Below are 57,671 nucleotides of genomic sequence, written 5' to 3' on the forward strand. Positions count from 1 at the left end.
TTAGCGGATGACTTGTGGCTGGGGGTGAAAGGCCAATCAAACTCGGAGATATCTGGTTCTCCTCGAAAGCTATTTAGGTAGCGCCTCGAGCGAATACCACTGGGGGTAGAGCACTGTTAAGGCTAGGGGGTCATCCCGACTTACCAACCCTTTGCAAACTCCGAATACCAGTGAGTACTACTCGGGAGACAGACGGCGGGTGCTAACGTCCGTCGTCAAAAGGGAAACAACCCAGACCATCAGCTAAGGTCCCAAAGTTATTGCTAAGTGGGAAACGATGTGGGAAGGCTTAGACAGCTAGGATGTTGGCTTAGAAGCAGCCATCATTTAAAGAAAGCGTAATAGCTCACTAGTCGAGTCGGCCTGCGCGGAAGATTTAACGGGGCTAAGCAATACACCGAAGCTATGGGTTTGCTCTTAGGAGCAAGCGGTAGAGGAGCGTTCTGTAAGCGGTTGAAGGTGAAGGGGTAACCCACACTGGACGTATCAGAAGTGCGAATGCTGACATGAGTAACGATAATGGGGGTGAAAAACCCCCACGCCGAAAGACCAAGGGTTCCTGTCCAACGTTAATCGGGGCAGGGTGAGTCGACCCCTAAGGCGAGGCTGAAAGGCGTAGTCGATGGGAAACAGGTCAATATTCCTGTACTTTTGCTAACTGCGATGGAGAGACGGAGAAGGCTAGGCTAGCGCGGCGTTGGTTGTCCGCGTTTAAGGTTGTAGGCTGTTCACTTAGGCAAATCCGGGTGAACATTAGGCTGAGAGCTGATGACGAGTCACTAAGGTGATGAAGTAGTTGATGCCATGCTTCCAGGAAAATCTTCTAAGCTTCAGGTTAGTAGGAATCGTACCCCAAACCGACACAGGTGGTCGGGTAGAGAATACCAAGGCGCTTGAGAGAACTCGGCTGAAGGAACTAGGCAAAATGGTACCGTAACTTCGGGAGAAGGTACGCTCCTGACGGTGATGAGACTTGCTCTCTAAGCTGTTGGGAGTCGCAGATACCAGGTGGCTGCAACTGTTTATCAAAAACACAGTACTGTGCAAAATCGCAAGATGACGTATACGGTATGACGCCTGCCCGGTGCTTGAAGGTTAATTGATTGGGTTATCTTCGGAGAAGCTCATGATCGAAGCCCAAGTAAACGGCGGCCGTAACTATAACGGTCCTAAGGTAGCGAAATTCCTTGTCGGGTAAGTTCCGACCTGCACGAATGGCGTAATGATGGCCACGCTGTCTCCAGCCGAGACTCAGTGAAGTTGAAATTGCGGTGAAGATGCCGTATACCCGCGGCTAGACGGAAAGACCCCGTGAACCTTTACTATAGCTTGGCACTGAACATTGAACCTACATGTGTAGGATAGGTGGGAGACTTTGAAGCTCAATCGCTAGATGGAGTGGAGTCAATCTTGAAATACCACCCTTGTAGTTTTGATGTTCTAACCGTGGCCCCTAATCGGGGTTCGGGACAGTGCCTGGTGGGTAGTTTGACTGGGGCGGTCTCCTCCCAAAGAGTAACGGAGGAGCACGAAGGTTGGCTAAGTACGGTCGGACATCGTACGGTTAGTGCAATGGCATAAGCCAGCTTAACTGCGAGACATACACGTCGAGCAGGTACGAAAGTAGGTCATAGTGATCCGGTGGTTCTGTATGGAAGGGCCATCGCTCAACGGATAAAAGGTACTCCGGGGATAACAGGCTGATACCGCCCAAGAGTTCATATCGACGGCGGTGTTTGGCACCTCGATGTCGGCTCATCACATCCTGGGGCTGAAGTCGGTCCCAAGGGTATGGCTGTTCGCCATTTAAAGTGGTACGCGAGCTGGGTTCAGAACGTCGTGAGACAGTTCGGTCCCTATCTGCCGTGGGCGTTGGATGATTGAAGGAAGCTGCTCCTAGTACGAGAGGACCGGAGTGGACGAACCGCTGGTGTTCGGGTTGTTATGCCAATAGCATTGCCCGGTAGCTACGTTCGGAATCGATAACCGCTGAAAGCATCTAAGCGGGAAGCGAGTCCTAAGATGAGTCATCCCTAGGAATTTAATTCCTCTAAAGAGCCGTTCGAGACTAGGACGTTGATAGGCAGGGTGTGTAAGCGTTGTGAGGCGTTGAGCTAACCTGTACTAATGACTCGTGAGGCTTAACCATACAACCCAGATGAGTTTTTATCTGAGTTGATGGTAACTAGATTTATTACTTACTGTTGAAGGTAAGACTTAGTGAAGAATATAAAGCGCTTAGTAAAGTAGAAAACTCAAACGGCTTTCCGAATTTAGTTAATTGCGATAAGCGATTAACACCGAATTTGCTTGGTGACAATAGCATTGTGGTACCACCTGATCCCATCCCGAACTCAGTAGTGAAACGCAATCGCGCCGATGATAGTGTGGGGTCTCCCCATGTGAAAGTAGGTCATTGCCAAGCGCCTAATTTAAGTCTCAAATTACTGAAAAGTAATCTTGAGCAAGATCATGCTGATATGGCTCAGTCGGTAGAGCGCATCCTTGGTAAGGATGAGGTCCCCAGTTCGATTCTGGGTATCAGCACCATCTTTAAAACCAGATTTGTCTGGGGATAATAGCATTGTGGTCCCACCTGATCCCATCCCGAACTCAGTAGTGAAACGCAATCGCGCCGATGATAGTGTGGGGTCTCCCCATGTGAAAGTAGGTCATTCCCAGACACCAAATAATGATAAGCCCGCTACTACGTAGCGGGCTTTTTCGTTATAAAACATTTTTATTAACTTAGTCAGAGCAATTATCATTAGCTAAAGCATATTGGGTGTTGTTTAACAGTGTGTAATAAACCATTTCTATATGGCAGCGGTATAAGATGATTAAAAAACAATAGGCCTATGGATAAGTAGTTCTAAGCTTTTATATGACTTACTGATAGCAATTAAACGTCTAACCACAGTTTTTGAGAAGAACTAAAAAGTCATACTGTGTTTACCTGGTGGTTAGTTCCTGCTGGTTAGCAATAGAGGCTCAGTTAATTATACTTTCAATAATTACATCAGTTAAAAAATTGGTTTCTTAATAAAAGAATCCAGTCATTCATAGATTAAAGCTTGCTAATGATTAGGTATATTGTATTTTTCTATACCTTCTATACCTTCTTCTATACCTTCTATACCTTCTATACCTTCTATACCTTCTATACCTTCTATACCTTCTATACCTTCTATACCTTCTATACCTTCTATACCTTCTATACCTTCTATACCTTCTATCTTCTATACCTTCTATACCTTCTATACCTTCTATACCTTCTATACCTTCTATACCTTCTATACCTTCTATACCTTCTATACCTTATACCTTCTATACCTTCTATACCTTCTATACCTTCTATACCTTCTATACCTTCTATACCTTCTATACCTTCTATACCTTCTATACCTTCTATACCTTCTATACCTTCTATACCTTCTATACCTTCTATACCTTCTATACCTTCTATACCTTCTATACCTTCTATACCTTCTATACTTCTATACCTTCTATACCTTCTATACCTTCTATACCTTCTATACCTTCTATACCTTCTATACCTTCTATACCTTCTATACCTTCTATACCTTCTATACCTTCTATACCTTCTATACCTTCTATACCTTCTATACCTTCTATACCTTCTATACCTTCTATACCTTCTATACCTTCTATACCTTCAGATTGGAAACGGTTTATCTGTTCATGAGTGTTTAATTTGAATAGAGTTGGTCCTATTAATTGGTAAATTGATAGCAAAATTCAATATTCATCGCAGCTTAAAGAGATAATGGTAGCTCTTGGTACATCTATTCAGCTTCAGTCAATAGAGCTAATTTGCCTTCGTTTGTGTATAACTCTGGGGGTAAGTTTGGGGTATCTTGTTCTTAATTAGTGCGCTGAATTTAATTTCAATTTTTTTCAAAAAAGCCCTTGCACGGTTTCATAATCTCCCTATAATGCGCATCCACTGACACGGCAACAGGCACTAGCCAACACTGAGTCAGCTTGATTTGAAGCGGTTTTAACCACCTTAAATCAACGGCGAAAAGAAGTTTGAAAAAACACTTGACGCTGACAACGGGAAGTGTAGAATACGCATCCCTGACCAACACGGTCAACGCTCTTTAACAATCAAACAAGTAAATCTGTGTGGACACTCACAGGTGTTGAGTTAATCGAAATTGTCACTTAGGTGGCAATCAAAATTATTATCAATGTAACGATGAGTGTTCATAGCAATATGTAACAAACAGGATGTAGATTCTTCCGAGTCTGCATAATGTAATCAGAATTCATTGAGCCGAAGCATTTTCGAATGTTTCAAAAAACTTTAATTGAAGAGTTTGATCATGGCTCAGATTGAACGCTGGCGGCAGGCCTAACACATGCAAGTCGAGCGGTAACAGAAAGAAAGCTTGCTTTCTTTGCTGACGAGCGGCGGACGGGTGAGTAATGCCTAGGGATCTGCCCAGTCGAGGGGGATAACAGTTGGAAACGACTGCTAATACCGCATACGCCCTACGGGGGAAAGGAGGGGACCTTCGGGCCTTTCGCGATTGGATGAACCTAGGTGGGATTAGCTAGTTGGTAAGGTAATGGCTTACCAAGGCGACGATCCCTAGCTGTTCTGAGAGGATGATCAGCCACACTGGGACTGAGACACGGCCCAGACTCCTACGGGAGGCAGCAGTGGGGAATATTGCACAATGGGGGAAACCCTGATGCAGCCATGCCGCGTGTGTGAAGAAGGCCTTCGGGTTGTAAAGCACTTTCAGTAGGGAGGAAAGGTAGCAGCTTAATACGTTGTTGCTGTGACGTTACCTACAGAAGAAGGACCGGCTAACTTCGTGCCAGCAGCCGCGGTAATACGAGGGGTCCAAGCGTTAATCGGAATTACTGGGCGTAAAGCGTACGCAGGCGGTTCATTAAGCCAGATGTGAAATCCCCGGGCTCAACCTGGGAATTGCATTTGGAACTGGTGAACTAGAGTCTTGTAGAGGGGGGTAGAATTTCAGGTGTAGCGGTGAAATGCGTAGAGATCTGAAGGAATACCGGTGGCGAAGGCGGCCCCCTGGACAAAGACTGACGCTCATGTACGAAAGCGTGGGGAGCAAACAGGATTAGATACCCTGGTAGTCCACGCCGTAAACGATGTCTACTCGGAGTTTGGTGCCTTGAGCACTGGGCTCCCAAGCTAACGCATTAAGTAGACCGCCTGGGGAGTACGGCCGCAAGGTTAAAACTCAAATGAATTGACGGGGGCCCGCACAAGCGGTGGAGCATGTGGTTTAATTCGATGCAACGCGAAGAACCTTACCTACTCTTGACATCCAGAGAACTTTCCAGAGATGGATTGGTGCCTTCGGGAACTCTGAGACAGGTGCTGCATGGCTGTCGTCAGCTCGTGTTGTGAAATGTTGGGTTAAGTCCCGCAACGAGCGCAACCCCTATCCTTATTTGCCAGCGCGTAATGGCGGGAACTCTAGGGAGACTGCCGGTGATAAACCGGAGGAAGGTGGGGACGACGTCAAGTCATCATGGCCCTTACGAGTAGGGCTACACACGTGCTACAATGGCGAGTACAGAGGGTTGCAAAGCCGCAAGGTCTAGCTAATCTCATAAAGCTCGTCGTAGTCCGGATTGGAGTCTGCAACTCGACTCCATGAAGTCGGAATCGCTAGTAATCGTAGATCAGAATGCTACGGTGAATACGTTCCCGGGCCTTGTACACACCGCCCGTCACACCATGGGAGTGGGCTGCACCAGAAGTAGATAGTCTAACCTTCGGGAGGACGTTTACCACGGTGTGGTTCATGACTGGGGTGAAGTCGTAACAAGGTAGCCCTAGGGGAACCTGGGGCTGGATCACCTCCTTACCTATACGACTAACTTGATGTTTGTTGAGTGTTCACACAGATTGCTTGTTACTCCTTTATGGAGTTGAGCGAAATGCGCCGCCAGCCGGTTAGCATTGTTCTTTAACAATTTGGAAAGCTGATAGTATTTAATACGATGATGTCTGTCGTTGTATTAATTACAAATCGTATTACTGGGAAGTTAATCCCTTTTTAGTAATACATTGAGTTCTCAAAACACTTTATTAAGTGTCTTGAATATTCTAAAACTAAGGCGAATTTGTGTAGTGTTAATTCACATGCAAATTATGTAATAAACCAGCTAGTTACGGTACAACTTGAGTTTTTTTGAAACTTATTTGGGTTGTATGGTTAAGTGACTAAGCGTATACGGTGGATGCCTTGGCAGTCAGAGGCGATGAAGGACGTAGTAACTTGCGAAAAGCGTTGGCGAGCTAGTAACAAGCATTTGAGCTAACGATGTCCGAATGGGGAAACCCGGCCACATAAGTGGTCATCATACAGTGAATACATAGCTGTATGAGGCGAACTCGGGGAACTGAAACATCTAAGTACCCGAAGGAAAAGAAATCAACCGAGATTCCCCTAGTAGCGGCGAGCGAACGGGGATTAGCCCTTAAGTCTATGGGGTGTTAGTGGAATGTGTTGGAAAGCACAGCGGCACAGGGTGATAGCCCCGTACACGAAAACTAACCATAGATGAAATCGAGTAAGGCGGGACACGTGACATCCTGTTTGAATATGGGGGGACCATCCTCCAAGGCTAAATACTCCTGACTGACCGATAGTGAACCAGTACCGTGAGGGAAAGGCGAAAAGAACCCCTGTGAGGGGAGTGAAATAGAACCTGAAACCGTATACGTACAAGCAGTGGGAGCGGTTCTTGAGACCGTGACTGCGTACCTTTTGTATAATGGGTCAGCGACTTACGTTTTGTAGCGAGGTTAAGCGAATAGCGGAGCCGTAGGGAAACCGAGTGTTAACTGCGCGTTTAGTTGCAAGGCGTAGACCCGAAACCGAGTGATCTAGCCATGGGCAGGTTGAAGGTTGAGTAACATCAACTGGAGGACCGAACCGACTAATGTTGAAAAATTAGCGGATGACTTGTGGCTGGGGGTGAAAGGCCAATCAAACTCGGAGATATCTGGTTCTCCTCGAAAGCTATTTAGGTAGCGCCTCGAGCGAATACCACTGGGGGTAGAGCACTGTTAAGGCTAGGGGGTCATCCCGACTTACCAACCCTTTGCAAACTCCGAATACCAGTGAGTACTACTCGGGAGACAGACGGCGGGTGCTAACGTCCGTCGTCAAAAGGGAAACAACCCAGACCATCAGCTAAGGTCCCAAAGTTATTGCTAAGTGGGAAACGATGTGGGAAGGCTTAGACAGCTAGGATGTTGGCTTAGAAGCAGCCATCATTTAAAGAAAGCGTAATAGCTCACTAGTCGAGTCGGCCTGCGCGGAAGATTTAACGGGGCTAAGCAATACACCGAAGCTATGGGTTTGCTCTTAGGAGCAAGCGGTAGAGGAGCGTTCTGTAAGCGGTTGAAGGTGAAGGGGTAACCCACACTGGACGTATCAGAAGTGCGAATGCTGACATGAGTAACGATAATGGGGGTGAAAAACCCCCACGCCGAAAGACCAAGGGTTCCTGTCCAACGTTAATCGGGGCAGGGTGAGTCGACCCCTAAGGCGAGGCTGAAAGGCGTAGTCGATGGGAAACAGGTCAATATTCCTGTACTTTTGCTAACTGCGATGGAGAGACGGAGAAGGCTAGGCTAGCGCGGCGTTGGTTGTCCGCGTTTAAGGTTGTAGGCTGTTCACTTAGGCAAATCCGGGTGAACATTAGGCTGAGAGCTGATGACGAGTCACTAAGGTGATGAAGTAGTTGATGCCATGCTTCCAGGAAAATCTTCTAAGCTTCAGGTTAGTAGGAATCGTACCCCAAACCGACACAGGTGGTCGGGTAGAGAATACCAAGGCGCTTGAGAGAACTCGGCTGAAGGAACTAGGCAAAATGGTACCGTAACTTCGGGAGAAGGTACGCTCCTGACGGTGATGAGACTTGCTCTCTAAGCTGTTGGGAGTCGCAGATACCAGGTGGCTGCAACTGTTTATCAAAAACACAGTACTGTGCAAAATCGCAAGATGACGTATACGGTATGACGCCTGCCCGGTGCTTGAAGGTTAATTGATTGGGTTATCTTCGGAGAAGCTCATGATCGAAGCCCAAGTAAACGGCGGCCGTAACTATAACGGTCCTAAGGTAGCGAAATTCCTTGTCGGGTAAGTTCCGACCTGCACGAATGGCGTAATGATGGCCACGCTGTCTCCAGCCGAGACTCAGTGAAGTTGAAATTGCGGTGAAGATGCCGTATACCCGCGGCTAGACGGAAAGACCCCGTGAACCTTTACTATAGCTTGGCACTGAACATTGAACCTACATGTGTAGGATAGGTGGGAGACTTTGAAGCTCAATCGCTAGATGGAGTGGAGTCAATCTTGAAATACCACCCTTGTAGTTTTGATGTTCTAACCGTGGCCCCTAATCGGGGTTCGGGACAGTGCCTGGTGGGTAGTTTGACTGGGGCGGTCTCCTCCCAAAGAGTAACGGAGGAGCACGAAGGTTGGCTAAGTACGGTCGGACATCGTACGGTTAGTGCAATGGCATAAGCCAGCTTAACTGCGAGACATACACGTCGAGCAGGTACGAAAGTAGGTCATAGTGATCCGGTGGTTCTGTATGGAAGGGCCATCGCTCAACGGATAAAAGGTACTCCGGGGATAACAGGCTGATACCGCCCAAGAGTTCATATCGACGGCGGTGTTTGGCACCTCGATGTCGGCTCATCACATCCTGGGGCTGAAGTCGGTCCCAAGGGTATGGCTGTTCGCCATTTAAAGTGGTACGCGAGCTGGGTTCAGAACGTCGTGAGACAGTTCGGTCCCTATCTGCCGTGGGCGTTGGATGATTGAAGGAAGCTGCTCCTAGTACGAGAGGACCGGAGTGGACGAACCGCTGGTGTTCGGGTTGTTATGCCAATAGCATTGCCCGGTAGCTACGTTCGGAATCGATAACCGCTGAAAGCATCTAAGCGGGAAGCGAGTCCTAAGATGAGTCATCCCTAGGAATTTAATTCCTCTAAAGAGCCGTTCGAGACTAGGACGTTGATAGGCAGGGTGTGTAAGCGTTGTGAGGCGTTGAGCTAACCTGTACTAATGACTCGTGAGGCTTAACCATACAACCCAGATGAGTTTTATCTGAGTTGATGGTAACTAGATTTATTACTTACTGTTAAAGGTAAGACTTAGTGAAGAATATAAAGCACTTAATAAAGTAGAAAGCTCAAACAGCTTTCCGAATTTAGTTAATTGCGATAAGCGATTAACACCGAATTTGCTTGGTGACAATAGCATTGTGGTACCACCTGATCCCATCCCGAACTCAGTAGTGAAACGCAATCGCGCCGATGATAGTGTGGGGTCTCCCCATGTGAAAGTAGGTCATCGCCAAGCGCCTAATTTCTCTTTTTAAGAGAGCAGATAGCCCGTTACTCACGTAACGGGCTTTTTTGTGTCTGTAATTTAAGAATACATCCTTGGAAACAAAGCTAAAGCTCAAGTTTAGACACGTCAACAGCTGATAGTGTGATTGATATGCCCATGAAAAAGTAGGTCATTGCCAAGCGCCTAATTTCTCTTTTAAGAGAGCAGATAGCCCGTTACTCACGTAACGGGCCTTTGGAGTTTAATTCTTAAGTATCAAGAGTGGCATTACAGATAGTGTAAGTGTGCAAGCATGTCATTACCATGTGTATTGTTACTAGCAGTAAAAAGCTGTAGTACTAGTTATGGCAATGCGGTTGGTTACGCTGAAATATGTAAACTAAATTAAGCTAATATAATCAGCACCAGCCTGTGTGGTTTATATCATTTCGTTCATTAGTTTCTTTATGATGGGTATATTGGCTTCTGGAAATTCATATTGTGACAAGGCTGAGACCTCTACCCATTTGATTTCTTGATTTTCAAGGCCTTCTCCGATCCCATCAAAGTCTTTGACTAAATGTATATCCAGTAGTACATGTTTATCAGGGTAATTATGTGCTATCTCCAAAAATGAAATCGAAGTATAAACATCGAGGTTTACTTCTTCTTTAAGCTCTCTAATTAGCGCTTGTGTGACCGTCTCATTGTTTTCCACCTTACCACCAGGAAATTCCCATTTACCACCTTGATGGAGGTGTGAGTGACGCTTTGCTAATAATATTTTTTGTTCATCATTAATGATAACGCCAACGGCTACATGAACTCTTTTCATTATTACTTCCGGTAGGTTAATGCTTGAAGAAGTCACCTTCATCGAATCCTTCTGTATCTAATGTTTCGTGATCAAACTCTGGCTTTACTGGAATAGCATGTTTTTCACTAGCCCAATCTCCTAAATCAATCATTTTACAGCGTTCACTACAAAATGGCTTAAATTTAGATTCACTGTTCCATTGAACATTTTCTTGGCAAATTGGGCATTTAACTGAAATTGGCATAATTCATCTCTCTAACTAATACAGTGAGATCCTAAAGAATTTATTGGCAAGTAGCTAGTTTGAATTTAATTTGTTTATCGGTATGCTTTTGAGAATCAAAATTAACAAAGTGAATGGCAAACCGGCTTTTATGACCGCTGATGGTAGGGTAACAACCTTGAGATTGTGATAATTTTACTCTAATAAGAGACAAGGTTTGGGGACTGGTTCCTTGATAGAAGCCTTGTTCTGCCTCTGAGGTTCTAAATTCAGCAGTACTGCGAGTTAGCTCTAGCAATAATGTAATAGGTTTCAAAATAGGTTCAAAATTTGCTATCCATGCTTTCAAATCTTTTTGTCTTTCATTCCAAGGCTTTGAAAGCCAAAAATGCAGTTGAGGTAAATCAAAATTACAACATGCTCCAGGCATACCAAAACGCTGCTTTAAAGCGGATATAAACCTATCTTGCTTTAACTTACAGCCGATACGGTCGTTACTTTGCAGCGGAGCTTTTGCTTCTTGAAGTTGGTCAATTATTGATTGTATTTGTTGTTTATCAACATGAGGTAAAGCATGCCATTTTGTTAATACAATTAGCTGCTTATCGATGTCTTTAAGAATATCAGAACGGTAATCACAACGATCTGTTAGTTCAGCAAGCGAAAAAAGAGGGTAGAAACAGTGGTGCTGCTGGTCATCATTGACATGATTGTTAAGCTGATCTGCTAAATATTCGAGTCTTAGGTAACTACGCGTTTTTTCATTTAATGGTTGCTCATAAATCAGATCGTTATTCATTGTTATTATCTATGCTGAAGATGCTTGGGCTAAATATCTCAAATGTAATAACTGAACAGTGTCTCGTAATGCCTCGGGAGATTGAGTATTCTCAATAACGTTATCTGCTTTAGAAAGTCTCGTATTTCGGTCTATTTGGCTGGCTATAATACGTTCAACTTGAGCTGATTCAACCCCGTCTCGTTTTGCTGTTCTGGCTATTTGTTCATGTGCTGGAATATCCACCACTAAAGTCGTATTGACTAAACTATCTAACCCATTCTCAAATAGCAAGGGAACAATCATAATTACATAGGCTGATTTAGCATTTTCTACCGCTAGAAGCATTGCGTTGCGGATCATTGGGTGTAGTAGGTTATTTAACCAAAGCCGTTCTTCCTCATTATCAAATACAATTTCTCTTAACGCTGCTCGATCGAGCTCTCCTGAAGGCTGCAATAGTTTTTGGCCGTGACGAAGAACGATTTTTTTGAGTCCATCGCTTCCTTTTTCAACGACTTTCCTTGCGATAATATCCGCATCTACAAGTTCAATTCCTAATTCAGCAAATTGATTTGCAACTGTGGTTTTACCTGAGCCTATTCCACCTGTAAGTCCGACGATATATTTAGACATATTGCGCTCTAATTAATATAAGGTTCCAAGGTACCAATTGATAATATCTTGTCCCCAGACTAATGCAATCCAGCCTGCTACCGCTATGTATGGGCCAAATGGAATCGGGTTTTCTCTCGATAAATTTTTCAATAACATCATCGTAATACCGACAATGGCTCCTACTAACGAAGATAGGAGGATGATAAGCGGTAAAAATTGCCAGCCTAACCAAGCACCAAACACGGCTAACAATTTGAAATCGCCATAACCCATGCCTTCTTTGCCTGTAACTAGCTTGAACAACCAAAACACAGACCAAAGGCTTAAATAACCAGCAGCTGCACCTACAATGGCATCAGTAGGGCTTGCATAGATACCTTTAAGATTAATAAGCAAGCCAAGCCACAATAAAGGTAAGGTTAACTGATCCGGTAATAGCATTTCATCTAGGTCAATACCTGTTAATGCTATCAGTATAAACGTCAGTATTGATGCAAATAGAAACTGCCAGGTAGGTCCAAAGTGCCAAGCAAGCACCGCAACTAAAATGCCTGTTATTAATTCAAATAGAGGGTATCTAGCGCTAATTGCTGCTTTACAATTAGCGCATTTACCTTTTAGTAAAATCCAACCTAAGATAGGTAAATTATGCCAAGGTTTGATATTACTTTTGCATTTCGGGCAGGCTGAGCCAGGTACAACTAAGTTATATTTTAGGGGGTATTTGTCTATTGGCTTATTTAAACGTTTTTCACCGACTTCTTTGACGATGTCTGGGTGGTATTCTGATAAATAAAAGTTACATTCACTTTGCCATTCACGTTTCATCATCACTGGAAAGCGGTGGATGACGACGTTTAAAGAGCTGCCAATAGTGGCAGCGAAGATAAAGCTAATTGTCATAAAGAGCCAAGGTGATTGGCTCATTGATGTTATGAAGCTAGATACAAATTCATTCATGACTTTTCTTATTCTTATTGTTTTTAAGCTTTAGCCGACAACGTTACCCATTTCAAAAATAGGTAAATACATACCGATAATCAAACCACCAACAATTGTGCCAATGACAACCATCATGATTGGTTCAATCAGGCTTGATAAGCCATCCACGGCATCATCAACTTGCATTTCATAAATGTTTGCAATTTTATTAAGCATGTCATCTAAACCACCAGACTCTTCGCCGATCATTACCATTTGTATAAGCATGTCAGGGAAGATACCTGTGGTTCTCATTGCTACATTCATTTGCATACCAGACATGACTTCTTGGCGGACTTTTAATAATGCTTTTTTATAAACGGCATTACCGGATGCGCCAGCAGCAGACTCTAAACCATCAATTAATGGGACACCCGCGGCAAAGGTTGTTGCCAGCGTGCGCGCAAATCGAGACATTGCTGCTTTATGTAAAATATCACCAATTGCGGGTATTTTTAGCAGTGCGACATCAACTTGATCTCTAAAGCCCTGAGAATTTCTGTGTGCTCTTTTAAATGCAAAAATTCCAATTATTAAAGCAACTGCAAAGTAGTACCAGGAACTTTGTAGCCACTCTGAAATGCCTATGATCATTTGAGTAAATGCTGGTAGCTCGGCACCAAAACCATTAAATATTTCTTCAAACTGAGGAACTACAAATAATAATAGCAAAACCGTAACTGCTATAGCTACGATAACGACAGCTGCAGGGTAAAACATGGCTTTTTTAATTTTAGATTTTAAGGCCTCAGCTTTTTCTTTATATACAGCAATGCGATCGAATACCGCATCTAATGAGCCTGAATGTTCACCAGCAGCGACCAAGTCAACATAAAGATCATCAAAATATTGTCTGTGGGGACGAATAGCATCAGATAGAGGAATACCTGATTGAACATCGGTCAAAATTCCAGATAATAGCTCACGCATTTTAGCCTTTTCATGACCTTTGCCTAAAAGTTCAATGGTTGTAACAAGCGGTACACCTGCGGCTAGCATAGTGGCTATTTGTCGAGTAATCATTGCAATATCCATCGCAGTGATCTTTTTTTCTGACTTAAATAGTGGAGTCGCTTTTTTTCTCACTCCCTTGGGAGTCACTCCTTGGGCTTTTAAAACACTGCGTATTTCAGCAATCGAAGTGCCGCGTAGTTCGCCAGATGTTCTTTGACCATCTCTATTGACACCTTTCCATTCAAAAGTGAAGGTTTTAGGTTGTAGCTTGGTGTCTTTTTTTGTTCTCGGCTTTCTTCTTGCCGCTGCTGTTGCCATAAAGCAAATCCTTTTCTATTTATTATGTGCAATCAATGCTTAACGAAAATTTACAGCTTGTTAATTAAAACTTGTAACACGGTTTACCTCTGCAATACTAGTAATCCCTTGCGTTACTTTGAGTAAGCCTGATAAACGTAGATCTCGCATACCACTTTGTGTTGCTTGTTTGGCTATTTGCAGAGAGTTACCTCCTTCCATAATGGTACGAGCGATTTCATCTGTCATTTTCATTACTTCGTATATACCCACTCGACCTTTATAACCGCCAGAGCAATGGTCACAGCCAACCGGTTTGTAAACCGTGAACCCATTATTAATTGAGCTTTCGCTGAAACCTAGGCGCTGTAATTCTTCAGTGGGAACATCTTCTGGAGATTTACACTCAGGACATAATCGCCTTGCAAGTCGCTGAGCGATAATTAAATTCACTGAGCTAGCAATATTATAGCCAGGTACACCCATATTGATTAATCGCGTTAAGGTTTCTGCTGCAGAATTCGTGTGCAATGTAGACAATACTAAGTGACCTGTTTGTGCGGCTTTAATTGCAATTTCTGCCGTTTCTAAATCACGGATCTCACCGACCATCACAACATCAGGATCTTGACGTAAAAATGATCTAAGTGCTGAAGCAAATGTTAACCCAGCTTTTAAATTGATATGAACCTGATTAACGCCTTCAAGGTTAATTTCTACCGGATCTTCGGCGGTAGAAATATTGCGCTCTTCAGTATTGAGTATATTCAAGCCAGTATACAAAGATACTGTTTTACCAGAGCCGGTCGGCCCTGTTACAAGGATCATTCCTTGTGGTTTAGCGAGCATTTCTTCGTATAGAAGGCGCTGATCATCTTCATAACCGAGTTTTTCAATACCTAATTGCGCAGAAGAAGAGTCTAAAATACGCATTACAATTTTTTCACCCCAAATAGTTGGGAGTGTACTCACACGAAAATCGATAGATTTAGTACGTGATAGCTTCATTTTAATTCGGCCGTCTTGCGGCACTCGGCGCTCTGCAATATCCAGTTTCGACATAACTTTTAAGCGAGCAGAGATTCTGCTTGAAAGATTGACAGGGGGCTCAGAAACTTCATGTAAGATACCATCGATTCTAAAACGAATACGGTAACGTTTTTCATAAGGCTCGAAATGTAAATCTGAAGCACCTTTGCGAATTGCATCGGTTAGAATTTTGTTTATATATATAACTATTGGTGCATCATCACTGCTTTCTGCTGGCTCTTCTTCTTGTGAAGTATCTGTAACTTCAATACCAGCTAATGCTTCTTCATCCATGCCATCGAGGCCGAGACCTGAAATATCATCTTCAAGTACTTTCTCAAGAATGGTATTGAGCTTATCATCTTCAACAATGATTGCTTCGGCATGGAGGCCTAAACTAAATTGGAAGTCTTCTAGCGCAGCAATATTCGTTGGATCTGAGGTGGCAATATAGAGTCTATTACCACGTTTAAAAAGCGGCAAACAGTTATGGGTAGCGATAAGTTTTTTGTTAAGAATGTCTTCAGGTATATTTGCTACATCAAACTCGGATAAATCCAGTAATGGTGAACCGTATTCTTCATAGCACATTTCTGCAATTTCTCTCGCAGATAACGCTTTCATGGCAATTATCGTGCTTACTAAAGTCTTTCTTTTTTTCCGAGATTGTAAAATAGCATCAGACATCAGTTGTTCGTCTAATAATTTTTTTCTAACAAAAACGGTTGAAAGTCCTAAATTGAGACTTGTTGCTGCCATGAGGATTCCAAATTATAAATATTTACCAAATATTAACTTCTTTTAGTTAAGATGTCATTCAATAGAAACGCACAGTTGCTCTGTAGCTATAAAATTTTATTCTTAGATGATATGAGCCGATAAATTAACCTTTTATCCCTTTCTTATTTCAATAATATAGAAGTTTATGTTAACAGCTGATTTTATTTTGAAGTAAAAACCCATAGTTAAACAGGATAATTTAAAGCATCAAGGTTTGTTTATGTATTAGGTAGCAGTAGCTTTGAACGTTATATCAATCCTGCTAAATAGTGAGTCTTTTAACAAGTTTTAATGGTATTTAATGAATGCAGCTAAGAACAGCTAGTTTTGCCCTATTAATTGGTTTTTTGGTAACTATCATGCTGGGAACAGTTTTAGGGAATCGATTGACTGATATAATTGAAATAGGATCTCTTTATGACAGCAAGCGTTTTTTGGCTTTACTGTTTATTTGGTCCTCTGTACTTTTATTATGTACAACAAGTAATCTGAAAATTTTATCGCCAACTCCTAACCAAGCATTTTTTTTGCTAGCTATCACAGCATGCATTATAAACTCTTTAGTATTAAGCGAGCACCCTTATTGGAGCGGTGTTGAGCTTGCTAATATGGTGCTTTTTATTATTGTTTTTTTGTGCTTTTATAACGTAATAACAGTGTTAACTAGGCTGGAGTTAGTCAGTTATTTGTTCTTTTTCGCCGCATGCTTTTCTACGCTTCATTTTATTGTTTATTTGTTATATCTTGCATTTTCCTGCTCAGAAAATGGCCCTGCCGGAATTTCGAATCTAATCTCTGGATACGATAATGTGCGTTTTTTTAATCAACTGCAGGTTATGATTTACCCTCTACTCTCTTTGGTTGTTTTTTTCGAATCATTACATAAATATAGAAAAATCGCTTTTATTTTAGCTTCACTTCATTGCTTAGCATTATTGCAAACAGAAGCTCGGGGAGCAGTTTTGTCATTATTTATAACTTTTAACCTGATTAATTACTTTTCAACCCACTCTAGAAAGAAGTTGTTTGCATTATTTGTTACTAAGTCTTTCGCTGTTGGTTTAGTTCTTTGGTTAGGGCTTATTGTTGTGATACCAAGTATTTTTTTTGATACGACGACAGTAAGCATAGATACATCTAGCTCTGGCAGATTGGAGCTATGGTTATATGCAGTTAATAGTATACTTGAGCGCCCTTGGTTTGGTTTTGGGCCAATGAGTTTTGCTTGGGGAGAAGGAAGGCCTCTAGCAAATGCACATTTACATAATTCAATTCTGCAAGTTCTATACGAGTACGGCATTCCAATTTTTTTAGTTATTCTCAGTTTAATTTGTTTGTATTTTAAACAGGCACTATCTCAGTTAAGTTCTAATCACATTGTGTCAGAGAGTGTTTTGTTCTCAATTCTATCAGCTGCTATTTACTCTTTATTTAGCGGAGTTGTAGTTATGCCATTCTCCCAGTTATTACTTATATTTCTTGTTTCTGTGGGACTCTATGACAGGCAATATTCAGATAAGAGGTTCATTACTCTAAGGAAAGGAAAAAAGTTAGTGTTATTTATTCTGACAACAATATTTGTTGGTGTTGTAGCATCTAGTTTTCAACATTCAGAACTAAAGAATACCCAACATCCAAGAGTTTGGATAGATGGTGCAATTAGTTTTTAAACACTTGTCTATTTCATCTGGTATGCTTTCTAAATCTGATAGACAAAAAAAAACCTAGGCTTAAACACCTAGGTTTTAATACTTAAAAAGCTTGTTAGCTACAGCTTCCAGGCTTAAATTTAGCGTCTAAACCACCGCCTGTAGCACATGACCAAACACCTTCAGTTGTACGGTTCAATGTTAGTGTTTTACCATTTGCTTTATCTGCATTTGAATTCTTAATTGAGCAAGCAATGCTTGTACCTGTAACTGTAAGAGCACAATAACGACCGCCGCCAGCAGTCTGACCTATATAACCAGCGTCAGTAGCAGTCAATGAAGGTGTTTTACCTTCATTCTTAATAACTTCAAATTGTGACTTTAAAGAGCTAAGTTCAGAATAAGCAGAACCTACTTGTGACTTAACAGTGTAATCTTGGTAAGCAGGCAATGCGATTGCTGCAAGAATACCGATGATCGCTACTACGATCATTAATTCAATAAGAGTAAAACCCTTAGCGTTTTTCATTTGGTTAATGCTTTTCATTTTTGTCTCTCTCTGTATTGCTTCGGGCTTGTTCTTATCCTTGAAACTTAAAATTATTAAAGGCCCTTAATAACTTTAAGTGGTGTCCTATCACCACAATCCTTCCGACATTAGTAAACTAGTGTTCTTATTAAAATGGTAATGCAGTTACGAGACAGCTAAATAACTCGATTCTCAGGGAAACCAGTCATAAGCCATATCGTTACATTAGTGTTAAAGGATAGAGTAGTGTTTGAATATTCGCCACTTTACCTTTGACCACAATTAGCAGTGTAACATACTTGCTACATTGTTAACGGAGTGTTCAGCTGAGAGTTAGTGCTTAAAAATTACTTATCAAAGCAATTAATTGTTACCAAGGTAACACTTTGAAAAGTCATTTGTTAAGGCTTGTGTCTCAACATTAACTCGTCTGTAGTGAACGTTATTATAAAGTTACTAAAAAGGGAATACTTTATCGGCGTAAAGTGCGAAAAAAGCGTTTTTTGCTGGTTTTATTTCATTGAAACGACTCGGGAAGTAACATTTTTGTGACAATCTTTGCTCGATTTGAATAATAATTGACTGTCGATTAGTTTTGTCAAAATTATGGCATTGTTAAACAGCCTTTATATATAGAAATAAGTACTATATAAATTAAGCTTTAATAATGGTAAGACCTCTTAAGGTATTATGAGAAACTGGAATTCAATTAAAATTGTTAGCTAGAACTTCCGCTTCAAATAAGAAAGCAATGAGCAGATTAAAGGTCGGAATGACAGTAAATGTAGCTCATTTTATAGCCTGAGTAGCAGCGTTATTGTCCCAGAGTGAATCAGATAAAGGCTTCATATAGATCGATGAGCCAATGTTTAGACATGTTATTTGTGCTCGTGAAACCATAACCATAACCATAACCATAACCATAACCATAACCATAACCATAACCGTAACCAATGTCATATTCTCTAAGTGAAGTGAGTAATCGCTGAAGTTATTAGAGAAAGCTGATTCCGCACTTTTTGGGAGCACTAGCAAGGTATTAAAAAGCCTGCTTTAAGCAGGCTTCATAGAAACATCAAGGTCTAACTGTTAGTTGTGCCAATATGTTGATGTCATTTGTTATAAGTACCTAAATGCTAATAACTGTGTTTCTACTCTATATCAGTAACGAGTTCGCCGATATTTATGATTTTAGACGTAATGATAAATCAAGCGCTTTAACATGCTTGGTGAGTGCGCCAACAGAAATAAAATCAACGCCAGTTTTTGCAAAATCACTGATGGTGTCGATAGTGACGTTACCAGAGACTTCTAATTTAGTATTAAAGCCTTTTTGCTTAAATTGTTCATTTAGTGCTACAGCTTCAATCATCATAGTGACATCAAAATTATCAAGCATAATGATGTCTGATCCAGCTTCTAATGCTTGAGTTAACTCATTAATAGACTCAACTTCAACTTCCACGGGTTTATCAGCCGCTAGTTTTCTCGCTGCATTGACAGCCAGCTCAATATTACCGCAAGCCATAATATGATTTTCTTTTATTAAAAATGCATCGAATAAGCCGATGCGATGATTTTTACCGCCACCACAGGTGACTGCGTATTTTTGTGCTGTGCGAAGTCCAGGAATGGTTTTACGCGTATCAAGCAGACGAGTGTGTGTGCCAGCTAATTTGTCGACATAATGCTTGGTTAAACTCGCTACACCAGATAGCGTTTGAATAAAGTTCATTGCAGTGCGTTCGCCAGTTAAGATTGCTCTAGCTGGCCCTGAAAGCTCACATAGCACTTGGTTAGGAACTAATAAATCACCATCATCAACATGCCAATGTAAAGCGACTTCGCCACCAAGTTGGTTAAATACTTGCTCTGCCCAAGCTTTACCGCAAAAAACACCTTCTTCACGGGTGATAAGTTCGGCTTCTGCATACTTTTCAGCAGGAATAAGTTGTGCTGTGATATCTGCAGCTAACATGTCTTTTGGAGTATGAGACGGATTGTGTCCTAGATCTTCATCAAGAGCGGTTTTCACTGCGTGACGGATGTCATTTTCAATCATGTGATTTGTCCTTGCTATTACAGCTGCATCAAGTTGGTCAATATATAATGAAATCCAACTGATAATAAAACAGGTATGCGAGCAACTTTACCACAGTTGTCATTTCAAAATATAGCGCTTAACTGATACATTAAGCTTGTTTACTAGCAACGCAGAAACAAGCTTAGTGATTAAATTCATTATGTATATAACAGCCCATTAAAGGTTGTAGTTTAACGCTGATAATAAGAATAGATTATGAACAAAAGTATTCATGCAGGCTGGCACCGAAAAGCCCGCATATGTAAGTCACCTCATTTTAATCAACGACCCCTACATGAGGTGAGTGGATTAATTATTCATAATATCAGCCTTCCCGCAGGCTGCTTCGGTTTACCGCACATTGATGGCCTTTTTCAAGGTTGTTTAGATGTCAGTGCCGATCCTAGTTTTGAAGAGCTTGCGGGTCTTGAAGTCTCTGCGCACTTTTTAATACGTAGAGATGGCGAGTTAGTGCAATATGTCAGTTGTGATGACAGGGCATGGCATGCTGGAGTGTCGAGTTTTGAAGGTCGTGACAATTGTAATGACTTTACGGTGGGGGTCGAACTTGAGGGAACAGACGATGCTCCTTATACCAATGAGCAATATCAAGTTTTAGCTGAATTAACCTTGGAGTTGTTCAATGTATACCCTATGCTTAATCAAACTAGAATTGTAGGGCACTGCGATATAGCACCGGGACGAAAAACTGATCCTGGCGATAGTTTTGATTGGTCACGATATTTTAGTTTATTAGCAAACCGTGGTGCCAGCTAATGCCACTGATTAAATGATGTTCGGAATCTAACAGTAAATGTCTATTGTGTCAGTGGTTTTTATGATGTTGTCAGCTTGTATACTTCAAAAGGTAAGGCCAAATAAGCCTTTGTTATAAAGTCATTTTTTAATTATAGTGTTGAACTTAGTTTTGCGTTTATCCAGTAACTTTATTTTTGTTTAGTTTGCAGGAGTCACATGGCACTTTTTTCGTTATTAATTGCAATCATGGTCGAAAGACTCAAGCTACTTCCTGCAAGTTGGCAATTTGATTCAATGCTCGCTAAATACCATTCTTTATTTTGGAAAGATAAGCAACTTGATTCAGCTATTTGGGTTTCTATTGTTATCCTTATTCCTGCGGTTATGATTTTTCTCTTGTTAGTCCTCTTAGATGGTCTCGTTTATGACTTACTGACATTATTGCTATGGGTCGCAATATCCATTCTTTGTTTTAGCCATCAAACTCTGCGTAATAACTTCAAAAAATACATGCTTGCGGCGTGTCGAGGAGATGTACAGGCCTGTTACCATTATGCCGAAAGCCTAGATTGTGCTGAATGCTTAGATGCTATTGATGAAAAAGATTTGGGCCAACAAATAGGTAAAACAGTCGCTTGGGTTAATTATCGGTATTACGGAGCTGTAGCATTATTTTTGATCTTCTTTGGGCCAGTTGGTGCGGTGCTTTATTGTACGGTACGTTTTTATGACCAACATAATCAGTTAAACCAGCTCAATATGCCTTTTATTAGTCGATTACTGTTTTTACTCGACTGGCTACCGAGTCGCATTTTTAGCTTTGGTTTTGTATTAAGTGGTCATTTCGCTTCAGGCATTGCCGAATGGCGTAAACAGGTATTCAGTGCCAGCAATCATGCAAAAAATATTGTCACCCGTACAGCCATAGCCGCTGAAAGTATACCTGAATCAACCTCGGCGCCTGTTTGTGTGCAGCCAACCTTGGCATTATTAGCATTAAGTAAACGTAACTTTATTTTATTACTGACAGTTTTGTCGGTACTCACTATCTTCGGTGTGGTGAGTTAATACATCATCAAGTTTATGCGTAATTAATGCATAACTAATATTTATTTGAAATAGAAAAACAGTTTTTATTTTATAGACGATTAGCATTTAAAATAGCTGCTAAAGTTTACTAGAAATGCGCTTTTTATTTTAGCCGCTAACGACATTGAAACATTCCGTATCCCCTCAGTGGTTGCGTTTGTGAAATGGTCAGACCCCTTAAAAGTTTTTTTTCGTTATGCTCATAGCACCTTAAGAGTTGTGATGTTTTAAACTTTTAGCCAACATCCATTCAACACTAGCCTAACTAGACATCAATTGTTTGATTTGATAAAGTGCGCTATCTCATATAAATTGGTAAGACCAATTGACAACGGAGCTGAGGGCCAAATGGCTTATAGCAAAATAACCCAGCCAAAAATTTCAGATGTGATCATGGAGCAGCTAGAGCGCATGATCCTCGAAGGTAGCTTGCAACCAGGGCAAAAATTACCGCCTGAGCGTGAGCTTGCCTTGCAGTTTGAAGTGTCTCGTCCTTCTCTGCGTGAAGCGATTCAAAAGTTAGAAGCCAAAGGTCTGCTAATGCGCCGACAAGGTGGAGGCACTTACGTCAAAGAGCAACTTTGGCAAAGCCTAGCAGATCCTATTGTAGAGCTGATGCATAACGACTCTGAAAGCCAATACGACTTATTGGAATTCCGTCATGCTACAGAGGGTATGATGGCCTATTTTGCTGCGCTTCGTGGAAACGATGCCGATATGCAAAGCATCAAGCGTTCAATTAATGAAGTTGAAACGGCAAGCAATATTGAAGCTCAAGCCGATGCGATTGTGCGATTTTATCGTGCAGTTGCAGAAGCATCGCACAATGTGGCGATGTTACACCTAGTACTCAGTTTAACCCCTGTGTTGCACAAAAACGTGGCACAGAACTTAGAGCTTTTAAGCCGTCGCGAAGAAGCCTCTACTATGGCGAATGAACACAGGCGAGCATTACTCGCTGCGATTGTTCGCCGTGATCCTGATGCGGCACGTGAAGCCTCGAACGAACATTTAAGTTACATCGAGGAAGTCATGTTGTCAGTGAGGGAAGAAGACAGTCGGTTGCAGCGTAGCTTGCGCCGTTTAAAGAGCGGTGTTTGATACAAAATATAGTGAACATCACTATAGATTGACCGAAACACATTAATTATCAGTATCTAGAGAAGGACAGCGACATGTCTGAAGATATGCTACAAGACTTAGATCCATTAGAAACTCAAGAATGGGTAGATTCCCTGCAAGCGGTATTAGAGCAAGAAGGCCCTGAACGTGCGCATTATCTACTTGAACAGTTAATCGATAAAGCGCGCCGTAATGGTACTCATCTACCTTACAAGGCAACGACCGCTTATTTGAATACCATTCCATCTGGCCAAGAGCCACATATGCCTGGTGATCAGGAAATGGAGCGTCGCATTCGTGCTATCGTTCGTTGGAATGCCCTTGCAATGGTATTACGTGGTTCTAAGAAAGATTTAGAGCTAGGTGGTCACATTTCTAGTTTTGCCTCTAGTGCTACTATTTATGATGTGTGTTTTAACCACTTCTTCCGTGCTCCTAACGCAAAAGACGGCGGAGATTTAGTGTATTACCAAGGTCATATCGCACCGGGTATCTACTCTCGTTCTTTCCTTGAAGGTCGTATTAGCGAAGATCAAATGAACGGATTCCGTCAAGAAGTTGATGGTAAAGGTCTGTCTTCATATCCGCATCCCAAATTAATGCCTGACTACTGGCAGTTCCCGACAGTATCAATGGGCCTTGGTCCGATTCAAGCAATTTATCAAGCGCGTTTCCTTAAGTATCTCACTGACCGTGGTTTAAAAGATTGCTCTGAGCAAACGGTTTACTGTTTCTTAGGTGATGGTGAGTGTGATGAGCCTGAAACATTAGGTGCTATCGGTCTTGCTGCCCGTGAAGAATTAGATAACTTAGTCTTTATTGTTAACTGTAACTTGCAGCGTCTTGATGGTCCTGTTCGTGGTAACGGTAAGATCATTCAAGAGTTAGAAGGCGAATTCCGCGGCGCAGGCTGGGAAGCAGTGAAGGTGATTTGGGGTCGCTACTGGGATCCACTACTTGCACGTGATACTAGCGGTAAATTATTGCAGTTAATGGAAGAAACCGTCGATGGTGAATACCAAAACTGTAAAGCTAAAGGTGGCGCTTATACACGTGAGCACTTCTTTGGTAAATATCCTGAAACTGCCGAAATGGTTGCTAACATGTCAGATGATGACATTTGGCGTTTGAACCGTGGTGGTCATGATCCAGTTAAGATTTATGCTGCATTACAACATGCTAAAAATACTAAAGGTCGTCCTACAGTTATCCTTGCTAAAACAGTAAAAGGTTACGGTATGGGTGATGCGGGTGAAGGTAAAAACATCGCGCATAACGTGAAGAAAATGGGCGTAGAATCCCTTAAGTACTTCCGCGATCGTTTTAATATCCCAATTAGCGATGATCAGTTAGAAGATATTCCTTACTACCATCCAGGTGCTGACTCTGAAGAGGTTAAATACCTCAAAGCGCGTCGTGAATCACTCCATGGTGCGATGCCAACTCGCCTTGAGAAGTTCTCTGAAGAGTTAGAAGTACCATCGCTTAAGATTTTTGACTCAGTGCTGAAAGGCTCTAATGGCCGTCAAATCTCAAGCACAATGTCATTTGTCCGTATCTTAACGGCACTGCTTAAAGACAAGAAAATCGGCAAAAATATCGTACCGATTATTCCTGATGAAGCACGTACTTTTGGTATGGAAGGCTTATTCCGTCAGGTGGGTATTTATGCCCATGAAGGACAAAAATACGAGCCGCAAGATTCAGATCAAGTTGCTTACTACCGTGAAGATAAAACCGGTCAAGTATTACAAGAAGGGATTAACGAATTAGGTGCAATGTCATCTTGGGTCGCAGCGGCAACAAGCTACTCAGTTAACGATACACCTATGATCCCATTCTACATCTACTACTCAATGTTTGGTTTCCAACGTATTGGTGACATGGCTTGGGCTGCAGGTGATATGCGAGCGCGTGGCTTTATGGTGGGTGGTACTTCTGGTCGTACTACCTTGAATGGTGAAGGTCTTCAGCATCAAGATGGCCACAGCCATGTCTTAGCAAACACTATTCCAAACTGTATTTCTTACGATCCTACTTACGGTTACGAAATTGCTGTGATTGTTCAAGACGGTATTCGTCGTATGTATGGTGAGCAGGAAGACGTGTTCTACTACCTGACTACTATGAACGAAAACTACGAACAACTTGCGATGCCTGAAGGCAGTGAAGAGGGTATCGTTAAAGGTATCTACAAGCTAGAAAGTCATCAAGGTAGTGGTAAAGGTTCAGTTCAGTTAATGGGTAGCGGCACGATTCTAGAGCAAGTGCGTAAAGCGGCTGTTGCTTTATCAAAAGACTTCGGAATTAGCGCAGATGTATTCAGCGTGACTAGCTTTAACGAGTTAACACGTGACGGCCAAGCCACTGAGCGTTACAACATGCTTCACCCAACTGAAACGCCAAAAGTGCCATATATCTCTGAAGTGTTATCAAAAGATGCACCAGCGATTGTCGCAACAGATTATATGAAGATTTACGGCGAACAATTACGTGCTTACATCCCGACTGATTACAAAGTGTTAGGTACTGACGGTTTCGGCCGCAGTGATAGCCGTGAGAATTTACGTCACCACTTTGAAGTTGATGCTAAGTTCATTGTTATTGCTTCACTTAAGTCTCTTGTCGACCGTAACGAAATACCAGTTGATGTGCTAACTAAAGCTATCAAGGAATACGGTATTGACGTTGATAAGATCAACCCACAGTTCGCATAGAGAGAAACAAAATGGCTGAATTAAAAGAAGTTTTGGTTCCTGATATCGGTGGTGATGAAGTTCAGGTTATTGAAGTCTGTGTTGCAGTTGGTGATGAAATCGCTGCAGAAGACTCAATTCTTACGGTTGAAAGCGATAAAGCAACCATGGATATTCCAGCGCCGTTTGCTGGTACTGTAGCCGAGTTAAAAGTGGCTGTAGGCGATACCATCGCTGAAGGTAAGCTGATTGCGATGTTAAATGCAGCTTCTGCGGCGGCTCCTGTTGAAGCGCCACAAGCAGCACCAGCTCCAGTAGCACCAGCGACTCCTGCTGCACCAATCGTTGAAGCTCCTGCAGCGCCAGCAGCTGGCGGCTCGCAAATCATTGAAGTGGCAGTGCCAGATATTGGTGACGCTGAAAACGTTGATATTATTGAAGTTCTGGTGAGTGTGGGTGAAACCATTGAAGCCGATACCGGTTTAATCACCTTAGAAACTGACAAAGCGACGATGGAGGTGCCTGCACCTTCAGCGGGCGTGGTGAAAGAACTTAAAGTTGCCGTTGGCGATAAAGTGTCTCAAGGTTCATTAGTATTGATGCTTGAAGTTGGCGCATCAGCTCCTGCTGCAGCTGAACAAGTTGCCACAGCTCCTGCAGAAGCAACACAAGCTGCTGCGCCTGCTGCTAGCACTGTTGAAGTGAAAGAAGTTGCGGTTCCAGATATTGGCGATGCATCTGATGTTGACGTTATTGAAGTTTTGGTTGCCGTTGGTGATATGCTTGAAGTGGATACGGGTTTAATTACCCTTGAAACGGATAAAGCGACGATGGAAGTGCCTGCACCATTTGCTGGTAAACTTGTAAGCTTAACGGTAAATGTGGGTGATAAAGTTTCTCAAGGTAGCATTATTGCCACTGTTGAAACGACTTCATCTGCAGCCCCTACTCCAAGTGCGCCAGCGCCTGCACCGGCTGCAAGCAAACCAGCTCCTGCAGCGGCACCTGCTCCAGCTAAGGCTGCACCAGTGCCACATCATCCAAGTGCGGGTAATCAACCTAAAACGGGTGTGGTACATGCTTCACCTGCTGTACGCCGCTTAGCGAGAGAGTTTGGCGCCGATTTAACGTTAGTTAAAGGCACCGGACGTAAGGGCCGTATCTTAAAAGAAGATGTACAAGCCTTTATTAAGTATGAGCTAAGTCGCCCTAAAGCATCTGCTGCAACTTCTGTTGCTGGTGGTGCGAGTGGATTGAATGTGATTGCTGCGCCGAAGGTGGACTTCAGTAAGTTTGGTGAAGTTGAAGAAGTGCCGTTAAGTCGTATTCAGAAAATCTCTGGACCTAACTTACATCGCAACTGGGTTACGATTCCACATGTGACGCAATTTGATGAAGCTGATATCACTGAATTAGAAGCATTCCGTAAAGAACAAAATACACTTGCTGCTAAGAAGAAAGCGGATTACAAAATTACGCCGCTTGTCTTTATGATGAAAGCTGTAGCGAAAACATTGGCTGAATTCCCAGTGTTTAACTCAAGCTTAAGTGCTGATGGTGAATCATTAATTCAGAAGAAATATTTCCACATTGGTGTGGCTGTTGATACACCAAACGGATTGATGGTACCAGTTGTTCGCGACGTTGATAAGAAAGGTATCGTTGAGCTATCTCGTGAGTTAATGGATATTTCAGTGCGTGCTCGTGACGGGAAGCTTAAGTCAGCTGATATGCAAGGTAGCTGTTTCACTATCTCAAGTTTAGGTGGCATTGGCGGTACCGCATTTACCCCAATTGTTAACTATCCTGATGTGGCTATTTTGGGTGTATCTAAGTCTGAAATGAAGCCTAAATGGAATGGCAGTGATTTTGAGCCTAAATTGATGTTGCCATTATCGTTATCATACGATCACCGTGTGATTGATGGTGCAATGGCTGCGCGCTTTAGCGTCACATTATCTAGCATTCTTAGCGACATCCGTACGTTAATTTTGTAAAGAGAAAGGCTGCTCAATGTGAGCAGCCTTTTTTATCTCGTCACAGGATTGTGATCAGTGTCAAACAAAGGGTAAAATGCGGCCACCTTACAAGATTCAATAATGACCCCATTTTGCAGTTTGGACGGTTTTTCCGCCAACAAGAGAAAAATAGAGGAAAACATGAGTAAAGAAATCAAAACTCAGGTAGTAGTACTTGGTTCAGGCCCTGCAGGCTATTCAGCAGCATTCCGAGCTGCAGATTTAGGTTTAGAAACAGTTATCGTTGAGCGTTTTAGTACGTTAGGTGGTGTTTGTTTGAATGTGGGTTGTATCCCGTCAAAAGCATTACTACATGTCGCTAAAGTGATCGAAGAAGCAAAAGAAGTTGCTCATCACGGTGTTGTATTTGGTGAGCCAACGATTGATTTAGAAAAATTACGCGGCTTTAAAGAAAAAGTAGTGGGTCAATTAACAGGCGGTTTAGGCGGAATGTCTAAAATGCGTAAAGTTAATGTAGTTAATGGCTATGGTAAATTTACTTCATCAAACACCATGGAAGTTCAAGGTGAAGATGGCGTTACAGTGATTAACTTTGAACACGCAATTATTGCTGCTGGTTCACGCCCAATCGAGCTACCGTTCATTCCACATGAAGACCCACGTATCTGGGACTCTACTGATGCACTAGAACTTAAAGAAGTGCCAGGTAAATTATTAGTTATGGGTGGCGGTATTATTGGCCTAGAAATGGGTACAGTTTATTCATCAATCGGTAGTGAAATTGATGTGGTTGAAATGTTTGACCAAGTCATTCCTGCTGCTGATAAAGATATCGTTCGTATCTTCACTAAGAAGATCAAGAAGAAATTCAACTTGATGCTTGAAACGAAAGTGACAGCGGTTGAAGCAAAAGAAGACGGTATCTACGTTACTATGGAAGGCAAGAAAGCACCTGCTGAGCCTGTGCGTTATGATGCTGTATTGGTTGCAATTGGTCGTACACCAAATGGTAAATCAATTGATGCTGAAAAAGCTGGCGTAAATGTTGATGAGCGTGGTTTCATCAATGTTGATAAGCAGTTACGTACTAACGTACCTAACATTTTCGCTATTGGTGATATCGTAGGTCAGCCAATGTTGGCTCACAAAGGTGTGCATGAAGGTCATGTGGCTGCTGAAGTTATTTCAGGTCTTAAGCACTTCTTCGATCCTAAAGTGATCCCTTCGATTGCTTATACAGACCCAGAAGTAGCATGGGTTGGTCTAACTGAGAAAGAAGCAAAAGAGCAAGGTGTTGCATATGAAACTGCAAGCTTCCCTTGGGCTGCAAGTGGCCGTGCTATTGCTTCTGACGCAAGTGATGGCATGACTAAGTTAATCTTCGATAAAGAAACTCATCGTGTGATTGGTGGTGCTGTTGTTGGTGTTAATGGTGGTGAATTACTAGGTGAAATTGGCCTAGCAATTGAAATGGGTTGTGACGCTGAAGATTTAGCATTAACTATTCATGCTCACCCAACCTTACATGAGTCTGTCGGTCTTGCTGCCGAAGTTTATGAAGGTTCTATTACTGATTTGCCAAACCCAAAAGCAAAAAAGAAAAAATAACTAGCAACTCATTGTAGCTATTTGTATCAAAGCACCTTACGGGGTGCTTTTTTTTGATCAATTTTTACAATATGGTGATATATTTAAAATGTGTATCAATTGAGTTTTAGATAGTTGTTGGCATGAAGCCAGTTTATATTTTGCAAGGAAACTTCCAACGTTACGAATAAATCATTTTCCAGAGTAATAATTAACAAATGATAAATCGCGTTAAACAGTTTTTAAGTTTCATTTTTCTAACCATTTTATTTTGTAACCAGGCTTCAGCTGTAAATGTTGTCCAGCGACTTTTTAATGCCCAAGATGGGTTAATTAACTATTCGATTAATGATATTACTTTTGATGATTATGGTTATGTCTGGCTTGCAACTCAGCAGGGGTTGTATCGTGTCAGTAGCTCTGCAATTCGCAGAATTGACCAACCTAATAGCGCAGATGCTCTCAGTTATCAAAATATCAAATTACTGATTAAAGTCGGTAAAAATCATTTATTACTCAACAGCAATTTCTCTCTAACCCTTTACGATATTTCGACAAACCAATTCTCTGATCTACTTATTGATTCACCTGACAGCTTTTATAACGATCCTATTTCAGGTTACACAAGGCTTGCAAACGGAAGTGTGGTGTTATTAACCAATGCTGGGCGAGTATTGTTGCTTGATAACGAGTCTTTACAGCTAACCTTGTTACATTCACTCGATGAAAATGTGGCTTGGAACAGTATTCATCAATGGGCTGATAACACTTTTTTATATTCAAATAGCCTTGCTATTGAACTTAGAGATGCTCAAGGTGCACTGTTATCTCAAATTGATTGGGATATAAAAAATACCTTTATTCGTGGCTTATTTATCGATAGCAAAGATGATATTTGGGTATACAGTAATAAAGGCTTATTCCTTGTCGATATCGATAAAAAAACCATTAACCGCATGGCTATTGCCCCCTTTAATATTCATCAATTGGTAGAAGATAAGCAAGGTAGTTTATGGATGTCGACGACTTCTGGCCTGTTTTCTTGGCAACCGCATACCGACGAGATTAAATCTTATAAAGAAGAGTTAAAGCGTGATGCTGATATTGATTACATTGACGATGTTGCCGTTGATCAGCATGGGCTGATTTGGCTTGGCGGTTCTGGTGAAGGCTTGGCTTTATTAGCGCTAAAACCTGATTTCTTACTGGATTACTTTAACAAGGCCTCTAAATATAAACTCGTCGATGAGATGATATGGAGTGTATTTGCTCAAGACGATAAGTTATGGCTTGGCGGTGATGGTGGATTGAATATTGTCGATAAACAAGCTGTTGCTTCTAGTTTGCATCTCCCAAATGGGTTTCAAGCAAGTGATTCAGTATACAGTCTATCTGAGTTAGAGAGCCAATATGTGTCACTCGCGACCACCAATGGCGTGTTTGTGTATGACAAAGATACGAATAACGAAGTCGACTTTTCAACATTCGCTCCTAACAGTGACAGCCTTAGAGGTTCGCAGCTATTCACCTCTTATAACGATCCCCTGATTGATGGGCGAACTTGGTGGGGTACGTTTGATAAAGTCCATTATTGGCAACCTGGATTGACTGATATTAAACAAATATCAATATTCAATGAAGGTGAGCGGAATACCCGAACCAGTATTAGCAGCGTTTATCGTGATGATGAAAACACGCTATGGGTCGGGGGAGATAAATATTTAGGTTATTTAACCAATCAGAATCAATTGAACTCGTTATCAGACATTTTGGTGAGAGAATATCCAAATGCTAGTGTGAATAACATCAATCAAGTTGACGATGATACGTTGTGGTTAGGGACTTACCAGGAAGGCTTACTTCGATTTAATACGAAAACCCATGACATTGAATCAATGAACAAATTATGGGGTTTAGACTGCAGTACTGTGTATTTTATCCAGCAAACTGATCGCTATAATCTCATTGGTTGTGAATCGATTTTAATCCGCCACGATCCCCTCAAAGATGTCGTAGACGTTTTCTCTGTGAATGATGGTTTTACAGCTTCAGAGTTTAATGAAGCTGCATCCTTTTATGACCCCAAAGCGGGGTTATATATTGGTAGTCCTGACGGGGCAATGCTGGTGGATGTTGATAAGCTTGAGCACCGAAGTCAAAGCCATGATATTTCATTGGAATCGATCTCAGTTTTTTACGACGATCAAACCGAGCTGTATTTACTGCCAGACTCATTCAACACTGTCAGACCTGATGCCAAACTGATTAGTTTTCAAATGACCACATTTGATTACATCGATACGGCGCCAATTAGTATCAAATATCGTTTAGTGCTGGATGGTTCAGCTAAAAAGCCTAACTATATTCTTCTAGAAGGGCAGACACAGGTCAATATTGCTGACTTAAATGCCGGTGTATATACCTTGGAGTTACTGCATAAACAACAGGGAATATGGTCGACAGAACCGTTTCAATTTCAATTCAAAGTTAATGAATATTGGTGGGCATCGCAGTGGTTTAAAATGTTGGTGTTATTAATCGTTTTATTAACTGCATTCACATCAGTGGTTTTGCGTCAAAAGCAAGTTAGGCGGGTATTAAAGATTAATACGGCGCTTCGGGAAAGTGAAGACAAACTCCGTCAATCTCTGCGGGGCAGTGATTCTGACTTGTGGGAATGGAACAGCCACTCAAATAGTATTTTGTTCGAAAATAAAGCGGGGATTTTAGGCGCTAAATCTCAGTTATCTTATCTCGTACCGGACTTGCCTATTATCGATGAGGATAAAGAAGGTGTAACTCGCCATTGGATGGATTTACTCAAAGGCAAGCAAGACTCGATTGATATTGAGTTTCGATATACCCGAGCCGCCGGCATTCTAGGTTGGTTACGTATCCGTGGACGTGCAGTAAAAGTCAATGATGAAACAGGGCAAGTGGAGAAGGTTGCGGGTATTTATACCGAAGTGACAGAGCAGCGAGAACTTCAAAGTGAAATTGATTTACTCGCAAAAGCTTTCGAGAATACCTCCGAAGGAATGTTAATTCTGGATGCTAAAAAGCACATCAAGGTCATTAATGCTGCGGCCAACAATTTGGTAGGCGCTGAAGAAGAACAATTGATTGGACAGCCTTTTGAGTCACTGCTGCACAAAAGTAACCCTGAAAATGACATAGATGTCTTAAAGCTTGTAGAAGGCATCTGGAATGGCGAATTGACATTTATACGCCAGCCAAATGATAAGTTTCCAGTATGGGCCAATATCTCGGTGATGACTGATAAGCATCAGGTTATTCAGCATTATGTGGTGGTGTTTTCTGATATTACGTTACGTAAGCAAAATGAACTTAACTTACGCAATCTAGCCAATAATGATGTATTAACAGGGCTATCGAACCGTTCCATGTTTAATCGGCAATTAGCGCGAATTACTTCAGGCGCTCATAACGCCAATGAACGATTAGCGTTATTGTTTCTTGACTTAGATCGCTTTAAGCACGTGAATGATTCATATGGTCATAGCATGGGGGATGCGTTATTAGTCGAAGCCGCTAAGCGTATTCAACGAAGTGTGGGTAGCGAGCATCTTGTGTGCCGATTTGGTGGTGATGAATTCGTTATTCTATTAAGGAAAGTTGAGTCAATCGACGAGATTAACTTGGTTGCTGAAAAAGTCCTTAAGCAAATTGCGGCACCTTTTAGGCTATTCTCACGAGAGTTTTTCGTTTCTACTAGTATTGGTATTAGCATGTGGCCTGAAGACACTTTGGACCCTGAAACTCTGATTAAAAATGCTGACTTAGCAATGTATCACGCCAAGGAAGAAGGGCGGGGGAATTTTCAATATTATTCAGCAGAGCGAAACGCAGAAGCGCAATACCATTTATGGATTGAATCGGAGCTCAGAAAAGCCATTGAGAATAACGAACTGCAACTGTATTACCAGCCGCAAATTGATATTTTAAGAGGTGATAAATTTATTGGGATGGAGGCGTTGATCCGTTGGCAGCATCCTGAAAAAGGGTTTATTAGACCTGATGTATTTATTAAAGTTGCCGAGTCCTGTGGTTTGATTATTGATATTGACCGTTGGGTGTTACGTCAGGCTTGCACTGATGGTGCTCGCTGGCATGCCTTACATGATGAGCATTTTCAGTTATCGGTTAATGTCTCAGCAGTGCAATTTAGGCAAGTGGATTTCATTGATAGCCTAAAAACGATGTTGGCCGATACTGGCATGCCACCTCAATGCTTAGCTGTTGAAATCACCGAAGGTGTATTAATGAAAGAGTTGCAGGTGGCAAATGCACATTTGGCACAATTAAAAGCGTTAGGGATAGAAGTGGCGATTGATGATTTTGGTACTGGGTATTCATCACTGGCTTATTTACGAAACTTTGAGGTTAATACACTTAAAATTGATCGGTCATTCTTGATTGATATTGTTAATAACGAGGCCGATCAAGCGATTGTGAGTAGTATTATAGAATTAGCTCGTAACCTTAAATTACATGTGGTTGCAGAAGGTATTGAGTCTTACGATCAAATGGAGCAAGTATTCAGCCGTGGCTGTTATATCATTCAAGGTTACTATTTTGCTAAGCCGATGCCACGTGAAGCGTTTGATGCATTTATCGGAATTTCAAAGGCGGACTCATAAACTAGGGAATACATTCCAAATACGATAATGCAAATAAAGGTTAATAAGATGGTTTGAAAGGTTTTATTAATGATGCATTTTCTTTGCTAGAATGGCGCCGATAATAATTTAAAGATAGGGATGCTTTATATGGGTCGTAAGATCGCATTGTTACTGTTGTTGAGTTTAACCACGAGTTTCACTTATGCAAAAGAACGTCCAACAGTAGGACTGGTATTAAGTGGCGGTGGCGCAAAAGGTTCGGCTCATATTGGCATCCTGAAAGTATTAGAGCAAAACCGTATTCCAGTTGATTATGTGACTGGTACCAGTATTGGTTCGTACGTAGGCGGTATGTATGCACTTGGTTATACCGCTGATGAAATAGAAACGATCATGCTGAACTCTCCTTGGGCTGAGGGCTACTCAGATACTATTCCCCGCGAAGATTTAACCTACCGTGATAAACAACATCGAGATAAATTTAATATCCCATTAAATGTGGGCTATAAAGATGGGGGGCTTGCTGCGCCAAGTGGCTTACTTCGAGGCCAAACAATGTCACAGCTACTGCAACATTCAACTGACCTCGTTGAGCAGTTTGGTGATTTCGATGATTTAGCGATCCCCTACCGTGCAGTTGCAACAGATTTATCCACAAGTCACGCCGTTGTATTAGATAAGGGCAGTATTGTAAAAGCCATGCAAGCTTCTGCCACTGTGCCAGGTGCGCTGCAACCAGCAGAAATAGATGGCAAGCTTTTAGTCGACGGCGGTATTTCGAATAATATGCCGATTGATGTGGTTAAAGCCATGGGAGCAGATGTGGTGATCGCTGTTGATATTGGCTCACCATTAGCAACTAAAGAGCAGCTAGATAGCACTATTGCAGTATTGGAACAGCTATCGACGATTTTGACCAAAGCTACCACTGAAGAGCAGAAGACCTATTTAACAGATGGTGACGTGCTCATTCGCCCCGCGATTGACGACATGAGTACTACTGACTTTGAAATCATGCCGCAAGCATTAGAAGCTGGGACTATCGCTGGTAATGCTGCTCTGCCTATGTTGGCTCACTTGAGTATCAGTGAAGCTGATTATCAAGCTTATCAAGATAAAAAAAGACGAGCCAAGCTGGTGTTTGTTAATCAAGTCAACCGTCCTTCCACCAAGATTGTTTTCGACAATAACTCTAAAGTTAGTGAGCGCTTATTACGAGAAGAGTTAGGTCTAAAAGAAGGTGAGGTGATCACTAAAGAAGAGTTAAATGCTGCAATCAAACGACTATATTCGCTTAATAAATTTGAACGTGTCGATGCAGAATTTGAAGATACTGAAGAAGGCCGTGTTTTAACCGTCAGTACCCATGCAAAATCTTGGGGACCTAATTATTTTGACGTCGGCTTTAATTGGGAAGATGACTTTACTTTAGATTCGGCCATTACCTTGAGCTTGGCTTACACCATGGGTGAACTTACCGATAATGGTGGCGAATGGCGAAACGAGATGCAACTTGGATTTGAAAAACGAATTAGTACTGAGTTTTACCAGCCTTTCTCAAAAGACCAAGATTTTTATGGCCGAGCGCTTTATGAGTATGAGATTAAAGACTGGGACTTTTATGATGGCAATGATCGTTTATATGAGCTTAAAAATTCGTTAAATCAATTCTCTATGGGTGTTGGTTATAACTACTCTCACGCTGGTTTGATTGAGATTGGTGCTGTAGGTGAACTAGGGACACTATCTAATCGTGCCGTTTCCGAAATTGACTTGGATTATGATTCAGTCGGTGGGTACTTTTTGATGACGTACGATACATTAAATAGCATCAGCTTCCCTACTGAAGGTCAACGCTTAACCTTTAAAGCGGCAGTGCGTGATGAAAAATACTCAGGTGCCGTGGTCAATGACTCAGATCAACTGGCTTGGCAATTTGAAGCAGATTGGAAAGGGGCATTAAATCTAGGTAACCATGCCATTGTAGGTAAAGCGGCAATCACTACAGTGGATGTTGACCGTGATTTCACCATTCATGTTGCTGAATTAGGTGGCTTCTTGAATTTATCGGGTTATCACAAAGGTGCTCTTGCTGGACCTCACAAAGCATTTGGCGCACTGATTTATCAGTATGATCTTGGTCGAGATGTTTTATTATCAGATGTGCCACTCTACTTAGGTGCCAGTATTGAGGCTGGTAACGTGTGGCTACTAAAAGATGACATTGATTTAGATGACTTGATATATGCGAGTAGTCTTTATTTAGGTACAGATACTAGCTGGGGGCCGGCAGCATTAGGCTTTGGCTTTACTGATACTGGCGAGCAAGCATTTTACTTATTCATTGGTAAAAACTTCTAACTTAAGTCTTTGTTCGAATAGACTTGGTGATATAAAGGGCTGCGGGTGCAGCCCTTTTTATATCGCTTTTGTTGCTTAGTTAGATTCTGGTCGTGGTATCTAGCACGTCAGCTAATTGGCCTAAATGCTCGAGCTGTTGATGCGCAATAACCCAACGTGATTGCTCAGCGAATTCAGGAGCAGGAATCGCCACCGTTTGCATTGTCGCTGCTCTTGCTGCAATTAAGCCATTAAATGAATCCTCAATGGCTAGGCAATGTGCAGGATTTACCTTTAATGCATTGGCGCAATTCAAATAGACTTCTGGATGCGGCTTTCCGTATTGAAGATTTTCAGCCGATGCAATTGCTTCAAAATACGATCTTATCCCTAGTTTTGCCATGACAGAGTCAATGAGATCTGTTGAAGAAGAGGTCGCTAGTCCAATTTTAAGCTGCTTTTGCTGGCATAGTTTTAATGCATCGATAACGCCGCGCATTGGGGCACCTTCAGTTTCAATAAACGTGACGACTTTATCGATAATCTGCTGCGCGACAGCACGGTTATCATAGTTATCCCATGGGTTTCGTTGGTACCAATAGGCAACCAATAAATCGATTCGTAACCCTGTGGTAACTTCGGCATCTTTCATGGTGATGGGTACACCGAGTTGATTGAGCACTTCGACCTCAGCTTTTTGCCAAGCTGGCTCGGTATCAATAATCACGCCGTCCATATCAAATATGACCGCTTCTATAGTGGTTAATGACATATTACTCCCTTACTTAGTTTGAATAGCTAGTCAATAAAGTTGAATAAACAGTGTTTTAGGCATGTATTAGGTGGTGCTGTTCAAAGACTATGCAGAATAGCGAAAAAAAAAGCAAAATTTCATCTAAGTTATACGATTGATTTATAGGACTGAATTAAATTGTGGTGTCAGGTTAATGTACTGAAATTAAAGTGTTTATTTAATGTTTTAAACTATTGTCTAATTTTATTTGTTTAAAGCAGAAGTTAAATTATACTGCGAGCTCAATATTAGTATCGATTTCGTCTCCATTAGAGTGTGATCTAATTCATACTTTTGCAAACCTGTAGTATACTACGGGTCGGATTTCAAGCCCGAACCTGTGGAATGGTCATTTTTTCTATTAAATGATGTTCAGTTTCGCTGTTAGGCGCAAAACAAAGAGGAATGTTGCCGTGCTAGAAGCATATCGTAAACACGTCGCAGAACGTGCTGCAGAGGGTGTTGTCCCTAAGCCATTAGATGCACAACAAGTGGCTGAATTAGTGAAGTTAGTTGAAACTCCGCCTGCTGGTGAAGAGGCCGTGATTCTAGATCTATTAGAAAATCGTATTCCCCCTGGTGTTGATGAAGCTGCGTACGTAAAAGCGGCATTCTTAGATGCAGTTGCCAAAGGCACTGTTTCGTCACCAATCCTATCAACTGAGCGTGCTACTGAACTACTTGGTACTATGCAAGGTGGTTACAACATTGAGCCGTTAATCGCTCAATTAGATAATGATGCACTTGCTCCAATCGCAGTCACTGCATTATCAAATACACTATTAATGTTTGATGCCTACCATGATGTGGTAGAAAAAATGCAAGCAGGTAATGACTTTGCTAAGCAAGTTGTTAACTCTTGGGCTAATGCTGAGTGGTTCCTAAACCGTCCTAAATTAGCAGAAAAAGTGACCTTGACTGTATTTAAAGTGTCAGGTGAGACAAACACAGATGACTTGTCTCCTGCTCCTGATGCATGGTCTCGTCCAGATATCCCATTGCACGCATTAGCCATGCTGAAAAATGCCCGTGACGGCATTGTGCCTGATGAAGCTGGCGTAGTTGGCCCAATCAAAGAAATCGAAGCACTTAAAGGCAAAGGTCATCCACTGGTTTATGTTGGTGACGTTGTTGGTACTGGTTCTTCTCGTAAATCAGCGACTAACTCAGTGCTATGGTTCATGGGTGACGATATCCCTTATGTACCTAATAAGCGCGCTGGTGGTTTCTGTTTAGGTGGTAAAATTGCACCAATCTTCTTCAACACGATGGAAGATGCAGGCGCATTACCAATTGAGCTAGACGTAGAAAAAATGAACATGGGCGATGTTATTGATATCTACCCATATGAAGGCGTAGTTAAGCGTGCTGGCACTGATGAAGTGATTTCAACGTTTGAACTTAAAACTGACGTACTGCTAGATGAAGTACGTGCTGGTGGCCGTATTCCATTAATCATTGGTCGTGGTTTAACAGACCGTGCACGTGAAACGCTAGGTCTTAGTGCTTCAGATGTATTCGTACGTCCACAAGACGTTGAAGCATCAAGTAAAGGCTTCACACTGGCGCAAAAAATGGTCGGTAAAGCTTGTGGTGTAACAGGTATTCGTCCAGGTCAGTATTGTGAACCTAAAATGACATCTGTTGGTTCGCAAGATACCACTGGCCCAATGACACGTGATGAGCTAAAAGATTTAGCATGTTTGGGCTTCAGTGCAGACCTAACGATGCAGTCATTCTGTCATACTGCCGCTTATCCGAAGCCTGTTGATGTGAATACGCATCAAACATTACCAGATTTCATCATGAACCGTGGTGGTGTTTCACTTCGTCCAGGTGACGGTGTTATTCACTCATGGTTAAACCGTATGCTTCTGCCAGATACTGTTGGTACTGGTGGTGACTCTCATACGCGTTTCCCTATTGGTATTTCATTCCCTGCAGGTTCTGGTCTTGTTGCATTTGCTGCAGCAACTGGTGTTATGCCATTGGATATGCCTGAGTCAATTTTGGTTCGTTTTAAAGGTGAAATGCAACCAGGTATCACATTACGTGATCTTGTACATGCTATCCCACATAAAGCTATCGAAATGGGTCTATTAACGGTAGAGAAGAAAGGTAAGATTAACGCTTTCTCTGGCCGTGTTCTTGAAATTGAAGGACTAGAGCACCTTAAAGTTGAGCAAGCATTCGAGTTATCTGATGCATCTGCTGAGCGAAGTGCTGCTGGTTGTACAATCAAGTTAGACAAAGAGCCAATCATTGAATACTTGAACTCTAACATCGTGATGTTGAAGTGGATGATCTCTGAAGGTTATGGCGATCGTCGTACTATTGAGCGTCGTATTAAAGGCATGGAAGAGTTTATTGCTAATCCAGAGCTAATGAGCGCAGATAGTGATGCTGAATACGCTGAAGTTATCGAAATTGATTTAGCTGATATCAAAGAGCCAATCCTTTGTGCGCCGAACGATCCAGATGATGCAGTGTTATTATCATCAGTTGTTGATACTAAAATTGACGAAGTCTTTGTCGGTTCTTGTATGACCAACATCGGTCACTTCCGTGCAACAGGTAAAATGCTTGATAAGTTTGCTAAGACTTTACCAACACGTTTGTGGATTGCTCCACCAACGAAAATGGATAAAGACCAGCTAACAGAAGAAGGCTATTATGCAATCTTTGGACGTGTCGGTGCACGCATCGAGATCCCAGGTTGTTCACTGTGTATGGGTAACCAAGCACGTGTTGCTGAAAATTCAACAGTCGTATCAACATCGACACGTAACTTCCCTAACCGTCTAGGTACTGGCGCAAACGTTTACTTAGCATCTGCTGAGTTAGCTGCCGTAGCTGCACTATTAGGTCGTTTACCTTCTCCTGCAGAGTATCAAGAATATGCGAAAGAGTTAGATGCAACAGCAGCTGACACATACCGCTACTTGAACTTCGATGAGATTGAGTCTTACACCAAGAAAGCTGATAGTGTAATTTTCCAATCAGCAGTGTAGCCTTTGATAAGATGGTTACGTTTTAAAAGCGTAAACTGAAAAATGCCAGCTAATTAGCTGGCATTTTTGTGTCTGGATTTTGTTGCGAGCTTTATAGTGAGATTAAATTTATTGGTGCTTTACTCACAAAGAAGCGAAAGGTAGCTAATGGCAACTCCTATCGGATTTCCCATGTACTTCTTCAAAATGTTAACCTCCTCAAATTGATGTCAAGCTTAAGTAAGTTAATTTAACGTATTCAAAATACTTAAAAGGGGAATATTGAATCTGCAGGTTAATCTGAAAAACGTCTTTATATGGATCTTCCTATTAGAAAATCTCGATATACTTTTTCGTCTAATCCTAATTGTGGACAAGTTAAGCTTTTTTCTCGTATTGTAGAAACACTCATCGATCCATTTTCAATAAAGACAGCTTGAGACTGTAAAGTACAGTTATCTTCAACTGTAATGGACCACTTTTGCAGTTTCTCTAACGGCGCTGGAGCACTGGCTATAATGTAAACTCTAACATTTTCATACTGATAAAATTCTTTTCTATTTTCACCAACTTTTACAATAGAACAAGGTGGTGCTAGTTGTAATTGAATATTTTTCTCATTACCAGTAACAATGCATTGATCTGAATTTAATACCATTTTGATATCAGCATGGGCGTATGAAAAAAGTGTTAGAGGTATTATTATGCAAGCAAATCGAATTATACCAATATTTCCCAAAACCATAATTGATCTCCTAAATTTAGCCAATCAGCATCCCCACCTTTTAAATCTTCACCATCCCATAAGTCAATATGAACAGTACTCCCCCAGCCATTCATGATAAAAACGATACCTTTTTTTCCTTTTAGAGTTTCTCTAATATTCTCTTAAAAATACTCTTTGTTCCAAATAAACCATTACCAGTCGAATCAATCCAGTTGGCGAGCTCTTGAGCTACAAGAATATGTTTTGGAGAGTGGTTTAATCCTGGGTAACAACGCCTCTGTGGGTACATAATATCAAATGAACTAAGGTCTATACTGGGCTTTCTAATGCTACTCCCATACGAATTGCACATTGATTAGAAAATAAAGATTTATTACATGGAGATTTAGGATATGGATGGTTTTTCCATAGTGTACTGAATGGCACTAACATGTATTAATTCCTTTTAATAATACTTCCAACCACATCAATGTATTGGAATAAATATAACGAACACTATTATGCCTACTTTTGTAAAAAAGTAATAAACATTCAAAAATATATACTTAAGTTGTATATACTACCCTAATTAGAATAACAACTTTGATTCTTGTCAATGTTCACATGAGTTTGTTTGACAAAGAGAGTAATTACGCCAACGTGCACAAACCAGAATGATGGTTGATGCAAGTGTCATTAGCTTTTCTCCAGTCTCACCAAATAAATCATGTCCATAAATTGCGGTTACTCCTAGCGCTATCATTCCAGAAAATGCTAACACTAAAACGGTAGGATCTTTGTGTCGTGTACAGCCAAGAAAGACTGCGATACTGCTTGTCGGGATAATAACCCACACCATGAGAATATGATAAAAGTGATCGCTTACAGGTAGGGACAACATCGTTGGAAACAGTATTAATAATAATGGACCCGCGATACAGTGAAGTGCGCACAACGCTGAGACTGAAATAGCCAGGCGATCTAATAGTATTTGGGCGGGCTTATTCATGTTGATACTCAAGTGATTAATTGGTTAGGTATGATAATGATATGTTATATCATAAAAGATCGTTAATCTATCATTGGCATCATGAGTATTCAATAAGTTATCGTTAATATACGTATGATTTACATATTGAGTCTTGGGTTTAAGGTTAAACTCATGGTACTAAGCGATGGTATTAAGCGATGGTATTAAGCGATGGTATTAAGCGATGGTATTAAGCGATGGTATTAAGCGATGGTATTAAGCGATGGTATTAAGCGATGGTATTAAGCGATGGTACTAAACGATGGTAAAAAGTAATGGCGGTAAGCGTGATAAGGTCGAGCCAGACGATATAAAAGGATAGATAAGCATGGAGATGAAGATTGGTAATTTGGCTAACATCGGTATTCATTAAATTTTCTGGAATGAAAAGTCGTAAATAAGGGAAATACTATCATTTCCCTTGTTTCAGTTTTGGTCACTGAGAAACAGTTGTCGTGCTTTGTCCTCAACCTAAGCTATGTCAGGAGATGAACACTAAGAGTACTTAATATTCATATCAATTAGCGGCTCACGAGAGCCTTTCTCAGCACGAAGTCGAGCTAAATATCTTTCCCAAATCTCAACTTGATGTGTTCCAAATTCATGTAATAACTTCCATGAAAATAGCCCAGCATCATGGCCATCATCGAAAATGATTTTTACGGCATAATTACCAACAGGTTCAATGGCTGTAATGTTCACTGCTTTTTTATGGGTGACCAAAATTGGATTTCCGTGACGTTGCACTTCTGCTGATGGAGAGTTAACTCTGAGCATTTCACAGGTGATATTAAAAACGTCGCCATTATCAAACGTGACTTCAAGTAGCTTGGATTTACGTTTTAATTTTAGGTTAGTGACATTGGGTGAGCTCATAACGGTTACTCTCTTATAATAGAACGTTATCTAATGATAGTTTTTCACGAATGATACTTCATAGCTAAACAGGGCGCTTAAATACAGCGTCGAGGCTTCAATAAAAAAGGTGGTTACTCTTGGAGTTAACCACCTCTTTTCATGTAGCTATCCTATTTATATTAGTTAATGTTAACTAAAATAAGGACAGCTAACACAGTGATAGCTCACAATTGAGGCATATCACCTACCGCAGATTATAAAATAAAGCGGCTTAAATCTTCATCTTCTACTAAGGTGTCGAGATGCTCTGTGACATAAGCTTCGTCGATGACAAAAGTACTGCCAGATTTTTCAGAAGCATCATAAGAAATTTCTTCCATCAGTTTTTCCATCACAGTATGCAAACGGCGAGCACCAATGTTTTCTGTGGTCTCATTGACTTGCCATGCTGCTTGAGCGATTTTTTCGATACCTGATTCAGCAAATTCGACTTTAACGCCTTCTGTACCCATCAGCGCAACGTATTGCTCTGTAAGTGATGCATGTGGTTCGGTTAAGATACGCTTAAAGTCGTCAGCACTTAGGGCGCTAAGCTCAACACGAATAGGTAAACGACCTTGTAACTCAGCAATCAAGTCAGACGGCTTAGACATTTGGAACGCACCAGATGCGATAAACAGGATATGGTCAGTTTTAACCATGCCGTGTTTAGTTGTCACTGTGCAGCCTTCGATCAATGGGAGTAAGTCACGTTGTACGCCTTCACGAGATACGTCAGGGCCCGAGCTTTCGCCACGTTTACAGATTTTATCGATTTCGTCTAAGAATACGATACCGTTTTGCTCGACTAAATCAATCGCTTGTTCTTTAAGATCTTCTTGATTAACCAGTTTTGCCGCTTCTTCTTCAATCAATAGCTTGAACGCTTCTTTGATTTTTACTTTCTTACGGTTTTCTTTGGTTTGCCCCAAATTTTGGAACATGCTTTGAAGCTGATTGGTCATTTCTTCCATGCCTGGAGGCGACATGATTTCAACACCCACTTGTGGCGCAGCTAAGTCGATATCAATTTCTTTATCGTCTAGCTGACCTTCGCGGAGTTTTTTACGGAAGATTTGACGGGTATTTGAGTCATCTTTTGGCTCAGTATTCCAATCATCTTTAGGTTTGGGTAGTAGGGCATCTAAAATGCGTTCTTCTGCTTGTTCTTCTGCGCGGTGGCGGCATTTTTTCATTTGCTGCTCACGGGTCATTTTGATAGCCGAATCGGTTAAATCACGAATGATCTGCTCGACTTCTTTGCCCACGTAACCGACTTCAGTAAACTTGGTTGCTTCCACTTTAATAAATGGCGCATTAGCAAGTTTAGCTAAACGACGGGCAATTTCAGTTTTACCGACACCTGTTGGGCCAATCATCAGAATATTTTTAGGGGTCACTTCTTGGCGCAATGAAGGCTCAAGTTGCATACGGCGCCAGCGATTACGCAAGGCTACAGCAACAGAACGTTTTGCATTTTTTTGACCAATAATATGCGAGTCCAATTCATGGACAATTTCGCGAGGGGTCATTTCAGACATAAATAATTCCTTACGTTCTAATTTAGTAGTCGATTTGCTCAACCGTTTTATGTTGGTTGGTGTATACGCAAATATCACCGGCAATCGTTAGTGATTTTTCTGCAATTTCACGGGCCGTTAAGTCAGTGTTTTGCAGTAGTGCTAACGCTGAGGCATGAGCGTAATTTCCGCCTGAGCCGATAGCAATCAAATCATGTTCAGGCTGCACTACATCGCCATTACCTGTAATGATTAATGACTCTTTGGTGTCTGCAGCAATCAGCATGGCTTCAAGGTTACGGAGCATTTTGTCAGTACGCCAATCTTTAGCGAGCTCTACAGCTGATTTTAATAAATGACCTTGATGCATTTCGAGCTTGGTTTCAAAGCGCTCAAAAAGGGTAAATGCATCGGCTGTGCCGCCAGCAAATCCGGCGATCACTTTATTTTGGTATAAACGACGCACTTTACGTGCATTGCCTTTCATGACGGTATTGCCGAGGGAAACTTGGCCATCACCTGCGATGACAACTTGATTATTGCGGCGTACGGATACGATAGTAGTCACGGTAAATCCTCTTAACGACGGCAGCGAAAAGGAGTCTGCTGCTGGTTGATAAAACAGATATGGGGATGCTTGTTAATAATTCAAGGGATAAAAAAAGCGCTTACTAAAGTAAGCGCTTAATATTGCGGAAAAAGTCTTCACATTAAAACTAATTAATATTCCCACAGCCAAATTTGGCAACCATTAATACCAGCACGTTGCAGTTTGTGCCTGCTGCGCTCGGCTGCACGTTTAGATTCAAATGGGCCTAAAATGACTTTATGCCAGACGCCACTTGAGCCTGTGGTCGCCCTGACTTGTGCTTCCATACCTTGAAAAGCAATCATGGCTTTCATTTCTTCTGCGGGTTCAGGCTTTCTAAACGACGCACATTGCATTTGATATGGGCCTTTAGATTTCAATGCATCTTCTGGTACTTCAACATCAATGCTCTTGTTTTCTAGCTCTTCTAAGTAAGTCCATTCTTCCGTCGGTTTTGGCGGTAGTGCATTTGGATCTTTCTTCACTGGCTTAGGCTTAGTTTGTTCAACAGTGACAGCGGGTGCCGTAGTTGCTGGAGCATCATCAGAGCTGCCGCTTATCCACCATAAAAAATAGCCAAATCCGCCGACAAGTAACAAGACGATTAATGTCGGCAGGTAAGGAATCGATCGCTTTTGCTGTGGTTTCTTTCCTCGAGAAGACGAACGTTTTTTACCACTAGGCTTTTTATTAGCGTAATCTCGACTCATGTTACATACGCTCTAACGTTTCGATACCTAACAGAGATAACCCTGTTTTTAAGGTCTTAGCGGTTAACTGTGACAACAATAAGCGACTTTGTTTTTGCTCTTCAGTTTCTGCTGCAAGAACTGGACAAGCCTCGTAAAAGCTTGAGAACTCACTTGCTAACTCATAAACATAAGCACACATCACATGTGGTAATGCTTTATCTGTCATACGAGCCAGTACTTCACCAAACTGAGCAAGTTTAGTACCTAGTTCTTTTTCTTTATCATGTTCAAGTACAATTTTCGCTTGGCTTAAATCGATATCTTCAGCACGCTTGAAGATACTAGCCACACGTGTGTATGCATAAAGAAGGTATGGTGCGGTGTTGCCTTCAAAGCTCAGCATTTGTTCAAAGCTGAAAATGTAATCACTGCTACGGTTTTTAGATAAGTCAGCGTATTTAACTGAGCTAATACCAACAACACGCGCAATTTCAATGATTGTCGCTTCGTCCATATCAGGATTTTTACTGCGAACTAATTCGATTGCACGGGTGTTTGCTTCATCTAATAAGTCGACTAATTTAACCACACCGCCACTACGAGTTTTAAATGGACGGCCATCGGTGCCATTCATTGTTCCGAAACCTGTGTGCTCAAGAGATAGCTCTTTACGGACAAAACCAGCTGTTTTCGCTAGGCTAAATACTTGCTGGAAATGCAGTGCTTGGCGTAAATCAACGAAGTATAAAGCACGATCAGCTTTTAAAACGTTTGAGCGATAACGCATGGCTGCTAAATCAGAGGTGGCGTATAAGTATCCACCATCGGCTTTTTGGATAATAACGGGTAATGGCTCACCATCTTTGGTGCGGAATTCTTCTTGAAATACCACTTTTGCGCCGTTGCTTTCGCTTAATAGGCCTTTACTATCAAGATCTGTTACGACTTGCTCTAGGTCGTCATTATAAGCACTTTCACCGTGAACATCTTTACGGGTTAAGCTCACGCCTAAACGTTCGTAAACTTCATGACAATGATTTAACGAGATGTCATTAAATTCACGCCATAATTTATTGCAGTACTCATCGCCCGATTGCAGTGAAACCACTAAATTACGTGCACGTGTTGCAAAATCTGTTGATTCATCGAAGCGGACTTTAGCGGCACGGTAGAAGGTTTCCAAATCTGAAAGTTCAAGTGCTGCTTGCTCGCCATTCGCTGCTCGTAACTCTTCCATGTAGGCTAGTAGCATGCCAAATTGTGTGCCCCAGTCACCCACATGGTTTTGACGGATAACATCATGGCCTAAAAATTCAAGTGCACGAACGACACTGTCGCCAATAATCGTTGAACGAAGGTGACCTACATGCATTTCTTTAGCAAGGTTAGGCGATGAATAGTCCACGACGACTCTTTGTTTTTCTGGTAACGAAACGCCTAAGTGTTCATCTGTTAGGGCATGTTGTAGTTGGTTTGCTAAGGCATTTTCATCGATAAAAAAGTTAATGAATCCTGGGCCTGCAATATCGACCTTAGCCACATGGCTAGACGCTGGAAGATTATCAATAATCAACTGAGCAATTTCACGAGGATTTTTCTTAGCGACTTTGGTTAGCATCATGGCCAAGTTAGTGGCGAGATCACCGTGACTTTTATCTTTGGTTCGCTCCACTTGAATGCGTGCCTGAAAATCAGCTGGGATAATGCCTTGTTGCTTAAAAGAGTCGATGGTTTGTTCTAGTAAAGATGCAATATGTGATTTCATGGGCGTTTATTAGCACTAACTTAAAGTGGATGAGTGGAGTAACCTTGTATTTTACCCGCTAATGCTATGTAAATGCTATCTCAGCGGGGTAATTAATCGAGTTTTTTTTGATTTTCTTTGCTATCAAGCTAAACCCATTGTGCTGCAATTTGATTACATTAAATCTTGCGGATCGCGATCGATACTCCAGCGACAATGTTTACTCTCTGTCAACGCTTCGATTTGGGGAAGAACAGATTCAAATTCTTGTTGTAAACGCTGTCGATTTTTAGCTTGAAATAACAGTTGTCTGCGATATTTTCCGGCTTTTCTATCCAGGGGCGCAGGCATGGGGCCAATGACTTCAAAATCTCTATCTTGAGGCAACAGGTTCGCGACTTGTTGTAGAAAATTATCAGCATCTTGTGCTAAATGAGCATCGGCTCGCAACAGTACCATGTGCCAAGCGGGAGGAAGTAGTGCTTGTTGGCGCTCTTCTAACTGAGCTCGCGCAAATTTACCGTAACCATTTTTTAATAAATCATGCAGTATTGGATTTTCGCTTTGATGGGTTTGCAGTAATACTTTACCGGGTTTGTCGGCGCGTCCTGCTCGCCCAGAGACTTGGGTGTAAAGCTGAGCAAAGCGCTCAGGTGCTCTAAAGTCAGCACTAAAGAGTGCGCCATCAACATCCATCAACCCCACAAGTGTGACATCGGGGAAATGATGCCCTTTGGCTAGCATTTGAGTGCCCACCAAAATTTTGTACTCACCCTTTAAAATACTGGTGAGTTGTTTTTCTAATGAGCCTTTTTTGCGTGTGGTATCACGATCGATACGTACCACGGGGTACTGAGGGAATTCTTGCTCTAATGCTTGAGCAAGCTGCTCTGTTCCCGTGCCATGGCCCATTAGCATGGTGCTACCACATTCATGGCATTGATGTGGAATAGCGTATTGATTGCCACAATGGTGGCAACAAATTTCGTTCAACCCTTGATGTACGGTAAAAAAGGCATCGCAGCGATCGCATTCATGCAAATGACCGCACTCATGACACAATAATGCAGGTGAGAACCCGCGACGATTGAGAAATAAAAGGACCTGATTGCCCGCATCAAGATGCATGCGCATTTCATTAATTAGCGAAGCAGACATCCCTGACTTTAAAGGTTGTGAGCGTATATCGATAATACCTTGCTTAACTTTTTGTGCAGCACCTGCGCGCTCTGCCAAGGTTAAATGCGTATAGCGGCCACAAATCGCATTTTGCAGCGTCTCTAGTGATGGGGTTGCTGAGCCTAAAATGACTTGGACATCTTCTAAATGCCCCCGCATGACAGCTAAGTCGCGGGCGTGATAACGCACACCTTCTTGTTGCTTAAAGCTACTATCGTGCTCTTCATCTAAAATTATCAGCCCAGGAAAGGCCATTGGGGTAAATAAAGCGGAGCGAGTACCGATGATAATGGCGGCTTCACCACAACGAGCTTGGCGCCACGCCTCAAGACGTTGATTATCTGTTAATGCAGAATGAATAACGGCAATATTCACATCAAATCGACGTTTGAAGCGATTAATGGTTTGTGGTGTTAACCCGATTTCAGGCACTAAGATGAGTGCTTGTTTACCCTGTTTTAAGATGGTTTCTAAAATCGATAAGTAGACTTCTGTTTTACCTGAACCGGTGATACCTTCAAGTAAACTGCAATGAAAGCCTTGTTGTTGATTTAAAACTGAAACGGCAACTGCCTGTTGCTTATTGAGCTTTAACGGTGTTTCAGTCATATTAAGTTGTTGGCGCCAACTTAAGTCGGTTTCATTGGTGACATGTTTACGCGCTACCCAGCCTTTATCCTCTAATGCTTTGAGGGCAACTTTGCTAAGTTCTTGGGTGGTAAATTCTTCTTGGCTAATGACTGATTTTTGTAAAAGTTCGAAGAGTTTTTTTTGTGCTGGAGCACGTTTAAGTACACTGACATCGACCTGTTTTCCTGCCTCGTTGAGGCAATAAAAGGTGACGGTTTGCGGTTGTGCACTTAAGCCTTTTCGCAGAGCGACAGGCAAGGCTTGACTTAACATTTGGCCTTGGCTTGCAAAGTAATACCTTGCCGCCCATAAAGTGAGCTTATACAGTGAGGTAGGTAATAAAGGTTTGTCGTCTAATAGTGCGGTAAATGGTTTTATTTTATTCGCAGGGACGTCGCATTCATTATTGATAGCGGTAATTAAGCCGACAAGTTGCTGTCTACCAAAAGGGACTTTAACCCTTAGCCCAAGTTGTATTTGCGATACGTTGGCTTCGGGGACTTGGTAACTAAAGGTTTGCCGCATAGGAACCGGCAAAGCAACCTCAACAAACACGGGCATAAGTTATCATCATTAAGAATTGAGAGGGTCTAGTTTACTAGAGCCAGAACATAAAGAAATAGAATAAGAGAAAATTGATGTTAAAAGGAATATTAAGTAAGGCCAGCTTAGCTCTCTCCCTTTTTTTATTTTCATTTATTGCTCAGGCTGCCCTGACGCATATCAGCATAAACAGTAGGCAGTTTGAGTTGGGTCAACACCCAAAAATCAAACTTAACATTGTTGCCTCTAGCAAAGACTTGTCTCGACTTAGTATTCATTTGCGACAAACTAATGATGATAAAGAAAGCATGGAAGAGTTGATGGTACAGCCTATCAGTAGCTTTATGTTATTTGCTATTGGTGTTGAAGATGTGAGCGATCCGAAAGCAAAGCTGATCGTCAGCGAATATAAAGGCAACAGCTGGCGTCAATTTGCTGTATTACCGGTTTTTGATTCTCCATTTATTAAAGAAACAGCTAAAACTCAAATAAAAATAGATAAGCAAAAACAACTGCCAAAAGTGGTCACTCAGGCTGCGCCTAAATTGGCGTCATCAAGTCAATCAGTTGCTGAAAAACCTTCAACTAGTCGACCTTCAACGACAGCAAAAGTTCTCAATAATAAGCCGACGCCTACAATGGGTCATTGTTATATTGAAAGGCAGGCATCAGATACTTTATGGCGCATTGCTACTCGCTATCAAAGTGAGTGGGATTTAAATGTCTATGGAGTGATGATGGCAATTTTTGATGCTAACCCTCAAGGCTTTTCTAAACAGAAAATCCATTTAATCAGACAAGATGTAACACTGGCATGTCCTTCACTAGAGCAGCTAAATCAGTATGGTAATAAAGCACAAGATAAGCTGAGATTTGAGGCGTTACAGCAACAACATCGACAGTGATAATTTTTACTTGTCTGGACTGAACAGATACTGTACTATTGCGCGCCTTAACACTATTGTTATTAACGCATGTGGTGCTCAACTTCGGGTTGGGAGAGCGACATGGCCTGCTATTAAGGTAATCCAAATGAAACCAGGTATCCACCCAGACTACGCTGAAGTAACTGCAACTTGTACTTGTGGTAACGTAATTAAAGTTAACTCTACTGTAGGTAAAAACTTACACTTAGACGTATGTGGTGCATGTCACCCATTCTACACTGGTACACAGAAAGTTGTTGACACTGGTGGTCGTATCGACAAATTCAACAAGCGCTTTGGTGCACTTGGTAAAAAGTAATTGCGACTGCAATTATTTTAAGAAAAAGACGCCTTCGGCGTCTTTTTTTGTTTTTGGATTAAATTTTTAAAAAAAATTAAAATTTTTAGTTATAAATTATGTGTTGCCAGTTAGGTTGATAATATTGTTATTTAGGCAAACTATTTGTAACTTTATCATGCTAATTCTGCTTTTTTATGTCAAATCTTGTTATTTTTCTACAGTTTTAAGTCTTTGATTCTTATTGTGATGATTTATTTAATATCGATAAATTGTAAGTTGATCAAATTCTGCCGATTAAAGATAACTTTTGTTAATTTTTCATTTATACTCCCTTTCCAAAGCACGCTACAGCTCATTTTACTGACATTCAGTAAAGTTAGTTTTAATGCGTTGCGACTGAATTAATCTTACTTTCGCCGTATAAATTGCCTCATTCAGGAATAAAAAATGTCAGATTTCCGCCAGCAAGCTCTCGATTATCATGAATTTCCAGTAGCAGGTAAAACTGCTGTTAGTCTTACTAAACCTGCTCAAACGAGCCATGATTTATCTCTGGCATACAGTCCTGGTGTCGCCGAGCCTGTTCGTGAAATTGCCGCAAATCCTGACGATGCATATCGCTATACCAATAAAGGGAACACTGTTGCTGTTATTTCAAATGGTACCGCTATTTTAGGTTTAGGTAATTTAGGCCCATTAGCATCTAAGCCAGTTATGGAAGGCAAGGCCTTACTGTTTAAGCGTTTTGCGAATATCGACTCTACAGACATTGAGGTGAAACACCGCACCACTGCAGATTTCATCAATACGGTTGAATCGATTGCAGATACATTTGGCGGTATCAACCTTGAAGATATTAAAGCTCCTGAGTGTTTTGAAATTGAGCGTGAGTTGATCGCTCGCTGTAATGTCCCTGTGTTTCATGATGATCAGCATGGTACTGCCATTGTTACCGCAGCAGGAATGTTGAATGCGTTAGAGATTCAAGGTAAAAAAATCGAAGATGCCATCTTTGTGTGCCTAGGTGCGGGTGCTGCTGCCATTGCGTGTATGACAATGATTGTTAAGTGTGGTGCACAACGTGAAAATGTTTACATGCTGGACAGACAAGGCGTTATTCATACTCGCCGTGAAGACATCAATGAGTACAAAGCATTGTTCGCTAACAATACTGACAAGCGTACACTTCAAGATGTGATTAAAGATGCTGACGTGTTTTTAGGCCTATCAGGTGCAGATTTATTAACGGCTGACGATATTGCGTTAATGGCGCCAAATCCAGTTATCTTTGCCTGTTCAAACCCCGACCCTGAAATTAAGCCTGAGATTGCACATAGTATCCGTAAAGACTTGATTATGGGAACAGGCCGCAGTGATTACCCGAATCAGGTTAATAACGTACTTTGTTTCCCGTTCATCTTCAGAGGTGCATTAGATGTGAGAGCGTCACAAATTAATGATGAAATGAAGATTGCGGCAGTTAAAGCCCTTGCTGCTATTGCTAAAGAACCGGTTCCTGCTGAAGTCCTTGCTGCTTATCCAGACGTTGATTCAATGACCTTCGGTCCAGAGTACGTGTTGCCTAAACCAATGGATCCACGCTTACTAAGAAATATTGCGAGTGCGGTGTCACAAGCGGCTATTGATTCAGGTGTGGCAGTATTAGATAAAGTACCTACTGATTACTCACTGTAAGTGATTGGTAAGGTGAAATACAAAAGGGGCGAAAGCCCCTTTTTTGTGTCTACAGAACTCGATAAAGATTAGGTTTGCCTTTTACTATAAGCTACTGAATAATCATCTACAGTTGAGTGGTGAGTATTTGGCATGATTAGGCCAAATGCTGATAATAATAAAATCTCACAGTATTGCGCTTTAGCAGGACGCTGATAAATGAAATTAACCAAAATTTTAACGAAAAAATTGACCAGTTTTTGGCTATTGTCATTAACTGCTGTCGGAGCGATTTTTTTTATTGGTGCATTAATCAGCTTTATCCAGCTCACCTACAAATTTCAGCAACAAAAAGTCACTCAATTAGAATCAATGCTCGTGGAGCATTATCAGGCTGACAGTCATTGGGAGCTAAATGCTTGGCTACCGCCGATTTTAATCGCCTACAATACCACTTCATTTAAATTAACTCAGGGCGATACCATTTTATTTGAGTATTACTCGCCCACACCTGAGCCTAATCCAACCTTATATAAACACGTTATTGACACAGATAAGTCGTTATCGATGGAGCTTAAGCTGCCTCAGCCGTTTTTATTACATCAATTAGGCTGGTACGAGTATTTAAGCTTATTGATTTCATTTATCGCGATTGCTTTATTTGTCCGCTATGGTCTTCGCTGGTTTAACCATGAGCTTGATGGTATTGAGCAAATTGCCGAGCGCAGTATGCTTGTAATTGAGGGGGAGCATGAAAAAGCACTGCAATTTTCAGGCAAAGGCCGCCCTCGCTTAGTCAATAGGGCAATGACTAAGTTGCTTGAACAACTGCAAGATGCGCAAAAAGAGCGTGGCCGCTTTGACCAATTTATTCGCTCTAAAACTTTCCTCGATCCTGCTACTCGTATTGGTAACTGAATTTTCTTTGAAAATAGACTCGAAGCACTGACGCATCAAAGCAGTATGATTGCCCACGGTGTGATCTTGCTCATTAACTTTGACGATTTGGATTTACTGCTTCAACAAGAAGGCGATGACATTGTTAATGAGCAACTTAACGACTTTGTACAAGCGATTACACAAGTTTTACACCCCTATGAAGATGTCACTTTTGCACGGTATGGTTTTAATCAGTTTGTGATTGTCGCCCCTCAGCTTTCTTTAGATGAAGCAGATAGTTTGGCAAACAAACTGCTAAAACTGGCTATTAGGCAACTACAAAATCAGTCAGATACTCAAGATAACTATGTGCATTTAGGCGCTGCTTTTTATAGTGCAGGAGACATGCAAGAACAAGTATTAGAAGAAGTTGAAATGGCACTAAAAGCCGCGCAGCTTCAACGTAGTAATAACTGGTTTATGTATGACAAAGGCGCTGTAGATAAGGAAATAGCAAAAGGCTCTGTGCGATGGAGAAGCTTTTTAGAAAACACATTAGTGAATAAGCGCTTTGTTGCGATTACGGAAAAGGTCATCGATAGTGATGGGCATACTTGTCATCAAGAGGCCTTTAGCCGTGCAATTGATAATCAAGGTAATGAAGTTAGGGCGACCTTATTTATTCCAATGGCGAATAAGTGTGGCTTGATGCCTCAAGTTGAAAGGCAATTAATAGAAACAGTCATGTTTGATTTGATGGTGAATAATCAAGATCACTATAGTATTAACTTAAGCCTCGACTCGTTAACGAGTCGTGCATTTAGCCGTTGGTTAAAAATCACCTTGATGGAACATCGTCATTTAGCTTCCCGTCTTACTTTTGAGGTGTCAGAAGATATTGTGGTGAAACATCAGCATAAATTGGTCGAGAATTTGAATATGCTTCGCAAAATAGGAGCTAAGCTGTGTGTTGACCATGTCGGATTGCAAGTTGTGGGTACTCACTATATTCAAGAGTGTCACTTTGACTTAGTAAAACTGCACCGTTCGATTATTCACCAAATCCACCTAAAACCCGAAAACCAGTTATTTATTCGTAGCCTAATTGGCGGCTTATATCGTGCTGAAGTGCAGGTATTTGCTGAAGGTGTGACTCAATTTGAAGAATGGCAAACATTGAAAATTTTAGGTGTGAGTGCCGCTCAAGGGGATTTTTTTAATTAACAGCGACCACAACCCTGTGTCGCACATTGATACCTTCCAATCCAAAGTGGTATGTAACTTGTATTGCTTTATATTTCGCCAAATTAATATCTCATTCACCATTAGCAATTGCGTTACATCTTGAGCGTGATGAGATTGTGAAACTTGAGTATCAAGGCATAACAATCTATCTTAAATATATACAATATTTTTAAGATTATTTTTCTATAAAATTAAGTGATTAGCAGTTAAAATGTCGTACGGTATTTTTTTGACTTATTTTCCTGCTCAGAACGTTCTTTATGTTACATAGTTGTTGGTTTTGAGCTGGTATTTTTGAGTGAAGTGAATCGTTGCTGTGAAGTTGCATGGTGTTTGCCGCTATGTGTTATTTTCCTGATTATCTGGGCACAGGGTTTTGAATGAATAATGGTTTTTTAAGTAAATTGACCTTTTGGCGCCAAACTCAAGTTTCTGCAAAACTTGGGGTGTATATCAGTGCAACTCACATTAGTGTTTTCCAGGCCGATTTATCAGGTACTCAACAGCAAGAACTTGATTCTACAAATCAAAAAAACGCTAACTTCAGTTTATCTGACAACATACAGCAATTTGCCTTTAATGGTGAGAATTGGGCAGAGGTGCTGGCTGAGATTAAGGCGAGCTTTGGTGCGGCGAAATTACACATTGTATTGGCTGAATCATTTTATCAATTGATTGTGGCTGATAAACCCAATGTAGAGGCGAATGAATTAAACCAAGCATTATTATGGGCGATAAAAGATTTAGTGACCGAACAGGTGACGAACATTCAATTAGATTATTTTGAATCATCGCTCACGACAACAGGAAAAATAAACGTTGTGGTCGCCAATAAAATGCAACTTTCTACCTTGGCACAATCCTGTGAGCAGCATGGCTTTGTAATTGAGGATATCACCATTGAAGAATTAGTTATGCCGCGTTTATTTGACGATCAAGCGCCGCACATGGTGGTGAGTCATGTACCAGAGCAAGAACTGTTATTAACGGTCGTCAAACAAGGTGAGCTGTTGATGCAGCGTCGAGTACGTGGATTTACCCAAATAGATAAAGCCAGTGCCGCCGATTTGCAGTATGGACTCGCTGACAATCTGAGCTTAGAAATTCAGCGTTCAATGGATTATTTTGAAAGTCAGCTGCGTCAAGCACCGGTTGCTTCAATTGATTTATTGATTGATGGCGAATGCCAAGCGTTAGTGCCATTGGTATCGCAGAATTTTAATCAACCAGTCAGCGCGATTGAACATACCTCTGTGGCAAGTCAATTGGCTTATTTGGCTGCGGTGGAATTAACCGGAGGTGATGCATGATAAAAACCACGGTTAATCTTTACAGTGCGGATTTATTGCCTGCTAAATTAAGATTGTCTTTCCAGCGCATGATGATGGCAGTTGGCGGGCTTATCGTCTTTAGTATGTTGATTTGGGCAATTGGCTATTGGTCTGTTACAGGTCTGAATGCAGAAGTGTCGAGCGTTTCTGCTGCTAAATCTTCACTTGATACTCAAAAAAATGCACTTGAATTAGAGATATCAACTCGTGCACCAGATCCAGAACTTGTTGCGAGTGTTGAATTGGCTCAACAGCGTTTAGATTTAAAACGTTTATTATCGGGTGAGCTCAAGCAACGTGAGAATTTAATCAGTCAAGGCTATTCAAATTTACTGACCGATCTTGCTAGCGTATCAGATGGTTCGGTGTGGCTCAGCCAAATTAACATTAACCAACAACACTTTGAGTTCGAAGGATATGGGGCACAGCCACAAAGTATTCCGTTATGGGTCGAGAAGTTAAAGCACACCGAAACATTGAAAGGGTATGCCTTTTCAACCATGACGATGGATAGAGGCGAGTCAAAACCTATTGCTTTCAAGTTATCTAGCACGCCAGACGTGGAGGTAAAAAAATGAAGCAATTATGGCAGCAATTAGACACTAAATTTAATGAGCTGAGTCAGCGTGAGCGGGTCTTAATTTGCATTGCAACTTTAGTTGTTATCGCGATGGTCGTTTACCTTCCTGTTGAGAGTATCTTTAAAGAAAGACAAAAGCTTAATCGACAGTTAAGCCAATTGAATACCGATATATCCGTTTCTGAGCAGCAAATCGCTTTGTATCAGCAACGATTAGCAATGGATCCCAACACAGATTATCGCAACCGATTAACCTTGATTGAAGAGCAAACGGCCGTTGCTGATGCAGAGCTTGATAAACAAATGGTATCTATGGTGCCTGCTAGCTATATGCCAACCGTGCTCACTAACCTGCTTGCCAATGTTCAAGGGGTGAAGTTGTTATCTTTTGGATCGATAGCGCCAACACCGTTATTGCAAGAGGGCGAAGAAGACAAAATGAACTTATACAGTCATGGCATTCATTTGACGTTGGAAGGGAGCTTCTTTTCCATTTTGGCATTTATTGAGTCAATAGAATCCATGCCAGATAAATTGTATTGGAAGCGTCTCAATTACCATGTTGATACACACCCCAATGCCACTGTCGAACTCGAGCTATATACCTTGAGTATTAATAAGGAGTTTATCAGTGTCGCAGAATAAATTAATTTTATTAGTGCTGAGCTTGTGTGTTTTTAGCGGGTTAGCTTCAGCCAAGTCATTAAGAGATCCGACATTACCAGGACAAGGTTATGTGACGGCCTCAAGTGGTGGGGAGCGAGTTGAATCATTGGTACTCAATAGCATTGTAAAAAGTGCTAGCCCTCACGCTGTAATCAATAATCAAATTTTTTCTGTTGGTGAGCGTGTTGATGGCGCCAGAATTGAATATATCGGCAAGAGTTACGTTAATTTGTCTGACGGACGAAAACTTAAGCTATTTCAGTCGATAACAGAGCGATAGGACAAGAATAACAATGAAATTTATTAAATACGCAACCCCTCTGCTATCTCTTTGTTTGCTAGGTTGTCAAACAACAGACAGACCTGATCCAACGACGTCTAAAACGGAGTTGAGTCAATCACTCGCTGAAGCGCAAACGGCGCAAAATATTGTGCCGCCTC

37 protein-coding genes, 1 tRNA gene, 6 rRNA genes and 1 pseudogene (2 of these 45 running past the window's edge) are annotated in these 57,671 nt (G+C 41.5%); 26 read left to right on the plus strand and 19 right to left on the minus strand.

Going from position 1 to position 57,671, the window contains the following annotated elements:
- From SJ2017_RS02005 to rrf (SJ2017_RS02020), 4 genes are all read left to right on the plus strand, one after another.
- A 23S ribosomal RNA gene (locus SJ2017_RS02005) occupies positions 1–2,149 on the plus strand (it extends 743 nt beyond the left edge of the window).
- Positions 2,150–2,309: 160 nt separating this feature from the next.
- A 5S ribosomal RNA gene (gene rrf / locus SJ2017_RS02010) occupies positions 2,310–2,425 on the plus strand.
- Between the two features lie 49 nt (positions 2,426–2,474).
- Positions 2,475–2,550 (plus strand) — tRNA-Thr (locus SJ2017_RS02015).
- 18 nt (positions 2,551–2,568) lie between these two features.
- Positions 2,569–2,684, plus strand: a 5S ribosomal RNA gene (gene rrf / locus SJ2017_RS02020).
- A gap of 805 nt (positions 2,685–3,489) precedes the next feature.
- Here rrf (SJ2017_RS02020) and SJ2017_RS02030 read toward each other — a convergent pair.
- Positions 3,490–3,756: a hypothetical protein gene (locus tag SJ2017_RS02030; protein ID WP_156003108.1), complete on the minus strand. Its 267-nt coding sequence runs from the start codon at positions 3,754–3,756 to the stop codon at positions 3,490–3,492.
- Between the two features lie 575 nt (positions 3,757–4,331).
- On the opposite strand from SJ2017_RS02030, the gene SJ2017_RS02040 reads away from it, so the two are divergent.
- The 3 genes from SJ2017_RS02040 (at position 4,332) to rrf (SJ2017_RS02050) (ending at position 9,392) form a co-directional block, all read left to right on the plus strand.
- Positions 4,332–5,876: ribosomal RNA gene (locus SJ2017_RS02040) — 16S ribosomal RNA — on the plus strand.
- A gap of 349 nt (positions 5,877–6,225) precedes the next feature.
- Positions 6,226–9,117, plus strand: a 23S ribosomal RNA gene (locus SJ2017_RS02045).
- 159 nt (positions 9,118–9,276) lie between these two features.
- Positions 9,277–9,392 (plus strand): 5S ribosomal RNA (gene rrf, locus SJ2017_RS02050).
- The 16S, 23S and 5S rRNA genes sit together here with 1 tRNA gene alongside, the layout of an rRNA operon.
- 409 nt (positions 9,393–9,801) lie before the next feature.
- Here rrf (SJ2017_RS02050) and mutT read toward each other — a convergent pair.
- The 7 genes from mutT to pilB are packed head-to-tail and all read right to left on the minus strand — an operon-like array spanning position 9,802 to position 15,818.
- A complete protein-coding gene (gene mutT, locus SJ2017_RS02055) occupies positions 9,802–10,239 on the minus strand; it encodes an 8-oxo-dGTP diphosphatase MutT (protein WP_244899755.1) in 438 nt (145 codons plus the stop codon).
- Positions 10,214–10,423 (minus strand): DNA gyrase inhibitor YacG, encoded by a 210-nt coding sequence (yacG, locus tag SJ2017_RS02060; protein ID WP_055022953.1) that lies wholly within the window; start codon positions 10,421–10,423, stop codon positions 10,214–10,216. Before yacG ends, mutT begins: the two co-directional genes overlap by 26 nt.
- Before the next feature lie 40 nt (positions 10,424–10,463).
- Positions 10,464–11,201 carry a cell division protein ZapD gene (zapD, locus tag SJ2017_RS02065; RefSeq protein WP_080914716.1) on the minus strand — a complete coding sequence of 246 codons (738 nt, stop codon included), beginning with the start codon at positions 11,199–11,201 and terminating at the stop codon, positions 10,464–10,466.
- Between the two features lie 9 nt (positions 11,202–11,210).
- Positions 11,211–11,816: a dephospho-CoA kinase gene (coaE, locus tag SJ2017_RS02070; RefSeq protein ID WP_080914717.1), complete on the minus strand. Its 606-nt coding sequence runs from the start codon at positions 11,814–11,816 to the stop codon at positions 11,211–11,213.
- Positions 11,817–11,828: 12 nt separating this feature from the next.
- The gene (locus SJ2017_RS02075) at positions 11,829–12,758 is read right to left on the minus strand and encodes a prepilin peptidase (RefSeq protein ID WP_080914718.1); all 930 of its coding nucleotides are present in this window, start codon (positions 12,756–12,758) and stop codon (positions 11,829–11,831) included.
- A gap of 30 nt (positions 12,759–12,788) precedes the next feature.
- Positions 12,789–14,051, minus strand: a complete 1,263-nt coding sequence (locus tag SJ2017_RS02080) for a type II secretion system F family protein (protein ID WP_065109604.1) — start codon at positions 14,049–14,051, stop codon at positions 12,789–12,791.
- Positions 14,052–14,111: 60 nt separating this feature from the next.
- Positions 14,112–15,818: a type IV-A pilus assembly ATPase PilB gene (pilB, locus tag SJ2017_RS02085; RefSeq protein WP_080914719.1), complete on the minus strand. Its 1,707-nt coding sequence runs from the start codon at positions 15,816–15,818 to the stop codon at positions 14,112–14,114.
- Positions 15,819–16,144: 326 nt separating this feature from the next.
- Here pilB and SJ2017_RS02090 point away from each other — a divergent pair, with 326 nt between their 5' ends.
- Positions 16,145–17,509: an O-antigen ligase family protein gene (locus tag SJ2017_RS02090; protein WP_080914720.1), complete on the plus strand. Its 1,365-nt coding sequence runs from the start codon at positions 16,145–16,147 to the stop codon at positions 17,507–17,509.
- A gap of 94 nt (positions 17,510–17,603) precedes the next feature.
- Here the strand turns inward: SJ2017_RS02090 and SJ2017_RS02095 are convergent, their stop codons facing one another.
- Both SJ2017_RS02095 and nadC read right to left on the minus strand, forming a co-directional pair.
- Positions 17,604–18,017, minus strand: a complete 414-nt coding sequence (locus SJ2017_RS02095; RefSeq protein WP_174567601.1) for a pilin — start codon at positions 18,015–18,017, stop codon at positions 17,604–17,606.
- A gap of 1,183 nt (positions 18,018–19,200) precedes the next feature.
- Positions 19,201–20,079: a carboxylating nicotinate-nucleotide diphosphorylase gene (gene nadC, locus SJ2017_RS02100; RefSeq protein WP_065109608.1), complete on the minus strand. Its 879-nt coding sequence runs from the start codon at positions 20,077–20,079 to the stop codon at positions 19,201–19,203.
- Between the two features lie 237 nt (positions 20,080–20,316).
- Between nadC and ampD the strand changes: the two genes are divergently transcribed.
- From ampD to SJ2017_RS02140, 8 genes are all read left to right on the plus strand, one after another.
- Entirely contained in the window at positions 20,317–20,877 is a 561-nt protein-coding gene (gene ampD / locus SJ2017_RS02105; protein ID WP_055022946.1) for a 1,6-anhydro-N-acetylmuramyl-L-alanine amidase AmpD, read from the plus strand.
- A 198-nt stretch (positions 20,878–21,075) separates the two neighbouring features.
- A complete protein-coding gene (ampE, locus tag SJ2017_RS02110; protein ID WP_080914721.1) occupies positions 21,076–21,927 on the plus strand; it encodes a beta-lactamase regulator AmpE in 852 nt (283 codons plus the stop codon).
- 369 nt (positions 21,928–22,296) lie between these two features.
- Positions 22,297–23,049: a pyruvate dehydrogenase complex transcriptional repressor PdhR gene (gene pdhR / locus SJ2017_RS02115; protein ID WP_055022944.1), complete on the plus strand. Its 753-nt coding sequence runs from the start codon at positions 22,297–22,299 to the stop codon at positions 23,047–23,049.
- 74 nt (positions 23,050–23,123) lie between these two features.
- Positions 23,124–25,787: a pyruvate dehydrogenase (acetyl-transferring), homodimeric type gene (gene aceE / locus SJ2017_RS02120; RefSeq protein WP_055022943.1), complete on the plus strand. Its 2,664-nt coding sequence runs from the start codon at positions 23,124–23,126 to the stop codon at positions 25,785–25,787.
- A gap of 11 nt (positions 25,788–25,798) precedes the next feature.
- The gene (aceF, locus tag SJ2017_RS02125; protein ID WP_080914722.1) at positions 25,799–27,763 is read left to right on the plus strand and encodes a dihydrolipoyllysine-residue acetyltransferase; all 1,965 of its coding nucleotides are present in this window, start codon (positions 25,799–25,801) and stop codon (positions 27,761–27,763) included.
- 162 nt (positions 27,764–27,925) lie between these two features.
- Complete coding sequence (gene lpdA / locus SJ2017_RS02130; RefSeq protein WP_055022941.1) at positions 27,926–29,353, plus strand: dihydrolipoyl dehydrogenase; 1,428 nt, start codon at positions 27,926–27,928, stop codon at positions 29,351–29,353.
- 197 nt (positions 29,354–29,550) lie between these two features.
- Positions 29,551–33,993, plus strand: coding sequence for an EAL domain-containing protein (locus SJ2017_RS02135; RefSeq protein WP_080914723.1), 4,443 nt, complete (start codon positions 29,551–29,553; stop codon positions 33,991–33,993).
- Between the two features lie 129 nt (positions 33,994–34,122).
- Positions 34,123–36,336, plus strand: coding sequence for a patatin-like phospholipase family protein (locus tag SJ2017_RS02140; protein ID WP_080914724.1), 2,214 nt, complete (start codon positions 34,123–34,125; stop codon positions 36,334–36,336).
- Between the two features lie 79 nt (positions 36,337–36,415).
- Here the strand turns inward: SJ2017_RS02140 and hxpB are convergent, their stop codons facing one another.
- On the minus strand, positions 36,416–37,087 hold the full coding sequence (hxpB, locus tag SJ2017_RS02145; RefSeq protein ID WP_080914725.1) for a hexitol phosphatase HxpB: 672 nt from the start codon (positions 37,085–37,087) through the stop codon (positions 36,416–36,418).
- 434 nt (positions 37,088–37,521) lie between these two features.
- Between hxpB and acnB the strand changes: the two genes are divergently transcribed.
- Positions 37,522–40,119 carry a bifunctional aconitate hydratase 2/2-methylisocitrate dehydratase gene (gene acnB / locus SJ2017_RS02150; protein ID WP_055022937.1) on the plus strand — a complete coding sequence of 866 codons (2,598 nt, stop codon included), beginning with the start codon at positions 37,522–37,524 and terminating at the stop codon, positions 40,117–40,119.
- Positions 40,120–40,411: 292 nt separating this feature from the next.
- Here the strand turns inward: acnB and SJ2017_RS02155 are convergent, their stop codons facing one another.
- The 8 genes from SJ2017_RS02155 to priA all read right to left on the minus strand — a co-directional run bounded on the left by SJ2017_RS02155 (position 40,412) and on the right by priA (position 49,646).
- The gene (locus SJ2017_RS02155; protein WP_080914726.1) at positions 40,412–40,843 is read right to left on the minus strand and encodes a hypothetical protein; all 432 of its coding nucleotides are present in this window, start codon (positions 40,841–40,843) and stop codon (positions 40,412–40,414) included.
- A gap of 574 nt (positions 40,844–41,417) precedes the next feature.
- Entirely contained in the window at positions 41,418–41,813 is a 396-nt protein-coding gene (locus tag SJ2017_RS02165) for a MerC domain-containing protein (RefSeq protein ID WP_080914727.1), read from the minus strand.
- Between the two features lie 516 nt (positions 41,814–42,329).
- A complete protein-coding gene (locus tag SJ2017_RS02170; protein ID WP_080914728.1) occupies positions 42,330–42,710 on the minus strand; it encodes a gamma-butyrobetaine hydroxylase family protein in 381 nt (126 codons plus the stop codon).
- Between the two features lie 236 nt (positions 42,711–42,946).
- On the minus strand, positions 42,947–44,272 hold the full coding sequence (hslU, locus tag SJ2017_RS02175) for an ATP-dependent protease ATPase subunit HslU (RefSeq protein ID WP_055022934.1): 1,326 nt from the start codon (positions 44,270–44,272) through the stop codon (positions 42,947–42,949).
- A gap of 22 nt (positions 44,273–44,294) precedes the next feature.
- Positions 44,295–44,819, minus strand: coding sequence for an ATP-dependent protease subunit HslV (gene hslV / locus SJ2017_RS02180; protein ID WP_080914729.1), 525 nt, complete (start codon positions 44,817–44,819; stop codon positions 44,295–44,297).
- Positions 44,820–44,971: 152 nt separating this feature from the next.
- Positions 44,972–45,550, minus strand: coding sequence for an SPOR domain-containing protein (locus SJ2017_RS02185; RefSeq protein ID WP_080914730.1), 579 nt, complete (start codon positions 45,548–45,550; stop codon positions 44,972–44,974).
- Between the two features lies 1 nt (position 45,551).
- Positions 45,552–47,297, minus strand: coding sequence for an arginine--tRNA ligase (gene argS, locus SJ2017_RS02190; protein ID WP_065109617.1), 1,746 nt, complete (start codon positions 47,295–47,297; stop codon positions 45,552–45,554).
- Between the two features lie 153 nt (positions 47,298–47,450).
- Positions 47,451–49,646, minus strand: a complete 2,196-nt coding sequence (gene priA, locus SJ2017_RS02195) for a primosomal protein N' (protein WP_080914731.1) — start codon at positions 49,644–49,646, stop codon at positions 47,451–47,453.
- Between the two features lie 188 nt (positions 49,647–49,834).
- Between priA and SJ2017_RS02200 the strand changes: the two genes are divergently transcribed.
- From SJ2017_RS02200 to mshL, 9 genes and pseudogenes are all read left to right on the plus strand, one after another.
- Positions 49,835–50,533 carry a FimV/HubP family polar landmark protein gene (locus tag SJ2017_RS02200; RefSeq protein WP_167692878.1) on the plus strand — a complete coding sequence of 233 codons (699 nt, stop codon included), beginning with the start codon at positions 49,835–49,837 and terminating at the stop codon, positions 50,531–50,533.
- 127 nt (positions 50,534–50,660) lie between these two features.
- Positions 50,661–50,873 (plus strand): 50S ribosomal protein L31, encoded by a 213-nt coding sequence (gene rpmE, locus SJ2017_RS02205; protein WP_055022928.1) that lies wholly within the window; start codon positions 50,661–50,663, stop codon positions 50,871–50,873.
- 429 nt (positions 50,874–51,302) lie between these two features.
- A complete protein-coding gene (locus SJ2017_RS02210) occupies positions 51,303–52,550 on the plus strand; it encodes a malic enzyme-like NAD(P)-binding protein (RefSeq protein ID WP_055022927.1) in 1,248 nt (415 codons plus the stop codon).
- Between the two features lie 198 nt (positions 52,551–52,748).
- Positions 52,749–54,632 (plus strand): annotated as a pseudogene (gene csrD, locus SJ2017_RS02215) (RNase E specificity factor CsrD).
- A gap of 401 nt (positions 54,633–55,033) precedes the next feature.
- Positions 55,034–55,963 carry a hypothetical protein gene (locus SJ2017_RS02220; RefSeq protein WP_080914733.1) on the plus strand — a complete coding sequence of 310 codons (930 nt, stop codon included), beginning with the start codon at positions 55,034–55,036 and terminating at the stop codon, positions 55,961–55,963.
- Entirely contained in the window at positions 55,960–56,562 is a 603-nt protein-coding gene (locus SJ2017_RS02225) for a PilN domain-containing protein (RefSeq protein ID WP_065109623.1), read from the plus strand. The genes SJ2017_RS02220 and SJ2017_RS02225 overlap by 4 nt, the downstream gene beginning before the upstream one ends.
- The gene (locus tag SJ2017_RS02230; protein ID WP_080914734.1) at positions 56,559–57,209 is read left to right on the plus strand and encodes an MSHA biogenesis protein MshJ; all 651 of its coding nucleotides are present in this window, start codon (positions 56,559–56,561) and stop codon (positions 57,207–57,209) included. The genes SJ2017_RS02225 and SJ2017_RS02230 overlap by 4 nt, the downstream gene beginning before the upstream one ends.
- Positions 57,196–57,510, plus strand: a complete 315-nt coding sequence (locus tag SJ2017_RS02235; RefSeq protein WP_055022922.1) for a hypothetical protein — start codon at positions 57,196–57,198, stop codon at positions 57,508–57,510. The genes SJ2017_RS02230 and SJ2017_RS02235 overlap by 14 nt, the downstream gene beginning before the upstream one ends.
- Before the next feature lie 13 nt (positions 57,511–57,523).
- On the plus strand, positions 57,524–57,671 hold the 5' end (the start) of the coding sequence (gene mshL / locus SJ2017_RS02240) for a pilus (MSHA type) biogenesis protein MshL (RefSeq protein ID WP_080914735.1). The gene runs 1,529 nt beyond the window's last position; the window shows 148 of its 1,677 coding nt (coding positions 1–148); the start codon lies at positions 57,524–57,526; its stop codon lies off the right edge, out of view.

This window comes from Shewanella japonica, assembly GCF_002075795.1.
Classification (GTDB): Bacteria; Pseudomonadota; Gammaproteobacteria; order Enterobacterales; family Shewanellaceae; genus Shewanella; species Shewanella japonica.

Excerpts from the sequence above, each read along its gene's own strand:
- mutT (WP_244899755.1), bottom strand. The coding sequence starts at position 10,239 with ATGAAGGTGACTTCTTCAAGCATTAACCTACCGGAAGTAATAATGAAA.
- yacG (WP_055022953.1), bottom strand. The coding sequence starts at position 10,423 with ATGCCAATTTCAGTTAAATGCCCAATTTGCCAAGAAAATGTTCAATGG.
- zapD (WP_080914716.1), bottom strand. The coding sequence starts at position 11,201 with ATGAATAACGATCTGATTTATGAGCAACCATTAAATGAAAAAACGCGT.
- coaE (WP_080914717.1), bottom strand. The coding sequence starts at position 11,816 with ATGTCTAAATATATCGTCGGACTTACAGGTGGAATAGGCTCAGGTAAA.
- SJ2017_RS02075 (WP_080914718.1), bottom strand. The coding sequence starts at position 12,758 with ATGAATGAATTTGTATCTAGCTTCATAACATCAATGAGCCAATCACCT.
- SJ2017_RS02080 (WP_065109604.1), bottom strand. The coding sequence starts at position 14,051 with ATGGCAACAGCAGCGGCAAGAAGAAAGCCGAGAACAAAAAAAGACACC.
- pilB (WP_080914719.1), bottom strand. The coding sequence starts at position 15,818 with ATGGCAGCAACAAGTCTCAATTTAGGACTTTCAACCGTTTTTGTTAGA.
- SJ2017_RS02090 (WP_080914720.1), top strand. The coding sequence starts at position 16,145 with ATGCAGCTAAGAACAGCTAGTTTTGCCCTATTAATTGGTTTTTTGGTA.
- SJ2017_RS02095 (WP_174567601.1), bottom strand. The coding sequence starts at position 18,017 with ATGAAAAACGCTAAGGGTTTTACTCTTATTGAATTAATGATCGTAGTA.
- nadC (WP_065109608.1), bottom strand. The coding sequence starts at position 20,079 with ATGATTGAAAATGACATCCGTCACGCAGTGAAAACCGCTCTTGATGAA.
- ampD (WP_055022946.1), top strand. The coding sequence starts at position 20,317 with ATGAACAAAAGTATTCATGCAGGCTGGCACCGAAAAGCCCGCATATGT.
- ampE (WP_080914721.1), top strand. The coding sequence starts at position 21,076 with ATGGCACTTTTTTCGTTATTAATTGCAATCATGGTCGAAAGACTCAAG.
- pdhR (WP_055022944.1), top strand. The coding sequence starts at position 22,297 with ATGGCTTATAGCAAAATAACCCAGCCAAAAATTTCAGATGTGATCATG.
- aceE (WP_055022943.1), top strand. The coding sequence starts at position 23,124 with ATGTCTGAAGATATGCTACAAGACTTAGATCCATTAGAAACTCAAGAA.
- aceF (WP_080914722.1), top strand. The coding sequence starts at position 25,799 with ATGGCTGAATTAAAAGAAGTTTTGGTTCCTGATATCGGTGGTGATGAA.
- lpdA (WP_055022941.1), top strand. The coding sequence starts at position 27,926 with ATGAGTAAAGAAATCAAAACTCAGGTAGTAGTACTTGGTTCAGGCCCT.
- SJ2017_RS02135 (WP_080914723.1), top strand. The coding sequence starts at position 29,551 with ATGATAAATCGCGTTAAACAGTTTTTAAGTTTCATTTTTCTAACCATT.
- SJ2017_RS02140 (WP_080914724.1), top strand. The coding sequence starts at position 34,123 with ATGGGTCGTAAGATCGCATTGTTACTGTTGTTGAGTTTAACCACGAGT.
- hxpB (WP_080914725.1), bottom strand. The coding sequence starts at position 37,087 with ATGTCATTAACCACTATAGAAGCGGTCATATTTGATATGGACGGCGTG.
- SJ2017_RS02155 (WP_080914726.1), bottom strand. The coding sequence starts at position 40,843 with ATGGTTTTGGGAAATATTGGTATAATTCGATTTGCTTGCATAATAATA.
- SJ2017_RS02165 (WP_080914727.1), bottom strand. The coding sequence starts at position 41,813 with ATGAATAAGCCCGCCCAAATACTATTAGATCGCCTGGCTATTTCAGTC.
- SJ2017_RS02170 (WP_080914728.1), bottom strand. The coding sequence starts at position 42,710 with ATGAGCTCACCCAATGTCACTAACCTAAAATTAAAACGTAAATCCAAG.
- hslU (WP_055022934.1), bottom strand. The coding sequence starts at position 44,272 with ATGTCTGAAATGACCCCTCGCGAAATTGTCCATGAATTGGACTCGCAT.
- SJ2017_RS02185 (WP_080914730.1), bottom strand. The coding sequence starts at position 45,550 with ATGAGTCGAGATTACGCTAATAAAAAGCCTAGTGGTAAAAAACGTTCG.
- argS (WP_065109617.1), bottom strand. The coding sequence starts at position 47,297 with ATGAAATCACATATTGCATCTTTACTAGAACAAACCATCGACTCTTTT.
- priA (WP_080914731.1), bottom strand. The coding sequence starts at position 49,646 with ATGCCCGTGTTTGTTGAGGTTGCTTTGCCGGTTCCTATGCGGCAAACC.
- rpmE (WP_055022928.1), top strand. The coding sequence starts at position 50,661 with ATGAAACCAGGTATCCACCCAGACTACGCTGAAGTAACTGCAACTTGT.
- SJ2017_RS02210 (WP_055022927.1), top strand. The coding sequence starts at position 51,303 with ATGTCAGATTTCCGCCAGCAAGCTCTCGATTATCATGAATTTCCAGTA.
- SJ2017_RS02220 (WP_080914733.1), top strand. The coding sequence starts at position 55,034 with ATGAATAATGGTTTTTTAAGTAAATTGACCTTTTGGCGCCAAACTCAA.
- SJ2017_RS02225 (WP_065109623.1), top strand. The coding sequence starts at position 55,960 with ATGATAAAAACCACGGTTAATCTTTACAGTGCGGATTTATTGCCTGCT.
- SJ2017_RS02230 (WP_080914734.1), top strand. The coding sequence starts at position 56,559 with ATGAAGCAATTATGGCAGCAATTAGACACTAAATTTAATGAGCTGAGT.